The following is a 57,671-nucleotide window of genomic DNA, read 5'->3' as shown; positions in this document are numbered from 1 at the left end:
TAGTGGTGATAATGAGTAGCGCCACAATGCTTGTCTCTCAGGAAGAAGGACAGGCATTGTAGCGGACTCTTCAGTTGACAACTGAGCGTTAATTAATCAGTCGAGACGTTAGGGCAATTACTCAAGAAACAGCTTACGCAGATAATTCGGCACGGCGTTGTCGCCGTTGGTGCCGATCACTTCCAGCTCCGGGTGCAGATCTTTCAAACGCTGGTGCGCGTTTTCCATGATGCAGCCTTTACCCGCCATGGAGAGCATTTCTGCGTCGTTCATGCCGTCGCCAAAGGCGATGCAATCTTTCAGCTCAAAGCCCATGCGTTTGGCAACCGCTTCCAGGGCGTGGCCTTTCGACACGCCGCCCGCCATCACTTCCAGACAGGTCAGCGTGGAGAAGCTGACGTTCACGCGATCGCCCCAGCGCGCGTTAATCGCCTGCTCCAGCGGCAGCAGCTCTTCGTGGGTATCGCAGGTGAAGAACACTTTGCTGATCCCTTCCGGCTCCAGTAAAGCGGGCTCATACAGCGTGTAGTTAAATACCGCTTCTTTGAAGAAACGCATCTCATCCGGGCGGTGACGGTTCATAAACCAGTCGTCGTTGCGATAGACGTTAGTGACGATCTTCGGGTTGTCATGCACGACGCCGAACAGATCGGCCGCGATATCGCGATCCAGATCGTGAGTGAAAATAAGATTGCCATCAGTGTCGTGCACGCGCGCACCGTTGGAGGTGATCATGTACGCCTTAATCTCCAGGCCATCGCGGATTTGCCCGACGTCAACATGGTGGCGACCCGTCGCGAAGACAAAATTCACGCCACGCGCGGTCAGGAGTTTTAAGGTCTCTTTCGCGTACGGCGATAAGGTGTGATCGGGGGAAAGTAACGTGCCATCTAAGTCAGATGCAACAACCTGGTACATAGGAGAATTTAACCTCAATAGAAAATCAGTTATGCCTGTCGAAAAATTCAACAATGGCGTTTAGCGCGACTGAGCGCATGGCGTCCTTTTCAAAAAGGATCTCATGGAACGCACCGTTTATGACCAGCGGTTTTCCCCCTTCGCAAGGGTGACCCGCCGCAGCGCGCAATTCGCAAAAGCGTTCATGCATGCGGTTATCCACCACACGCTCTTCTTCTGCCTGAATCAATAATGTCGGCGTATTATCGTCACCCACGCCTGCCAGCGCAGACTCACCCGCGAGAATACCTTCACGCACCCAGTGATACGTCGGGCCGCCCACGCGCAAACGCGGTTCATCGGCATAGAAACGCAGATTTCGGCGATAACGTTGCCGACTGTGTGTCAGCACGTTAATCGCAAAGGGCAACGCGCGCCAGCGTCCGGTTCCGATAGCGTAGCCTTCGCGAATGCGCTGATGGCCCTCAGCCCAGTCGAGAATATGGCGCACCATCCAGTCCGGAAAACGCATGACGATGCCGAACATGGGCGCAGTGAGCGCAATGGCGTCGCACTGATGCTGGGGATAGCGCTGTAAAAACAGCGTGGCGATCGCGCCCCCCATAGAGTGCGCAAGAATATAACGTTTACGCCACGGGCCTGCCTGCACCTCCTGCTGCCAGAACGCGGCGAGATCGTCGACATAATCACTGAAATGATCAACGTGGCCACGATGCGTGTCCGACAGTAAACGCCCGGAACGCCCTTGCCCACGATGGTCAATAATGAAGACATCAAAACCAAGATGGAACAAGTCGTAAGCCAGTTCAGCGTATTTAACGTAGCTTTCAATACGACCGGGGCACACGACGATCACGCGATCGTTTTTGCTATCCCGAAAACGCACAAAGCGAACCGGGACATTGTCCACGCCCATGATCTCGGCTTCTTCGCGCTGACGCCAGAAATCGGTCAGCGGCCCCATGGAGAAAGCAGCAAATGCGTTCTCGCGTGTTTCCCAGTCCTTTTTCTGCTGAAACATTGGGTTTCCACCCCTGTAAGCCATGGAATATCGTTTTTTCGTGACGCATCACAAAATGCGCTGACAATAGCGTATTGTGGCATAAAAATAGACGATTCGGGAGTTTCAAATGACCTTCGAGTGGTGGTTCGCTTACCTGCTGACATCCATTATCCTGAGCCTTTCACCGGGTTCTGGCGCGATCAATACCATGACCACCTCCATTAGCCACGGTTATCGCGGTGCGGCGGCGTCTATCGCCGGTTTGCAAACGGGGCTGGGGATCCACATCGTGCTGGTTGGCATCGGTTTGGGCACGCTCTTCTCGCGATCTATTCTGGCCTTTGAAGTGCTGAAATGGGCGGGCGCGGCGTATCTGATTTGGCTGGGCATCCAGCAGTGGCGCGCGGCGGGCTCAATTGACCTGAACACACTGGCGCACACGCAAAGCCGTGGGCGACTGTTCAAACGCGCCGTGTTCGTCAATCTGACCAACCCGAAAAGCATCGTCTTTCTGGCAGCGCTGTTCCCGCAGTTTATCGTCCCGCATCAGCCACAGGTGATGCAGTACATCGTGCTTGGCGCGACGACCATTATTGTCGATATCATCGTGATGATTGGCTACGCGACGCTGGCGCAGCGAATTGCGGGATGGATTAAAGGGCCTAAACAGATGAAGGCCCTGAATAAAGTCTTTGGATCGCTGTTTATGCTGATTGGCGCGCTGCTTGCGTCAGCGCGACATGCTTAGCGAGAGAGGATGAGATGAATGCCAAAGCCGGCGAACAGTGCGCCGGCAAAACCGTCGATCCATTTCGCCAGGCGCTGATAGCCACGGCGCATTGACGGGAGCGCAAACAGGCTTGCCACCACCGTAAACCAGGCGAACGTTTCCACCACGATCAGCAGGAAAATCCCCCAGCGCGCGCCTGCGCCCACGTCATCACCGACAAAAAGGGAGAACACGGAACCAAAATAGATAATCGCTTTTGGGTTCGCCAGATTGGTCAGCAGACCTTTCACAAAGCTGCGGCCACCCGTTGCCAGTTCGATATGAGGTTCACCCGACACTTTTTCTTCTTTCTTCAGCGCCCCGCGCAGCATCTGATAACCCATCCAACACAGATACAACCCGCCGCCGACCATAATGATGTTATGCAGCCAGGCCATTTTCGCGAGAATCAAATTCAGGCCAAGCAGCGCGACAGCTGCCCATACCATGACGCCCATGGTAATGCCGAGCACACCCATCATCGCCTCTTTGCGGGAGCGGCTGACGGCGGTCTGGGATACAAAGAAAAAGTCTGGGCCAGGGCTCATCAGCGCAACGATATGCACCAACGCCACGGTAAGAAATAGCATTAACATAGTTAACTCGCGGGGAAATAATTCACAGAGCAATCATCCTGGCACTTTTTCGCCGGTCTGACTACTCCTCATCATCACCGTCAGCATGCGAACGAATCAGCGCCATAAACTCTTTACCAAAGCGCTCGAGTTTGCGCGTGCCGACACCGTTGACGCTGAGCATTTCGCTGGCGCTGAGCGGCATCTGCTCGGCCATTTCGATAAGCGTCGCATCGTTGAACACCACATACGGCGGGATGTTCTCTTCGTCGGCAATGGCTTTACGCAGCTTGCGCAGCTTGGCGAACAGCTTGCGATCGTAATTGCCGCCGTAGGATTTCTGCATAACGCGCGGTTTCAGGGCGATAACGCGCGGTACGGCGAGCTGCAGCTCGATATCACCGCGCAGCACCGGGCGTGCGGCTTCGGTCAGCTGCAGCGCAGAGTGCTGGGCAATATTCTGTGTTGCGAAACCCAGGTGAATCAGCTGGCGGATAATGCTTACCCAGTGCTCGTGGCTCTGCTCTTTGCCGATGCCGTAGACAGGCAATTTGTCATGGCCCATCTCGCGGATACGCTGGTTGTTCGCCCCGCGCAGCACTTCCACCACGTAGCCCATCCCGAAGCGCTGATTGACGCGCCCGATAGTCGACAGCGCCTTACGCGCATCCATTAAGCCATCGTACTGCTTCGGCGGGTCGAGGCAGACATCGCAGTTACCGCACGGCTCCTGACGCCCTTCACCAAAGTAGTTGAGGAGCACCAGACGGCGGCAGGTCTGCGCTTCGGCAAACGCGCCCATCGCGTTGAGCTTGTGACGCTCGATATCCAGCATCTGCCCTTGGGGTTTCTCTTCAAGACAGCGACGCAGCCAGGCCATATCAGCCGGGTCGTAAAACAGCATCGCTTCCGCAGGCAGGCCGTCACGCCCGGCACGGCCCGTTTCCTGATAGTAGGATTCGATATTGCGCGGGATGTCGAAATGCACCACAAAGCGCACGTTGGGCTTATTGATGCCCATCCCGAATGCGACTGTGGCAACAACAATTTGCAGGTCGTCGCGCTGGAATTTCTCCTGCACGTCAGCACGAATGTGATTTTCTAATCCGGCATGGTAGGCCGCAGCGCTAAATCCACGGGTTTGCAAACGCGCGGCGGTGTCTTCCACTTTCGCGCGGCTGTTGCAGTAAATAATGCCCGATTTGCCGCGCTGCTCCTGCACGTAACGCAAGAGCTGATCCAGCGGCTTGAATTTTTCCATCAGCATGTAGCGGATATTGGGGCGATCGAAGCTGCTGACCTGGATAAACGGATCGTTAAGTCCAAGAAGACGGACGATATCCTGGCGGGTCGTGTCGTCAGCCGTGGCGGTAAGCGCCATGAACGGTAGCGCCGGGAAGCGCTGACGCAGCTGACCGAGCGCAGCATATTCCGGACGGAAATCGTGTCCCCACTGCGAAATACAGTGCGCTTCATCCACCGCCAGCAGCACCGGATTCCAGTGCGCAAGATGCTCGAGGAAGTTATCCAGCATTAGGCGTTCCGGCGCGATATAGAGCAGGCGAATTTGTCCGGTACGGCAACCCGCCATCACTTCCTGTTGCTGTTCGCGGGTTTGCGTGGAGTTGATACAGGCTGCGGCAACACCGTTCGCCAGCAGCTGGTCCACCTGATCTTTCATCAGCGAGATGAGCGGTGATACCACGACCGTCAGACCGTTGAGCACCAGCGCGGGCACCTGATAGCACAGGGATTTTCCGCCGCCGGTCGGCATGACCACCAGACAATCGCGGCCTTCCAGCACGGTTTCAATGATGGTTTCCTGGCCAGGGCGGAATTGCTGATAGCCAAAGGTTTCTTGTAAAACCTGTTTAGCCAGCGATTCCTGATTCAAAACTTCCGCCTGCGCCACGTTAACCCCATTTGCCAGAAATAAAACAGGCGCTATTTTCAGCGCCTGAGAGAGAAACTTCAACGTTTAACGCAAAAACATTCGCGATGCTTAGAAAAGATCGTTCAGCATCACGCCCACACCCACGCGGGTCTGGTTGAAGTTATAGTCGATGAGCGATTCACCGTAACCGCTGTAAACCTGCGTGTAGATGCGCATATGCCTGGTCACCGGATAGCTCAGGCCCATTTCCGCGCCCCCGTAGCCGGTGTTCCAGTTATATTGCCCTTTCACACTCAGTACAGCATCACCCAATTGATAGCCCACTTTCAGTTGATAGTAGCCCATGTATTTGGTGATATCCGGATTATCGTCGGTGCTTCCCAGCACGTACCACGGTTTAACTTCCACCATCCAGTTACCGTTTTGCGCCATCAAACGGGTATAGAGACGGTTCCAGCTGCGGGAGGTGGGGTCAGCGCGACCATTCGAATCGTGGTTATAACCCACTTCAACGTCGCGTAAGGTCCAGCCTGCGAATTCGTCATCCGTTGCAAAGCCGAGAAACAGCTGCGGTTCATAGTTCGTTTCGCGGAACGGAGAAGACTCACCGCTGTTAGACAGCTGCCACCAGGATTTTTGCGTGTAAGACGCGCCCAGCACTGAACTCGGCCCTAATATGCCGCGCCAGAGCGGAAACGCCAGGCTGAGCTGGAATTTAACTTCGTCTTTGCGCGCGTTATCTGACCAATTGTAAGAGCTAATGGCCTCTTTATTGATGTCGCTGGTTTGGGTGTAAATCAGATAGTTAGTGTCATACGGGTAAAGCGTGAACGGATTGTCATGCTCCTGAAGAAGGTTCGCAATAATGCTGCCATGAACGGCGGGCTTATCATGCACTTCTTTAATAGTGGCTTCCTGCGCAAATGCCGTAAAGGGCAGCGCAATCGCCGCCAGTAACCAACCCAGATACGTCCGCATCGGTGGTGCTCTCCTGCGAAATAAAATTTTGTGAATATTATGAGCAGCTCATTCTACCGATTTCTTCGTTTACGTCTCCCCCTCGTTTCTGAAAGTGGAAATTCGTATGCCAGAAGCATAAAATCAACATCTCATTAACAATAAGGATGTGATTTCTGATGTCAGCCACGCTTACCGCTGAAGACGCTTTGAAACTTGTGGGCGAGATTTTTGTTTACCATATGCCCTTTAACCGTGCGCTCGGGCTTGAACTGGAGCGTTACGAGAAGGGATTCGCCCAACTCAGTTTCAACAATCAGCCCATGATGGTCGGCAACTGGGCGCAAAGTATTTTGCATGGCGGCGTGATCGCCTCCGCGCTGGATGTCGCCGCAGGGCTGGTATGCGTGGGCAGTACGCTGGCGCGCCACGACACCATCAATGAAGACGAATTGCGTCAGCGCCTGTCGCGGATGGGCACCATCGATTTGCGCGTGGACTATTTGCGTCCTGGCCGTGGCAATCGCTTCACCGCCACCAGCAGTTTGCTGCGGGCGGGCAATAAGGTGGCCGTGGCCCGCGTCGAATTGCATAACGAAGAACAAGTTTACATCGCCAGCGCAACAGCCACTTATATGGTGGGTTGAGGCGGCAAAATCGGGTAAAATTACTTCACTTTTTTGTCACGGATTTTACCGATGGATGCTAAACAGACGCGGCAGGGCGTTTTACTCGCCCTTGCCGCTTATTTTATTTGGGGTATCGCACCCGCCTACTTCAAGCTGATTTACTACGTACCAGCCGACGAAATCCTTACCCACCGCGTAATCTGGTCATTTTTCTTTATGGTGGCGCTGATGAGCGTCAGCCGTCAGTGGTCAGGCGTAAAAAAGCTGCTGCAAACGCCGAAGAAAATTTTTCTGCTCGCCCTTTCAGCGGTGCTGATTGGCGGAAACTGGCTGCTGTTTATCTGGGCGGTTAACAACCATCACATGCTCGAAGCCAGCCTCGGTTACTTTATCAATCCGTTGGTCAATATCGTGTTGGGGATGCTGTTCCTCGGCGAGCGCTTCCGGCGTATGCAGTGGGTGGCGGTACTCTTAGCCCTGTGCGGCGTGCTGGTACAGCTCTGGACGTTTGGTTCGCTGCCGATCATCGCCTTGGGCCTGGCGTTTAGCTTTGCGTTTTATGGTCTGGTACGGAAAAAAATCGCCGTCGAAGCGCAAACCGGGATGCTGTTCGAAACCCTGTGGTTGCTCCCGCTGGCAGCGATTTACCTGTTCGGCATTGCCGACAGCAGCACCAGCCATATGGGCAGTAATCCGTGGTCGCTGAACCTGATGCTGATCGCCGCAGGGGTGGTCACTACCATTCCGCTGCTGTGCTTTACTGGCGCGGCGACCCGCTTGCGCCTGTCGACGCTCGGATTCTTCCAGTATATCGGGCCAACGCTGATGTTCCTGTTGGCGGTGATGTTCTACGGAGAAGTTCCGGGTGCCGATAAGATGGTGACGTTTGCGTTCATCTGGGTGGCGTTGGCGGTATTCGTTGCCGATGCGCTCTATACCCAGCGCAGAATGAAGAAAGGATTGTAGCGTTTAGCCCTCTCCTGCTCGGGAGAGGGCGTCAGCATTAAAGCCAGTTGCGGCGCTTGAAGTACAAATACGGCGCCAGCCCGGCAAGCAGCATAAAGATAATCGCGCCAGGGTAGCCAAAGCTCCACTTCAGCTCGGGCATAAACTCAAAGTTCATCCCGTAGCTGGATGCCACAAGCGTAGGCGGCAGGAACACCACGGAGACCACCGAGAAGATCTTGATGATGCGGTTCTGCTCGATGTTGATAAAGCCCATCGCCGCCTGCATCAGGAAGTTCACCTTCTGGAACAGGGATTCGTTGTGTGGCAACAGGGATTCGATATCGCGCAAAATTTCACGCGCCTGCTCAAGCTGACCGCTCGGTAAACGCGCTTTACGCACCAGGAAATTCAACGCGCGCTGGGTATCCATCAGACACAAACGCACTTTCCAGCCGATATCTTCCTGCTCTGCCAGCGTCGACAGCGCTTCGTCATATTCATCACCCTGATGACCTTCCATGATCACGCGACTCAGCTTTTCCAGATCGCTGTAGATGTTTTCGATTTCATCCGCCAGCTGTTCAATTTTGGTCTCGAACAGATCGAGCAGCAGCTCGTAGGCGTTGCCGTCGACCATTGCCTGGCTACGAGCGCGCATGCGGTAGAGTCGGAATGCCGGCAGTTCGCGCTCACGTAAAGTGAACAGGCGACCATCGCGAATGGTAAATGCCACCGTGGAGTTACCGGCATGGTCATCCGCATCTTCAAAAAAGAAAAAGGAGTGAATATGCAGGCCGTCTTCGTCTTCAAAAAAACGCGCGGATGCTTCGATATCTTCCAGTTCAGGACGGGTTGCCAGGCTTTGTCCGAGTTCTGATTGTACGCGCAAGCGTTCATCGTCGTCCGGCTCGACCAGATCCACCCATACGGCATCAATGAGGGGCTGTGACTCTTCAGCTTCAAGCCGAATCAGTCGGTTTTTTTCGAGTTGAAATGCGCTCAACATGACCGGGACTCCCAATGCAAAAAATATCGGACAGTTCGGTGGGCACACAGAAACAATAAGGGTTTCAGACCATTAAACAGCCTGACTCAGCGCGACGGGAAAAAACAGATCGCTGACAACCACTAAGGCCATCAGCAAGAGGAGATAGCCTTAGGAGTTGTTCCTGGATGACAGGGAATTGAGCCAGTATGTACTGGGTGTGTCCAAGGCGAATGTCCTCTTAGCGTAATCGTGCGCGCATGTTACGCCAGCTGTAATAGTGGCGTCAACACGCAGCGAAACGCTGAAGGCCTTTTAATAGCCGCCAGCTATTAAGGCTAGCAGAGTATTACAAAATAATGATATTTTTCTGAAAGTTACACATTTTCCAGACGCGCATAAGCGGCGACCAGCCATTTGATGCCCTGTCCCTGGAACGCCACCTGCAGGCGACTGTGTTCGCCACTCCCTTCCAGATTCACAATGGTACCTTCGCCAAATTTCGAATGGCGAACGCGCTGACCCAGCTTGTAGCCGGTATCATTTTCCGAGATCGGCGTTCCCATCCGCTGATGGTTAACCGGACGGCTGATGCTGGCGCGCAGGCGCACCTCTTCAACGCAGGCTTCCGGCAGCTCGCCGATAAAGCGCGACGGACGGTGATACACCTCTTTGCCATACAGACGACGTGTTTCCGCATAGGTCAGCGTCAGCTTTTCCATTGCACGCGTCACGCCAACATAGGCAAGACGGCGCTCCTCTTCCAGACGTCCGCCTTCATCCAGCGACATCTGGCTCGGGAACATCCCCTCCTCCATCCCGACAATAAACACCTGCGGGAACTCCAGCCCTTTGGCGGAGTGCAGCGTCATCAGCTGAACCGCATCCTGCCAGGTATCCGCTTGCCCTTCGCCCGCTTCCAGCGCTGCGTGGGAGAGGAACGCCTGCAGCGGCATCAAATCTTCGTCTTCTTCGTTGTAGCTGAACTGGCGCGTTGCCGTCACCAGTTCCTCTAAGTTCTCGATACGCGTCTGACCCTTTTCGCCTTTTTCCTGCTCATACATCATGCGCAGTCCCGAGTCCTTCACCACGCGGTCCGTCTGAACGTGTAGCGGCATATCGGCGGTTTCTTGCGCCAGGGCGTCAATCAGTTCAATAAAGCGCTGTAACGCGCTGGCTGCGCGCCCGGCTAGCGCTTTTTCCTGCAATAGCTCACGGCAGGATTGCCACAGCGTGAGTTGGCGCTCACGGGCAGCCTGACGCACCACGTCCAGGGTGCGATCGCCGATTCCGCGCGTTGGGGTATTCACGACACGCTCAAACGCCGCATCGTCGTTACGGTTAGCAATCAGGCGCAAATACGAGAGCGCATCTTTGATCTCCTGGCGCTCGAAGAAGCGCATGCCGCCGTAAATGCGGTACGGCATGCTGACCTGCAACAGCGCCTCTTCGAGCACGCGCGACTGGGCGTTACTGCGATAGAGAATGGCGCATTTTTCCAGCGCGCCGCCGTTGTCCTGCCAGGTTTTGATACGATTAACCACGAAACGGGCTTCATCCAGCTCGTTGAACGCGCAGTAGAGTGAAATCGGTTCGCCGTCGACGCCATCGGTCCACAGTTTTTTGCCCAGACGCCCGTTGTTGTTCTCAATCAGGGCGTTGGCGGCGCTCAAAATATTATTCGTCGAGCGGTAGTTTTGCTCCAGACGAATGGTTTCTGCGCCGGGGAAATCATTAAGGAAACGCTGAATATTTTCGACCTGTGCGCCACGCCAGCCGTAAATCGACTGGTCATCATCGCCCACGATCATAACTTTACCCGTGTCACCCGCCAGCATGCGGATCCACGCGTACTGAATGTTGTTGGTATCCTGGAACTCATCCACGAGGATGTTGGTGAAGCGTTCGCGGTAATGCTGAAGAATGTGCGGCTTGTTCAGCCACAGCTCATGCGCGCGCAGCAGCAGCTCGGCAAAATCCACCAGACCCGCGCGATCGCATGCTTCCTGATAGGCCTGGTAAACCTTCTGCCAGGTTTGCTCAACCGGATTGCCAAAGCTTTGAATATGGTGCGGGCGCAGCCCTTCGTCTTTTTGACCGTTGATGTACCACATCGCCTGACGCGGCGGCCATTGCTTCTCGTCAAGGTTCATCGCCTTAATCAGACGTTTCAGCAATCGCAGCTGGTCTTCGCTGTCGAGGATCTGGAAATCCTGTGGCAGATTCGCGTCCATATGGTGCGCACGCAGCAGCCGGTGCGCCAGCCCGTGGAACGTGCCCACCCACATGCCACCCTGGCTGGTGCCCATCAGTTGGGTAATACGATGGCGCATCTCCGCCGCCGCTTTGTTGGTAAACGTCACGGCCATGATGGAATACGGCGAGCAGTTTTCTACACTCTGCAACCACGCGATGCGGTGTACCAGAACACGCGTCTTACCACTGCCCGCCCCTGCCAGCACCAGCATATTGGTCCGCGTCGCGGCGACCGCTTCACGTTGTTTGTCATTAAGGCTGTCGAGCAGGTAAGAAACGTCCATTGGCACCGCCAGAAGTCATCTGTCCGGCAGCGTTTTTCCTGCCGGACATACTGTTGATTTATACAATACTGCTGGTGATTATATCAGCGTGGTGAGGGATGCCAACCGCGAAATTTCTACGTGCGGCAACAGGCGGCTGTCGACGGTGTGCATCAGGTCAGCATTTTCGGGTTTGATCCAGCAGGCTTGCATGCCGCAGCGGATCGCCCCCGCGACATCGGTCGTTAGATCGTCGCCAACGTGCAGGATTTCGCCCAGCGGCAAATCCAATTTTTCTGCCGCCAGATGATACATATCGCTAAACGGTTTTGAACGCCCGTGCGGACCCGCGCGGAAGACGAAGGTAAAATAGTCGCCAAGCCCAAACAGCTCTGGCTGGGCGTTGCCATTCGTGATCGCCACCAGCGGCCATTTTTCGGCCAGTTTCGCCAGCGTGTCGTGCGTCTCTTGCGGCACGTCGATTCGGCTGCGCCATTTAGCAAAATTGGCCATGGATGCTTCCGCGCCCAGCGCGGCTTCAGCTGCCGTAAGCCCCGCATTGATCATCGCCTGTTCCACTGCACGACGACGCCATTCGGTCACGTCGTGATAAATGTCCGGCTCCGTCTCGCGCAAGGCCTGCCGCAAACGCTGAAAATCGGTGTTTTGCAGTGTTTTTAAGGATGGATGGTAATTTTGCACAAACGCCAGCGCTTCCTGCTCGGTGCGTAAAATCACCTGGCGGTTGTCATAAAGCGTGTCATCAAGATCAAAAGTCAGCGCAGAAATCTGACCTAATGGGCGGTAAAAACGCATTATTTCCCCCGTTTGGCGCGCGGATGCGCCGAGTCATAGACTGACGCAAGATGTTGAAAATCAAGATGGGTATAGATTTGGGTAGTGGATAAATTGGCGTGACCTAAGAGTTCCTGCACGCCGCGCAGGTCACCGCTGGATTCAAGCATATGCGTCGCAAACGAGTGGCGCAGCTTGTGCGGATGGACGTGGCTGTTCAACCCCTGCTTAATGCCCCACTCAGCAAAACGTTTTTGTACGTTGCGCGCCGAAATTCGCTTCCCAAGCTTCGAGAGAAACAGCGCATTTTCCTCTGCACCAAACAGCCCACGCAGATCCAGCCAGTGTTCAATCCAGGCCACCGCGCTGCGGCCAATCGGCAAGCGTCGCTCTTTGCTGCCTTTGCCCATCACCCACACTTCGCCGGTATCCAAATCGAGGTGTTTCAGATCTAAATTCACCAGTTCTGACAGACGTAATCCCGCGCCGTACATCACTTCCAGCATGGCGCGATCGCGCACGGCCAGCGGATCGTTAAGATCGATATTAAGCAGGCGATTCACATCATCAACGTCGATGTTTTTCGGCAGATGACGCGGGGCTTTGGGAGTAGATATGCCTTTTGCCGGATTGGCTTTGAGTTCGCCCTGGCTTACCAGCCAGTCGAAGAAACTGCGCAATGCCGAAAGACGTAGCGCCAGGCTCGCCGGACCCAGACCTTTACGACGACTGCGCACAACAAACGCGCGTACGGTCGCGGCATCGCAAAGCGGCCAGCTTTTCAGGCCGATCTCTTCCGCCAGTTGCATTATCGCATCCAGCTGGCGCTGATAGTTCAACAGCGTAATTGGGCTGAGCTGGCGTTCGACGCCCAAATAACGCAGAAAACGCGCAACGAAGAGGCTAAGAGGAGCGTCCGTCATACGCGCTCAATCCAACGCTCCAGCAGTTCCGGCAGCATCAGGGCGATTTCCTGCAGCAAATGCGTGCCCTGCCCCTGTTCGTAATGGTGCGCGTCGCGGCTGGTGAATAACATCACGCCCAGATCGCCTTCACGCCCCATCAGCGACATCGCCACTGAGCCAATCGCTTTGGCTTCCGGCAGAACCACCAGCAGCTCAGGTCCGTTCAGCGGCCCGAGATAGTGATGCTCGTGCCCAAGACGCTGGATGCGCAGTGGTTCAAACGTTTGACGATTCAAAGCCAGATGCGTAAAACCGGACGGCGCGCCGATGCGCCAGCGATCGGGGAACAAACGAATCGTCGCCCCCGCCAGGCCTATTTCACGGGCCCAGCGGTGGAAGCGGCTGAGAAACTCTTCAAGACTGTGCGCCGACGCCAGCCGCGCCTGCAAGTTCAGCAGACGATAAAACAGGCTTTCGTTATTGCTGGCCTGTTCCATCAGCAGGGTCATGTTTTCTTCAAGCTGATCGATGTGTTTACGCGAACGCGCCATGTGCCATTCAACCAGCGACACGGTATCGCGCACGGGATGCGGCACGCGCATTTGTTCAACCACGCGTGCATTGCGGATAAAAAACTCAGGATTGCGCAGCAGATAATCAACAACAGCCCGGTCATCCAGTTCCGTCATTATTTCCTGCAGTTCTTCCCCTGGTTGTTTCATAGATGGATAAACCCGTCATAAACATGTGCCGCCGGGCCAGTCATAAACAGCGGATGACCCGGACCTTTCCAGGCGATATCAAGACGACCGCCCGGCAATTCCACGCGAACCTCTTCTGCCAGTAGACCTTGCGATATACCGACAGCCACGGCCGCACAAGCGCCGCTGCCACAGGCTCGCGTTTCGCCAGCGCCGCGCTCATAGACGCGCAGGCGGATGTGTTCACGCTTCATCACCTGCATAAATCCAATATTCGCCCGCTCCGGAAAGCGCTCGTGGCTTTCCATGATGGGGCCGAGGATTTCTACGGCTGCCATATCAACATCATCAACCTGAATCACGCAGTGGGGATTTCCCATCGAGACGACGCCGCACAATACTGTCTGCTCGGACGCGCGCATAATATAGGTCTTTTCCGCTTTGATGGCGCGAAACGGTACGGCTGATGGCTCGAAGTTGGGCTCGCCCATATTCACGCGCACCAGCTCATCGTCTGTGACGCTTAACACCATGCGGCCATTCGCCGTGCTAACGCAGATATCGCGCTTGTTAGTCAGGCCTTTCAGACGCACAAAGCGCGCGAAACAGCGCGCGCCGTTGCCACACTGCGAGACTTCACTGCCGTCCGCATTAAAGATGCGATAGTGAAAATCGAGATCCGGATCGTACGGCGGCTCGACCACCAGTAGCTGATCAAAACCGACGCCCACATGCCGATCCGCGAGGCGGCGAATCAGCTCGGGTGAGAAAAAGACATTCTGCGTTACCGCGTCGACGACCATAAAATCGTTGCCAAGGCCATGCATTTTAGAGAACTGCATCATCTACTCCATTGCGCGGGTACCGAAACTGGTTCTCAGTAATTGACCTGGCTTGGGCCACCGTTATCGCCGCGATCGTTGCTCACAGGCGTGGATGACTCAATCTGACTGTTCACCGGTTTCGTCGGCGGTGGCGCGGATTTATCCGCAGGCGGGAAATAGAGCGGTCCCTTCAGTCCACAGCCGGTCAGGCTAAACAGAGTGACGAGAACGGCAAGCGTTCGAAAAACGTTTTTCATTAGTGGTGGCCCGTAAGTTCATGCTTTCTGTTTCTATCATCGCAGGAGAAGACACAAAAGCAAGAGTTTGCCGCTTTCCTGCAACGGGATTTATTTAGCGTTATACTCCCGCCATCACGAAAAACAGGAACAAAACCATGAATGACAGTGAATTTCATCGCCTTGCCGATAACTTGTGGCAGACCATCGAAGCGCGTCTGGACGACTGGGATGGCGACAGCGATATTGATTGTGAGATCAACGGCGGCGTGCTGACATTAACCTTCGAGAACGGCAGCAAAATTATTATTAATCGCCAGGAGCCGCTTCATCAGGTGTGGCTGGCAACAAAACAGGGCGGCTACCATTTCAATCTGAAAGGGGACGACTGGATTTGCGACCGTAGCGGCGAAGTGTTCTGGGATTTGCTGGAACAGGCGGCGACGCAACAGGCAGGCGAAGCGATCAGTTTCCGAGGTTAACAGTCACTTTCTTCTGTCAGAGACGATTTTGACTGTTTGCACCCTCTCCCACGGGAGAGGGTCGGGTCGCACTCAGGAAAAATACTGCTGTAACAGCGGCTGGTTTTCGTCCAGGTTCATCGGAGGGGCTGCAACCACCTGATTACGGAACGGAATGACCTGCGCACGTCCATCGACTTTCACAATCTGATAGAACTGCGGCAAGTTAAAGTTGATGAAGCTTGAGCCGTAGGTAAAGCGATCGTGCGATGACGAATAGAAACGGCTCACATCGCGAACCAAATCTTCTTTGCTCCCTTCGCAGTGGTGATAAACCTCTGCACGGTTGGTTTCATCCAGAATGTAAATATTAAATCCAGATTCATCATCCGCCTCTTCGAAGAAGAACTGAATAATCCCTTCGCTGGCATAGCCATCCACCACCTGCGGCAGACTGACTGGATTGGTTTCGACCTGAACGGACAGGCTGTGCAGCTTGTTGTGCGAGATGGCACCATAAAACTCGATCGCGTTTTCCAGTTTTTGCACGGACACATTCAGGCGTTCGAAGAACAGGCCCCAGGTCTGGCCGGAAACGCGCAGCGCTTTGAAACGCCCGGTTTCATGACGGGTGCTCGAAAGACGCAGTTCAATACATTCAGAGACAAGCTGCTGCACACGGGTACGGATCAGGCCCCGCAGATGCTGGCTGTAGCAGAACACTTCGACGCTGTCTGGCGGCGCGGCATCCTGATGCATCTTCCCGAGAATCGTTTTTAACGCCTCAATCATCGCCTGCTCGCCGTTGAAATGCAGGGTTCGCACTTCGTTCCACGAGTTGCGATACAGCAGGTCAACGCTGCCAATCAGGCAATTTTGCTGCTCGCCAAAGCTGAAGACATCCAGCTTGCGGAAATCAAAATGGACAACCTGATTGCGGAACGCCGCCGTCGGGTCGTATTCCAGGTTGACGATAATCGCCAGATGACGAATTTCACACGGGCTGTAGAGCGCTTTTGGCGTCGGCGCAGGCAGACGCAGCGGGAAGTGATGCGACACGTCCGCGACCATCTCCTGCAGCTTGGCTAAATCAACAACGTCGTTGCCCTTAATAAACAGGCGAGTGCGAGAGGTCAGCAGGCCGTTAAACCAGGCCCAGGCCACCAGCTTGTTAAGATAGCGGTTATATTCCAGCGGCTGATGGCTGACAATCGAATCCATGCTTGGCGCACGGTTGTAGAGATACCAGCCGGTGCGGTTCGCGCGACCCGGCGGGACATAAATAAAGGTCAGATTGAGCTCTGACAGATCCGGTGAAATCTGCGGGTTAACCAGCGTGACTTTGCCAGGCAGCGCTTCAAACGCGGCGTACAGTTTACGGGTCAAAACACCGATATCCTGCGGGCTGGCGGAAACGCTGAGGTTATTGCGGCGGGCAAAACGAATCAGGTTACGGTAGCTCTGCATCATCGCATCGAGCAATTCGTTGTGCGCTTCACGCACCTGATCGATTTTCCAGTTGGCGCGGTTATCAAGCATGGATAGACGTTCTTCGTCCCATCCCCACTCTTTGACAAGCTGACTCACCACTTCACGACGCCAGCCGACACATGCCCGCTCGCGGCTGAGTTTTTCACAGACTTTTAAATAGAAACATCGACGCACCAGATCGAGACGCGTGTGGTCATCGATGGCTTTCAGGTATTCGGTGACGCGTTCCAGCATCATGCAGTAGGCGTCCAGCCCAAAGGAGACGATTTCCCCATCATGCAGACGCTGTTTGATATCTTTTGCCAGCAGGCGTGGCGTGGGGTATTCCCAGGAATACGCCTCAAGCAGCAGCGTTTTTAACACCGCTTTGTACGGTGAATCGATGCTTTTGTAGAGCTGCCACAGGCTTGCGCCAAAGTATTCTTCAGCAGACAGGGAGCTTAAGCCGCCCAAATCCAGCCATTCGTTTGGGGTTAACACACCCTGCGAATAGAGCGACATGACGTAATCGTCGTAATGCTCTTCTTCTTCGCACGGCACCATATTCCACAGAATACGCTTACCGGCGAGGCGCACAGCACTGCGATAAAATTCATCCAGCAGTAACATGTGCTGCGTTGAGCCGCAGTCTTCACCACCCAGGCTGCCACTTTCATTATGGCGGAAACGGTTTTCATCAATCAGGAAGAAGCTGACTTCCACGCCAAGAGACGCCGCCCAGCTTTCGAGCAGGCTGCATTTACGCTGCAACAGCTGACGCTCTTCGTTATCGAGCCAGGATTGATGGCAAACCCAGATATCCAGGTCAGAAGAACAGCTCTGTCCTACCGATGAGGTACTCCCCATGGTGTAAATGCCGGTAATAGGCAACTCACCTTCTGGAGACTCCTGCGCTGGCATACCGCGGTAAAGTTCGAGTTCGCTAAGATAATGCTGTTGGGTTTCATCAGGCGTGAAAATGCAGATGCCCCTGGGAACGTTACCGTCAAGGTAGCCCGGCATCAGCGGATGGTGGTAGTGCAATAATGTTGGCAGCAGACTGTAAACCTGTTGGAAAGCAGGTCCCATGGCAGCAAGCGCACGATCCACGCGCAATTGATTTATGGCATCCAGTCTCTGTTTCAGAGTCTCAATATAGAGGTACAAGACATATCGCCTGATGTTTCCGGACGTAGCAACCGTTCAATAAAGCGAAAGATTACGAGCCCGCAGTATTTCAAAAAAGAACCGTTACCCTTTTTCGTCCTTATCATTATGGTGGCACAGACGAAAAAATGGTCTAAAACGTGATCAATCTAACACCTTGCCGATTGACCGTAAAGAAAGATGCGCTACAGACAAGTGTAGCATCGATCTTAACGTGTAAATTCCTTAATACGGCTGCGGATGGCCAGAGCACCGCCGAGTCCCTCTCCCCTTCATCGACCGTAAAACTGACATCCCAGAGTCAACAATGTTAGGATGCATGGTGGACGATAAAGACGGTAACAAGCATGTTAGACAATGTTTTGAGAATTGCCACACGCCAAAGCCCACTCGCGCTTTGGCAGGCACAATATGTTAAGCAGCGCCTCGAAGCCTGCCATCAGGGGTTGCGTGTTGAACTGGTACCGATGGTGACGCGCGGCGATGTGATTCTTGATACGCCACTGGCAAAAGTGGGCGGAAAAGGCTTGTTTGTCAAAGAGCTGGAAATCGCACTGCTTGAGAACCGCGCCGATATCGCTGTCCATTCGATGAAGGATGTCCCGGTCGAATTCCCAGAAGGATTAGGGCTGGTGACAATTTGCGAGCGCGAAGATCCCCGCGATGCTTTCGTTTCAAACCACTACGCTTCCCTGGACGATTTGCCGGAAGGAAGCGTGGTTGGCACGTCAAGTTTACGCCGTCAGTGTCAGCTGGCTGAACGCCGCCCCGATTTGGTTATCCGCTCTCTGCGCGGAAACGTCGGCACACGCCTCGGTAAGCTCGATAATGGCGATTATGATGCCATTATTCTGGCGGTCGCTGGCCTTAAGCGTCTTGGGCTGGAATCACGAATTCGTGTCGCCATGCCACCAGAGCTTTGCCTGCCTGCTGTCGGCCAGGGCGCCGTAGGGATTGAATGTCGTCTCGATGACGACCGCACCCGCGCACTGCTTTCACCGTTGAATCACGATGAAACCGCCATTCGCGTCCAGGCTGAGCGGGCAATGAATATGCGTCTTGAAGGCGGCTGTCAGGTTCCGATTGGCAGCTATGCTGAATTGATTAACGGTGAACTTTGGCTGCGCGCATTAGTGGGCGCACCTGACGGTTCACAAATGGTGCGCGGTGAGCGCCGCGGCTTGCCACAAGATGCCGAAATGCTGGGTGTATCACTGGCCGAAGAGCTGCTTGATAACGGCGCGCGCGCGATCCTCGCTGACGTTTATAACGGAGAACCACCAGCATGAATATTCTCGTCACCCGCCCATCTCCCGCAGGAGAGCAATTAGTGAGCCGTCTGCGCACACTTGGGCAGGTGGCATGGAGCTTTCCGCTGATTGAGTTCTCCCCGGGTCGCGAGCTTTCCACGCTCGCCGACTCGCTTTATGCCCTGCAAGAAGGCGATCTCGTTTTCGCTTTGTCACAACATGCCGTGGAGTTTGCGCATGCTCAGTTGCAGCAAGAAAACAGACGCTGGCCGACAGCACCGCGCTATTTTGCCATCGGGCGTACCACCGCTCTGGCATTGCATACCGTCAGTGGAATTGACGTTCGCTATCCATTAGATCGGGAAATCAGCGAAGTCTTGCTACAATTACCTGAATTACAAACTGTTGCTGGAAAGCGCGCGCTGATTCTTCGCGGAAACGGTGGGCGTGAATTATTGGGCGAAACCTTAACGGCCCGCGGCGCAGAGGTCACGTTCTGCGAGTGCTATCAGCGCTGTGCGAAATATTATGATGGGGCAGAAGAGGCAATGCGCTGGCATCAGCGCGGCGTGGATACGCTGGTGGTCACCAGCGGCGAAATGCTGCAACAGCTCTGGTCGCTGATTCCACAATGGTATCGTGAAAACTGGTTACTCCGCTGCCGACTACTGGTCGTCAGTGAGCGCCTGGCGAACCTGGCCCGGGAATTGGGCTGGCAAGAGATTCGGATCGCTGATAACGCCGACAACGATGCGCTGCTGCGCGCATTACAATAACTCTCATAATGGGAAGCCATAATGACGGAACAAGAAAAATCCTCCGCCGTGGTTGAAGAGACCAGGGAGACTGTGGAGATTGCGCCACAGCCAGAGACGACTGAGAAAACAGTTGAGAAGAAAAACGGCAATAACAAAACCAGTCTGGCGCTGAGCGCTATCGCCATCGCCATTGCGCTGGCGGCAGGCGTTGGCTTGTATGGCGTGGTGAAGAAACAGGCAACAAATCAGTCGGCGACCAGCGATGCGCTGGTGAATCAGATAACGGCCCTGCAAAAAGCGCAAGAAACGCAGAAAGCCGAGCTGGAAAGCGTGATTAAGCAGCAATCAACGCAGCTTGCCGAAGCGAATACGAAGCAAGAAGAGCTGACCAAACAGCTTGGTGAAGTTCAAGAAAAAGTCGCGACGATTTCAGGAACGGATGCCAAAACCTGGCTGCTTTCGCAGGCGGATTTCCTGGTGAAACTGGCCGGGCGCAAGCTGTGGAGCGATCAGGATGTCACCACAGCTGCTGCGCTGCTGAAGAGCGCGGACGCCAGCCTGGCTGACATGAACGATCCGAGTCTTATCACCGCTCGCCGTGCCATTACCGAAGATATCGCCAGCCTGGGTGCCGTCTCGCAGGTTGATTACGACGGTATTATTCTCAAAGTAAATCAGCTCTCGAATCAGATAGATAACCTGCGTCTGGCCGATAACAACGACGACGACACCCCGATGGATTCTGACGGCACTGAGCTGTCGAGTTCCCTGAGGGAGTGGCGCATCAACCTGCAAAAAAGCTGGCAGAACTTTATGGACAGCTTCATTACTGTCCGCCGTCGTGACGAGACCGCCGTGCCGCTGTTAGCCCCAAACCAGGATGTCTATCTGCGCGAAAACATTCGTTCCCGCCTGCTGGTCGCCGCGCAGGCCGTACCGCGCCATCAGGAAGAGACGTACAAACAGGCGCTGGATAATGTGTCTACGTGGGTCCGTGCTTACTACGACACCAGCGATGCCACCACAACGGCGTTTTTGGATGACGTTGATAAGCTGAGTCAACAGAACATCACGATGAACGTTCCGGACCAGCTCGAAAGCCAGCCAATTTTGGAAAAGCTGATGCAAACCCGCGTGCGTAACTTGCTGGCACAGCCCGGCGTTGCCGCACAGCAAGATGCAGCAGCCCCTGCGCCCGAAAGCGCGCCTCAAGGAGAGTAATCATGTTAAAAGTCTTATTACTCTTCTTATTGTTGATCGGCGGGATCGTCCTGGGTCCCATGCTGGCAGGCCATCAAGGCTACGTGCTGATCCAGACCGATAACTACAACATCGAAACGAGCGTCACGGGGCTGGTGATCATCTTGATCCTCACCATGGTGGTGCTCTTTGCCATCGAATGGATCCTGCGCCATATTTTCCGCACGGGTGCACATACCCGCAGCTGGTTTGTTGGCCGCAAACGCCGTCGCGCACGCAAGCAGACCGAACAGGCGCTGCTGAAACTGGCTGAAGGCGATTATCAGCAAGTTGAAAAGCTAATGTCGAAAAACGCCGATCACGCTGAGCAGCCCGTGGTGAACTATCTGCTGGCAGCAGAAGCCGCCCAGCAGCGCGGCGATGAAATGCGTGCCAATCAGCATCTTGAGCGTGCGTCCGAACTGGCTTCTAACGACCAGATTCCGGTTGAAATCACACGCGTGCGCCTGCAGCTGGCGCGAGGTGAAAACCACGCAGCGCGTCACGGTGTCGACCGTTTGCTGGAAATCACGCCACGCCATCCGGAAGTATTGCGTCTTGCAGAGCAGGCGTATATCCGCACCGGCGCCTGGGGTTCATTGCTGGATATTATTCCTTCCATGGCGAAAGCCGAGGTGGGGGATGATGAACACCGCGATGCACTGCAACGTCAGGCGTGGATTGGCCTGATGGATCAGGCGCGTGCCGATCTGGGTAGCGACGGTCTGAAAACCTGGTGGAAAAATCAGAGCCGTAAGACGCGCCAGCAAGTTCCATTGCAGGTGGCGATGGCTGAACATCTCATCGAATGTGACGATCATGACACCGCGCAGGAGATCATTCTCGATGGTCTGAAGCGTCAGTATGACGATCGTCTGGTGATGGTGATCCCACGTCTCAAGACCAATAATCCTGAGCAGATGGAAAAAATGTTACGCCAGCAGATCAAGACGGTAGGCGATCGTCCGCTGCTATGGAGTACGCTGGGTCAGTCGCTGATGAAGCACGGCGAATGGCAGGAGGCGAGCCTCGCCTTCCGCGCTGCGTTAAAACAGCGCCCGGATGCGTTTGATTATGCATGGCTTGCCGACTCGCTGGACAAACAGCACAAGCCAGAAGAAGCCGCAGCGATGCGTCGTGATGGCCTGCTGCTGACGTTGCAAAATAACGGCAGTCAGGTTTAAGCATCCATCATGTGTAAAAATCAAAAGGGAGGCCAAACGGCCTCCTTTTTTTATTCCCTTTCTCCTGCTACATTCTTAGCAACGTCATTAGAGAACTCTCCCGCCAATGTAACGATGTCTTTTCATTAACTTTTTTTCATACACGCGCATTTTGCTGCGTGGAACAAATCGTTCTTGAAAGGACCGTTTTATGAACACCCTTTTGTATGCGCTCTTTGAAGCGCTGCGACGCCATCGTTGGCTTCGCATGCTAGCCTGTGCGTTCGTTTTTACCTCTCTGGGGAATGGCTTAACGCAGGTCGTTATCTTTGGCTTGCTGTTGAGCTGGAAAGCCCCCGCCTCATTGCTCACAGTCGCTTATCTTTTCGCGACCTTACCGGGATTTATTGGCAGCCTGATAGGGGAAAAACTCTGCCGGTTTTACTCACCTGTTCATCTGTTGATACTGACGGAGCTTTTAGGCCTGACGGCGCTGCTCTTTCCCCTGCTGGGCATTCATTATCACAGCGTCACGGCGTTATTAGCCGTTCAGTCAACGGAAGCTCTGCTTACCGGGATGAGCTGGCCTGTCCTCACTCTGCTGTTTAAGCGAGCTTTAACCGCAGACGAACTCCCTGCCGCCACCTGTCTGGAAAATGTGATTTTTGCTTCGCAAGTGCTGTTAGGAATGGGGTTGGGGATTGTGCTGTTTGACTATCTGCCGGTACTGACGCTGTTGGCCATAGACGCCGCCAGCTTTATCGGTTCTCTCGTGATGTTATCGCTGGCTGGAAGCGCGCTGACGTTAAGGGCGGCAGGTCCTGCAAAAATCACGACGTCAGAACCGTTGCACTGGAAGAGACTCTCTGTGCAACAGAAACGCAGCCTCCTGCTTCTTCCAGCTCTGGCAGCCGTGGGGGCGCCCGCGATGGCACTGCTTCCCGCGCTCGCGCAGCAAATCCACCCGACCAACGCAGCGGGGCTGGCACTCCCTTTGCTGTTTGCCCGTAGCCTCGGCCAACTGTGCGGACCGATGCTGTTGAATAGAGACAGCCTTCCGCGCTACGCAAATCGCAATCGTCCTTTGCTAACCTGCCTGAGCCTCTTTTTACTGGCTTATGGGCTGATTCCGCTTTGTGCGGGAGTCCAGACTGCGGCCCTGGGGATGATTTTTGTCGCTCATTTGGCCTCAAACATTGTATTTGCAGCCGGAACCTATGGGGTATTGAGTCATTTTGAGACGCGACAAGTTTCCGCCGCGAGCGGTAAAGCATGGCGGTGGCAAACTCTTAGTGCGTCCGTGTTCACCTGTTTTGCAGCAGTGCTTACTGCAACGCTTGGGGCCGGTCAGGCGTTGTATATCGTGTCCGCCAGCGCGTTAATAATGGTGGCAGCAGTGATGGCGCGTTACCGGGAATAATCCATAAAAAAACGCCTGCTAAAAAGCAGGCGTTAAACAGATCTATTCGACAACATATTTGGTGCTTCACTCAACGTTGTGTCCATGGTGTTTGATGAGGCCGAAGCGACATCTGTCGGTGGACGATAAGCACCGTAAATGGCTCTGCGTCATTCCTGAGTTTATGAGGCACTAAGGCGAACATAAGAGGTGGAATGAGCATCTACACATATATTATTGCATGTTACGTGCCAGGGTTGCATCCATAACTTATTCGCTTTGCAACATTTTAAGAATTAAGGAGTTTTTTCTTTTTGGAGTGAATAGATACTGAAAGTGAGAGCGCAAAGCTGCCCCAGGTGTCTCCTGGCAGAGACACTATAATCCAGTTATTAAAATTATCTTAAAAATCAGATAACTATATGTCTCTGAATTGCGACAAACCACGATGACGTTTTCGGGAAATGACTACAGATGAAGGAATCGCAGAAAACAAAAAACCCCGCCGAAGCGGGGTTCAAAATTGGTCGGCGAGAGAGGATTCGAACCTCCGACCCACTGGTCCCAAACCAGTTGCGCTACCAAGCTGCGCTACTCGCCGAAATACTGCTTTTTTGAATTTCTAGTTCAACTCTTTAAGTCGTGGTGCGAGGGGGGGGACTTGAACCCCCACGTCCGTTAAGACACTAACACCTGAAGCTAGCGCGTCTACCAATTCCGCCACCGTCGCATGTCACAACTTATAATAATGGGGTGGCTAATGGGACTCGAACCCACGACAACTGGAATCACAATCCAGGGCTCTACCAACTGAGCTATAGCCACCACAACTTATTCTTTCACGCGGTTCTGTCTACTTAACAGACCACCGCAGCTCCAGCACCGGGTAAATGGTGCGCCCGACAGGATTCGAACCTGAGACCTCTGCCTCCGGAGGGCAGCGCTCTATCCAGCTGAGCTACGGGCGCTTAGCGCCGTTGCGGGGCTGGATATTACGGAGGTCTCGGCCTGCTGTCTAGTGCTTTTTCAAAATAAATGCGCGTTTGGTTATGCTTTGCGCATTTTGGTGTTTCTAACTCTACTTTTTAGCGTTGAGCGTGCCGACTCAGGCCAAAAATCTTGTATCCGACCGACACTGCAGCCATGAAGATCATGCCGACAAACAGCGACATGCGAGTGTCTTCATTGAAATACATGCCAATCAAAACACAAATCAGAAATGCCATCGTCAAATAGTTAGCCCACGGGAACATAATGGAGCGGAACGGATGGCTGGCAATCGCTTCTTTATGCGCCTGGCGAAAACGCAGTTGACTGATCAAGATAACGAACCACGGCACCATGCCCGGCAGCACGCTTGCGCTATAGACGTAAACAAACACGCGCTGCGGATTCGGAATAATGTAGTTCAGGCACGACCCGACCAGCAGAATGGCAATAGAAATAGCCACGCCCGCAACCGGTACGCCAGAACGGGAGACTTTTCCAACGGCTGCCGGCAACTGACGATTGTTGGCTAATGCGTAGAGCATACGCCCGCAGCTGTACATTCCGCTGTTACAGCCGGATAGCGCTGCGGTCAGCACCACAAAGTTAATGATCCCCGCTGCTGCAGTGATGCCAATTTTAGCGAAGGTGAGCACGAACGGGCTGCCGGTAGTGCCAATTTGGTTCCACGGGAAGATCGTTACGATAACGAAAATCGCGCCCACATAGAAAATCAGGATACGCCACAGCACCTTACCCACTGCGCTGCGCAGCGTGACCTGTGGGTTTTTCGCTTCACCCGCAGTGATCCCAATCAGCTCTACGCCCTGATAAGATGCGACCACAATGCAGAGCGCCGTCAGAAAACCTTTCCAGCCGCCGGCAAAGAAGCCGCCGTGCTCGGTCAGATTCCCGAAACCAATCGCCTGACCGCCGTTACCAAAGCCAAAGAAAATCACGCCCAGACCCACGACAATCATCACGATAATGGTGGTGACCTTGATCATTGCAAACCAGAACTCAATTTCGCCGTACAAACGCACGGCAGCGAGGTTAGCTAATGCCACCAACCCCACGGCTATCAAGGCGGGTATCCACTGCACCATATCCGGGAACCAGAACTGGACGTAAACCCCTATCGCGGTAATTTCTGATATCCCCACCGCCATCCACATAAACCAGTAGGACCAGGCCGTGAGATAGCCAAAGAAGGGACTCATGTAGCGGTGCGCGTAGACGGCAAATGACCCGGCAACTGGCTCAAGGAACAGCATTTCACCCATCGAGCGCATGATAAAGAAGACGAATAACCCGGCGACAATATAGGCCAGCAAAACGGACGGACCAGCCCATTTCAGCGTACTGGCGGAGCCCATAAACAGGCCAACGCCGATGGTGCCGCCAAGCGCTATCAATTCAATGTGTCGAGCTTCCAGCCCACGCTGTAGCTCAGGTTTTTTCTCTGCCATAAATCCTCGGTTGTGTTTGCTTCTTCCGGGCCTACGCCGGTTATTGTTATGGGTAAAGATTTCGCCATAACAGGCCATGCTGCACCGACCGTCATGATTAACGGTTGGCGCAAAAACACCATGGCACTGCGATGAGGGTGAGAATGGTTTCTTAAATTCTGCCAAATGGCAAACGATGCATTAAATAAATGAATGCATTGCACACAAACGCAGCAGTTTTGCAGGGGAGTTGCAGCGCGAACAGCATATCGCGCTACATTTTGATTACATTTTGCCGGTGTAATGCCAGGCGAGGTACCGCAGGAGTTTAATCTGTCGCGTGATGCGACTTGGCTGAGAAAGCAGACGATACAGCCACTCAAGCCCTAAATTTTGCCACACTTTCGGTGCACGTTTTACATGACCGGTAAAGACATCGTATGTGCCACCCACGCCCATGTAGAGCGCATCAGGGCAAATCAGTCGGCAGTCGCGCATCAGAATCTCCTGACGCGGGGAGCCCATCGCAACGGTCACAATCTTTGCACCGCTGTCACGGACGCGTTCAAAAAGCGCCTGACGATTTTCCGGTTTGAAGTAGCCGTCCTGACTTCCCACGATATTCACGTTCCACTGCGTACGCAGTTTTTGTTCTGTTTGTGAAAGAATTTCTGGCTTGCCACCGATAAGAAATACTGGGGTATTGGCAGCCCCGGCACGCGCCATTAAGGCTTCCCACAGATCCGCGCCCGCCACACGTGAAACACGCGCCTCAGGGAATTTCTTACGAATAGAGCGTACAACGCTGATGCCATCGGCATATTTGAATTCTGCCGCATCAATGAGGTCTTTCACTTCAGCGTTATCCTCAATGGCCAGCATCTTTTCCGCGTTAATCGCCACCAGCGTACCGGATTTAATCTGTCCATCAGCAGCGCATAAAAAATCCAGCGCATGCTGCATATCACGCCAGCCAATGAGTTGCAGGCCGCGCAACGTGTACACTGGCGCAGAAGTATTGTCAGTCATTATTATCCTTACTCAGACTTGGGAAAGCGTCCTGGCAGTCCGCAGCTCGCGTTTGTGAACCAGGCCAGCAACATCAAACAGCCAGTACAACAGCTTCGCCAGGAGCAGGCAGACACCAAAAACCACCATGAAGAACACCACGCGCGAGACGAACGAATCCAGCCCTTCACGCGCCAATACGATCATATTGAAAATGGCACCAAAGCAGAAACTGTGCAAAATCGCCGCCTTATAGCGATTCCTCTCCTCGTTCCCACGGACGTATAGCCAGTCAAACCATTTGATGATTAAACCCACCGCCACCGCGCCGGGCAGAATAAACCAAACGCCCCCCATAACGACCAGTGAGCCGATTAACGTTGGCGAAATTGCCAGCCCAGAATGGTTGTTCAGCACTTCCCAGGTGAAATAATTCGCCGTGTTCAGCACAATCCCTGGTCGGTCTGGCCATAGCCAGGTGGGGATAAAGACGTAGAAATCGCGCACGATCGGCGCCAGTCCCTGAAATTCGATTTTGTCGTAGTTTTGCAGCAGTAATGCCAGGTTTTCCCACGGCGAGAAGGTGTCGCGGGTGAGGTACAGGAAAGTATAAAACGCTTCGTCACCGCTCACGTCCAGGCTATAGCGTTTCAGCGCAAGCCAGAACATACCGACAATACCAAACACGCCTGCCGCGACCAGCATCCACAGGGAAATCCAGCCGCGAAGGATACCGATAAACAGGAAGATGGCGAAAGCGATGATAATGTTAGCGCGTGTGCCGCCGACAATCATGTAGGTGAGCATGCCAAACGCCACGGTGCTGACCAGGAAAAACAGCCACGCCTTGCTGTCCTGACGCAGAAAATAGACCACCAGCATTGCCGGAATGAAGAAGTAGAAGAAGCGCTTAAGCGCTACACCCGACACTTCTGCAGAAAAAATCTGGCTATAAGAATGCAGCTTAAACAGCAAAAAGCCGTTATGCATAAAGAAGATACCGACGCTAACCAGCGCGATAATCATCAGCATCACCCATGTCAGGTGCGTTTCCACCCGATTCATGGTGAACAACGGGCGACGCGGGGCGTGGTTTACCGGGCGTAAGCGCGTTTTATAGGTCACATAATAAACCGCGTAGAAACAGGTTGCCGATAACAACGCCTGCATCAGAATTTCGGGCGGCGCGACGCCCACATCAAAACGAAACACCAGGATACTGGTTAGCGGGAAGCCGAAGAAAAAAGTCAGTAAAAACAGCAGAGAAAAGAAGACGTTAAAGTTAAAGCGCACGCGGCGAAATTCAAACCAGGTCAATGTCGCGATAAACAGCGAGCTCAGAAGCCAAATCACCAACAAGCCGCTAAATTGCAACTGGCTCATGCGTTGTCTCCCGCAGCAATTCGCAGCGCCTGGTGCCACGGCGTGAGATAATTAGGGCTGAAAAAGTCGATGGCATTTTTGTCCACCAGCGCCAGTTGACGTTGCGCTTCACGAACCACGTTTTCATTCAGTTCATCTGTCGTAAACAGGACGGGAATATTCTGCTCCGCCATATCCTGCCAGAACGGATTTTCACGATTGAGCACGCACGGAATGCCAGCCTGAATCAGCAGACACAGCGTTCCAATCCCCTGCTGGCGCGCAAAGATGAAGTAACCGAGATCGCATTGACGCAGCAAAGCCAGGTACTCGTCAAACGCCAGCTTATCGCTGAGAATCTGCAGATTCTCGGCGCTGAACAACGCCAGACCACTCTGTCGTACCTCGTCAATGTACGCGTCGTTATTAGCAGGATAGCCCATGGGGACGATCACGTTCACCGTATCGCCAAACTGCTGGTGCACCGCTTTCAGAGCCGCAATATGTTCGTTGCTGCGATCGCCCGAATTGCCCACCAGGACGGTGAGTTTGCCTTCGCGCTGGGCGTCGATTGCCATCCCATTCAGCGCAGGATCCATACGTGTCGGAAAATAGAGTAACTCCCCACGGACATTCGGGTGCTGCTTCGCAAAATAATTCAGATCGCCGCGCGTCGCAAAGACACAGCCCACGCGTCCCTGGGCCATGCGGCGCAGCGGATAAAAGAGACGGAATTTCCAGCCGCGCGACGCTTCATACAGGTCCGCACCCCAGATATGCCAGCTAAACTGCGCAGGCTTAATACCACCGCTCAGTAACGCCAGCCACAAACCGGTGTTGAACTGTCCGTGAAAGAAGAACCGCCGATCGCGATTGGCTTTTGCTTTGGCGATAACGGCTTTCGCCAGCGTCGCTTTGTCCGCAAAGCAGGTCAACGACAGTGCCGGATAAGCGTCGCCTAGCCCATTGTCATGGCCAACGAGCATAAATTCGCGCGCATCGGCGCTCGTGCTCGCCAGCTCATCATTGAAGAACCGCAAAACGGTTTGGTTATGGTGCGGGATATTCGATCCCAACACATGAATCAGTGCAGTCATGCGCGTTTACGCCAAAGTAAAAATACGCCGCAACAGGCAGCGAAATAGACGATGTAAGTCGCCATATAGGCCTGTGACGCCCCCAGCGCGCCGTGCGCAGGGATCAGCCAAAGAGAGAAAGCGGTCAAGAGCGCAAACTGGCTAATTTCCGCCAGGATGTACAATCGCAGCGACGCTTTAGCAATCACCAGATAGCCAAAAACGTAAGCACCCACTTTCAGTACATCGCCCACCAGTTGCCAGGCAAACAGATCGCGCATCGCGGTAAATTTCGCCGAGAACAACAGCCAGATGGCAACATCTCGCAGCAACCAGACGGTCAGACTCGCGGCGGCCACTGCGGGAAGTACAAAACGCAGAGAGCGGCCAATCTCGCGCGTAATGTCCTGTTTTGACACCAGACGCGACAAGGTCGGCAGTAAATAAACGCTAAAGGACGCGGTGATAAACTGAAGATACGCGTCAGAAATACTGCTCACACCTTGCCAGATCCCCACTTCATCCCAGCTGTAGTGCGCCGCCAGCAGGTTACGCATCATCACGTACGCCACGGGCAATGTAACGGACGTGATGAGTGCCATTAGGGTAAATTTCCCCAATTGCCCCGCCAGAATTTTGTCCCACTGCGGTTTGAGATAGCTAAGCGGAATCGTGCGTCTGCGCATTAACATTAACGCAGCGGGGATAACGACCAACGCGGGAACCAGCGCCAGGCCAAGCAGTGCGCCTTCGTAGCCGCCCAGACGATAGCAAAAGTAATAGGCGATGACGCCGATGAGGCTGCCCGCAATCAGCGCCAGCGCGTTCCCGGCCGCATCACGAAAACCTTTCATCAAGGCTAACAGCAGGTTGGCCCAGGCAATGCCCATCTGCACGAGCGCAACCAGGCGCACCAGGCCCTGATAATGCGTGTTGCCGAAAAGCCCCTGACTGATGGGGGCCGCCGCAAGAAGAAATACAACCGCCAGCAGGGTCGAGAAGCCCAATACCATCGCGGACGACGTGCCGACCACCTTGCGAAGCGATGCGGCGTCGTCATGATGCTGTGCAACGTATTTGGTCACGCCGTTGAAAATACCGGCACCGGCGAGAACCCCAAGCACGGTCACAAGCTGGCGGAAATTACCGGCCTGTCCTACGCCTGAAGGGCCGTACGAGACGGCCAGAAGTTTAACCACTAACAGCCCGGTGCCAATCTTTACGAGCGTGGACGCGGCGGTCCACACCGATGCTTTCGCCAGAGACATATCAGTGGAAATAGCTCAGGAGCGTATTAATCACCGTGCGCTGATTGACGGGCGCGAGGTTGTAGAACAGCGGCAGACGAAGCAAACGCTCACTTTCTTTGGTGGTGTAGCGGTCTTCACCGGCAAATCGACCGAACGTTTCCCCGGCCGGGCTGGAGTGAAGCGGGATGTAATGGAACACCGCCATAATTTCGGCTTCTTTCAGATAGGCAATCAAATCGCTACGATCGTCGTTATCGCGCAGTTTGATGTAAAACATGTGGGCATTGTGTACGCAATCTGCTGGGATCGTCGGCAGTTCAATCCGCCCTTTTTTCGCCAGCGGCGCCAGGGCGTCGTAATAGGTTTGCCACAGGGACAAACGCTGCTGATTGATACGCTCGGCGGCTTCGAGCTGCGCCCACAGGAATGCGGCCTGCAGATCGGCCATCAAATAGCTGGAGCCGATGTCGCGCCAGGTATATTTATCGACCTGGCCACGAAAGAACTGGCTGCGGTTGGTGCCTTTTTCACGAATCACTTCCGCCCGCTCCACCAGCGAACGATCGTTAATCAGCGTCGCACCGCCTTCACCGCCCGCGGTATAGTTTTTGGTTTCATGGAAGCTAAAGCACCCGATGTGACCAATCGTCCCCAGCGCACGGCCTTTGTAAGTCGACATCACGCCCTGTGCGGCATCTTCTACCACAAAGAGATCGTGTTTTTTAGCGAGGGTCATAATGGTATCCATCTCACACGCTACACCCGCGTAATGAACCGGAACAATCGCCCGCGTTTTGTCAGTTATGGCTGCTTCAATCAGGGTTTCGTCAATGTTCATCGTATCCGGACGGACATCAACAAACACGATTTTCGCCCCGCGCAGCACAAAGGCATTCGCAGTGGAAACGAAGGTGTAGCTTGGCATGATGACTTCGTCGCCGGGCTGGATGTCCAGCAGCAGCGCGGCCATCTCCAGTGATGCCGTGCAGGATGGCGTCAGCAGCACCTTAGCGCTGTGGAAACGCTGCTCCATCCACTGCTGGCAGCGACGGGTATAACCGCCGTCTCCGCAAAGCTTACCGCTGCCCATGGCAGACTGCATATAGTCGAGTTCGGTTCCCACAACGGGAGGTGCGTTAAATGGAATCATCAGGTCACCTGTAAAGCCAGTAAGCGGTTGTGTCAACGTTGGCACCACTCGCAATATAACGTTTAAGCGCGGCGGTGTTGCCCATCTGGGTCGCCACCCGCAAAGTTGATAGCTGCCGCGCTGCCGCCCAGTGAGAGGCAGCGTGCATTAATTTGTCACCCATACCGCGTCCAGCGAGCAGGCCAATACGCGCTTCGCTGTCATTCAGTTGTCGCAGGGAAACAAACGCCTGAATCTCACCGTTGGTTGCGCGAAAGACCAGGCATTCATGATCAAAGGTGCCTTTTACCGCGTTTTCGATCCACTGGGCGTAAAAGCGGCCACTGTCATCCGCCGCATACCACGGTGCACGGAAACGACTTTGCGCAAAAGCAAGCGCAGCCATCTGGCGCAACGCAGGAATATCCTGCTCCGTTGCCCGCTCAGCATCAGACGTTGCCGAATGTGTGATCGCTATTTTCAGGTCAACTTCACCTTCGACAAGCTGGAATCCCACCTGCTGAAGTGCATCAAGGCATTCGGCATCGGCGGCAGGAATTTTTGCCTGCACGCGCTGCCATGGCGCGAAATCCGCCGCCGTAAGTGCCGGTGCGTTATCGCGAAAGCGCACAACCGCCGAAGAGAGGCCAAAAAACTGGCTTTCCCATTCGAGCGGCTCAAGCACGCCGTGCAGTTGACTCAACGCCACACCCCTTTGGTGTCGACAATATGGTTCTGACGCACGGCATCGCCGCCGATCGCTTTAAATTCTTTGTGATCGACCAGCAGAACCAGGACATCAGCGGTTTTCAGCGCGTCGTCTAACGTCACGAGCTGGCACGTTCCGGCCAGTTTCTTCGGCAACGTGTGAATATTAGGCTCAACAACCTGCGTTTCCCCCGTATGCCAGGTCGCAATCATCTCAGCAATCCCCATCGCCGGACTTTCGCGGAGATCGTCGATGTTTGGCTTGAATGCCAGGCCAAAGCAGGCAATTTTTACGTCGCTGGCGCGTTTGCCGCTGTCAGCGAGAAAATCTGCCACCGTCGCTTTAACCTGATTCATAACCCAATGCGGTTTGCCGTCGTTCACTTCACGTGCGGTGCGGATCAGACGCGCCTGGTCAGGGTTTTGCGCCACGATGAACCACGGGTCAACCGCGATACAGTGGCCGCCGACACCCGGGCCGGGCTGAAGAATATTGACGCGAGGATGGCGATTTGCCAGACGGATAAGTTCCCAGACGTTAATCCCCTGATCGGCGCAAATAAGCGACAGTTCATTGGCGAACGCGATGTTGACATCACGGAAGCTGTTTTCCGTCAGCTTGCACATTTCAGCCGTGCGGGAGTTAGTGACCACACACTCGCCTTCAAGGAAGATGTTATAAAGCTCGCTGGCACGCGTTGAACAGACGGGAGTCATCCCGCCAATCACGCGGTCATTTTTGAAAAGCTCAACCATCACCTGACCTGGCAGCACACGTTCCGGACAATAGGCGATATTAATATCCGCCTGTTCACCCGCTTGCTGCGGGAACGTTAAATCCGGGCGAGCCTCTGCCAGCCACTGGGCCATTTGCTCCGTCGCCCCAACGGGTGACGTTGACTCCAGAATCACCAGCGCGCCTTTCTTCAGTACGGGTGCAATGGATTTTGCCGCCGCTTCGACGTACACCATATCCGGCTCATGGTCGCCCTTAAATGGCGTTGGAACGGCAATCAGATAGGCATCCGCTTCAACGGGCGCGGTCGTTGCTTTCAAAAAACCGCCTTCAACGGCGGTTTTCACCACTCTGTCGAGATCGGGTTCGACAATATGAATTTCACCCCGGTTGATGGTATCAACCGCGTGCTGGTTGATATCCACTCCGACAACCTGCTTTTGACGCGATGCAAAGGCTGCCGCAGTAGGCAGTCCAATGTAGCCAAGACCTATGACAGAGATGGTTGTAAAACTCATAGCGATACCCGATTGTGTTTAAGTGCATGCAAAATACGGCTGCAGGCCTGCCCGTCACCATAAGGATTATGGGCGTGGCTCATGGCCTGGTACTCTTTTTCGTCGCGCAGCAGGTTCGTCACCTCGTCCACGATACGTTTCATGTCGGTGCCCACCAGCCGCACGGTTCCGGCTTTCACCGCCTCCGGTCGTTCAGTGGTTTCGCGCATCACCAGCACCGGTTTACCCAGCGAGGGGGCCTCTTCCTGAATGCCACCGGAATCGGTCAAAATTAACCAGGCGTGATTCATCAACCAGACGAACGGCAGGTAATCCTGCGGCTCAATCAAAATGACATTCTCGATATGGCCCAGAATGCGGTTGACCGGCTCGCTGACGTTAGGGTTCAGGTGCACTGGATAAACGATCTGCACATCGCTGTTCTGCGCGGCGATTTCTGCCAGCGCGTGGCAGATTTGCTCAAACCCACGGCCAAAGCTCTCGCGGCGATGGCCCGTCACCAGAATCATTTTTTTGCCAGTCGAGAGGAAAGGATAACGATCGGATAGCTCTGCGCGCAGTGTGTCGCTGGCCAGAACGCGATCGCGAACCCAAATCAGCGCGTCAATCACCGTGTTCCCGGTGACGAAAATTTTGTTATCAGCAATGTTTTCGCGCAGCAGGTTCTGCCGGGAGTTTTCAGTTGGTGCAAAGTGGTACATCGCCAGATGCCCGGTCAGAGTACGGTTCGCTTCTTCTGGCCACGGAGAATAGAGATCGCCCGTGCGTAAACCGGCTTCGACGTGCCCAACAGGGATACGCTGATAAAAAGCCGCCAGGCTCGTTGCGATGGTGGTGGTGGTATCACCATGAACCAGAACGACGTCTGGCTTAAATGATTCCAGAATGGGTTTTAACCCTTCCAGAATGCGGCAGGTAATTTCGGTCAATCCTTGTCCCGGTTTCATAATATTAAGATCGTAATCCGGGACAATAGAAAAGAGATTTAAGACCTGATCAAGCATCTCCCGATGCTGCGCAGTGACGCAAACTTTCGCCTCAAACCAGGGATCATTTGCCAACGCATGGACCAGCGGTGCCATCTTGATGGCTTCCGGCCTTGTGCCAAATACGGTAAGTACTTTCACATCGATTCTCTTCGATTAGGCGATGAAGGCCGAAGCCTTCATCGTAGACGGCGTTCTTAAATTGTGCGACGACGCGTGAGTGCCACCCCAGCGCCAATCAGCGCGCCCACAATACCCCACATAATCATCAGGAATGCGCGACGCGGACTATCGCGTTTTACAGGTTCTTCAGGCGTTCGCAAATAACGATAGGTCTGAAAACGTGGGTCGAGCGTAGGCCCCACATTCAGGGTGTTCAGCATGGCGCGGTTTTGATCGTAATCGAGGTCAAAATCTGGCCCTACGGCCTGCAAATTCTCCAGACGAGCCTGAAGCATCGGGCGCCCAAGCAGGAACATCTCTGAATCAGGTAATTCGTCGGCGGGAACATCGGTTTCACTGCGAGAAATATTGCGCTGTTCGGCAATTTTCAGAGCCTGTTCGATGTTGTGTACACGACGGGAGAAAATCGTTTTAGCCACTTCTTCCTGACGCTTCACCTGCGCTTTCATCTGGATTGTCCGCGCAGCCCAGGCACCTTTGAGCTCATCGTTCAGATGACTGGCTGCCCGTTGGCTGGCAAAAGCAACGTACTGACGCAGCAGATTGTTGGCATCTGGCGCGGTTTCAGCGATCAGCTTTACGTTATCGTTGATGTTGCGCATAACATCGCCAGGCATAAACTGGATGTTATTAATCAAATCATCAAGAAGCGCGGCATCTGCTTTGCTGTTACCCACCATGCGCTGCTTGTAGTAATCCGTCTGGGACCAAAAATCGCGACGGGTATCCCAGGAAGCCAGCTGCATGATGAACTCTTTGTAAGACTCATCCATCACCGAGGGTTGGTCGGTCGACGCGAGGCTTGCCTTGATGTCGAGATTGCGCAGGAATTGCTGCTGGGAGTAAAACCCTCCCAGCATATTCACCGTTGGTCGGTCAGTAATCGCTGTCGCACTCCATTCTTGTTTTGCAAAAAAGGTATATGCCAGCGCGAGCAGTGCGAACCCCAGTGCGATGCCTGCAATCCACAGCTTGCCCGCCCACAAAACACGAAATAAACCACGAATATCCAGTTCATTCTCAGTTACTACTGATTTCGATCCTGCCAACGGTTGATTCATCACAATCCCGGTTTTACTTAGTTAGTGTTGGATTTTTACCACTGTTTTTACGCATCCGGCGTTTTACACGTTTGATAAAGCGCGCGACTTTCCATGCGCGTTTAATACAGTATCCGTACAGGAAGAATGCTAGCAAGAATAATACCAACATTACCCATTCAGGAATAAAATGCGCATATTCTGCGGCCACGCCAATACCCGCCAGAAGCGCGGCGGCCAGGGTGATCAACACAAATGCCTGACGTGACGTAAAGCCCGCACGCATGATCAGATGATGAATATGCTGGCGGTCTGGAGAAAAAGGACTCATCCCTTTGCGCAGACGACGGTACATGATCGCGACCATATCCATCAGGGGGATAGCAATAATCCACAGCGCCGTTACTGGGCTGATAGGGTGCGTTTTACCCTGCGTGGTTTCTAACAAAATCCAGATAACGGTAAAACCAATCAGCGTACTGCCCGCATCGCCCATAAAGACTTTATAGCGACGTCCCAACACACCCAGATTTAACAGGATGTAAGGCAGGATGGCGGCGATCATGGCGAAACACCACATCGACAGGCTGTACTGGCCATCAAACCATAAAATAATGCCGATAGCGGCAAACGAAACGGATGACAACCCGCCGAGCAAACCATCAATCCCATCAACCATATTAAAGGCATTGATTGCTGCCCAAACGGCGAATAGCGTCAGGAAGAAACCGAACGGCCCGAGAACCATTTCCCAGGTACCAAAAATATAGCCGAGACTGCTGAGATACAGTTTGCCGACAACCATCATAATGATACCGATGGCAGCCTGAACGGATGCACGGAATTTTACGCTGATATCAAATCGGTCATCGAGAGCACCTACTAACACCAGAACACCCGCGCAGGCCAGATAGAGCGCCGCGTGAGGAATATAATAATCTGCGATACCGAACGTGAAGCAAATGCCTGCGTAAACGGAGATCCCGCCAACCAATGGGATCAAACCTTGATGACGTTTACGATAATTGGGCTTGTCCACCAACCCTATTCTTTTTGCCACTTTGCGGGCGAAAAATAAAAAACAGGTTGTGAATAAAAAAATACTGATTAGCTCAGTAACCGCTGTGAGTAGATTCACAATGCTTGCTCTCAACAAATGTTAGTTCTGGAAGTATAACCATGAAGCCACCGCTCCCGAAGGATTAAAGCTGGCCTCTTACCACTCCCTTTGTATGTTTTTCAATCAATTAATCTTTGACGTTACAAACATTCTGATTGTCGCATTGGCAGGTCAAAAATGGGAGTCTGCGGTTATAGCGTATAGTCCAAAAAAAGAAAACGCCACGTAAAAACGTGGCGTTTGCTGGGTTTATTTGTTTTACGAGCGTTTCATCATGTCGAAGAATTCATCGTTGGTCTTGGTCATTGCCAGCTTATTGATGAGGAACTCCATTGCGTCGATTTCGCCCATCGGGTGAATGATCTTACGCAGGATCCACATTTTCTGCAGCTCTTCCTGAGTGGTGAGCAGCTCTTCTTTACGCGTACCTGAACGGTTGTAATCAATCGCCGGGAAGACGCGCTTCTCAGCAATTTTACGCGCCAGGTGCAGCTCCATGTTGCCGGTACCTTTAAACTCTTCGTAGATAACTTCATCCATTTTAGAGCCGGTATCAACCAGAGCTGTCGCGATAATCGTCAGGCTTCCGCCCTCTTCAACGTTACGCGCGGCACCAAAGAAACGCTTCGGACGGTGTAATGCGTTCGCATCCACACCACCGGTCAGTACTTTACCGGAAGCCGGAACCACGGTGTTGTACGCACGCGCCAGACGAGTGATGGAGTCGAGCAGGATAATAACGTCTTTCTTGTGTTCGACCAGACGCTTCGCTTTCTCGATAACCATTTCAGCAACCTGAACGTGGCGAGACGCTGGCTCATCAAAGGTAGAAGCAATCACTTCACCTTTCACCAAACGCTGCATCTCCGTCACTTCTTCTGGACGCTCATCGATCAGCAGCACCATCAGTACACAATCAGGATGGTTGTAAGCAATGCTCTGCGCGATGTTCTGCAGCAGCATGGTCTTACCTGCTTTCGGAGGTGCCACGATCAGACCACGCTGACCACGACCAATCGGAGAAGCCAGATCCAGAACGCGAGCCGTCAGGTCTTCGGTAGAACCGTTACCACGCTCCATGCGCAGGCGAGAGTTCGCGTGCAGCGGCGTTAAGTTTTCAAACAGGATCTTATTGCGCGAGTTTTCAGGTTTATCGTAGTTAACTTCGTTAACTTTCAACAGCGCAAAGTAGCGTTCACCCTCTTTAGGAGGACGAATCTTACCTGAAATGGTGTCACCAGTACGGAGGTTGAAACGGCGGATTTGGCTAGGGGATACGTAGATGTCATCAGGACCGGCGAGGTAGGAACTGTCTCCAGAACGGAGGAAACCAAATCCGTCTTGCAATATCTCCAGTACACCGTCGCCAAAGATATCTTCGCCACTCTTAGCATGCTGCTTCAGGATGGCAAAAATAATGTCCTGCTTGCGCATACGAGCCTGGTTTTCAAGGCCCATGTTTTCGCCGAGAGTAATCAGCTCAGAAACCGGCGTATTCTTTAATTCGGTAAGATTCATAATGGTGTGGGTTCTTAAACTCGGGGTAAATCTCGAACTTAATTTGTGAATGGTATGGAAGGGTCATCCATGCCTGTTTGCGGCCATCAACTCATGTCTGTTCGCTGTCTGGTTACAGGGAAAGAACGCAGATCTGAAACGACAAGACGGATTGAGTGACAAGCCCGGAATCTAGCAACTTCACGCACTGTGAGTGTTAACAATGGGAAGCATCGGGTAAAACAAGAACGACAAGGTATGTTTAAATCGAAGTCATAAGTAACTTAGCACGACTAAAGCCGGGCGTCCAGAGATCCGAATCAATTCGGAATTCCAGACGCCACGAGCCGAGAGACCTTACGCCAGATTCGCGTCCAGGAACTCTTTCAACTGACCTTTGGACAGTGCGCCCACTTTGGTAGCAGCCACTTCGCCGTTTTTGAACAGCAGCAGTGTCGGGATGCCACGAATGCCGTATTTCGGCGCGGTGCCTGGGTTCTGGTCGATATTCAGTTTGGCAACCGTCAGTTTGCCCTGATACTCGTCAGCGATTTCATCCAGAATCGGAGCAATCATTTTGCAAGGACCACACCATTCAGCCCAGAAATCGACGAGGATCAGCCCGTCAGCTTTAAGTACGTCCGTGTCAAAACTATCGTCAGTCAGGTGAATAATTTTATCGCTCATATATAACTCCACAGGAATAAGCCTGGCGTGTTGGTGTAGGATTAATCAACGACGTGTTGATGTAGCATTAACCAACTAAAGGTTGACTTTATTTCACCGGATACGCTTTCGTAAAGCAATAGTAAGCTGATATTCTACCACACTATGAGCAAAACACATTTAACAGAACAGAAGTTTTCCGACTTCGCCCTGCATGCAAAAGTCATCGAAGCCCTTGAAAATAAAGGCTTCCATAACTGCACGCCCATTCAAGCCCTCGCCCTGCCGCTCACGCTGGCGGGTCGCGATGTTGCAGGGCAGGCGCAAACCGGTACTGGCAAAACGATGGCGTTTTTAACGTCAACGTTCCATTATTTACTCTCAAACCCGGCAATGGCTGACCGAAAAGTTAACCAACCGCGTGCGCTGATTATGGCCCCAACGCGAGAACTTGCGGTTCAGATCCATGCTGATGCAGAACCCCTGGCGCAGACCACTGGCTTAAAGCTGGGTCTGGCTTATGGCGGCGATGGTTACGATAAACAGCTGAAAGTATTAGAAAGCGGTGTTGATATTCTGATCGGCACCACTGGCCGTCTTATCGATTACGCCAAGCAAAACCACATTAACCTCGGTGCGATCCAGGTTGTGGTACTCGACGAAGCAGACCGTATGTACGATCTGGGCTTCATTAAAGATATTCGCTGGTTGTTCCGTCGCATGCCGCCAACGCCGCAGCGCCTGAATATGCTTTTCTCTGCCACCCTCTCTTATCGTGTCCGTGAACTGGCGTTCGAACAAATGAACAACGCCGAATACGTTGAAGTTGAGCCGGAACAGAAAACGGGCCACCGTATTAAAGAAGAGCTTTTCTATCCTTCTAACGAAGAGAAAATGCGTCTTCTGCAGACCCTTATCGAAGAAGAGTGGCCAGATCGCGCCATTATTTTTGCGAACACCAAACACCGCTGTGAAGATATCTGGGGCCATTTGGCTGCGGACGGACATCGCGTGGGCCTGCTGACGGGCGACGTCGCGCAGAAAAAACGTCTGCGTATTCTCGAAGATTTCACCCGTGGCGATCTGGATATTCTGGTTGCGACTGACGTTGCCGCGCGCGGCCTGCACATCCCAGCCGTCACGCACGTCTTTAACTACGATCTCCCTGACGATTGCGAAGATTACGTTCACCGTATCGGTCGTACCGGTCGTGCTGGCGCAAGCGGTCACTCTATCAGCCTGGCCTGTGAAGAGTACGCGCTGAACCTTACCGCAATTGAGACCTATATCGGTCACTCTGTTCCGCAGAGCAAGTACAATCCAGACGCGTTGCTGAGCGAACTGCCACCGCCGAAACGCCTGACGCGTACACGCTCCGGCAATGGTCCGCGTCGTACTGGTGCGCCGCGCAATCGTCGTCGTCCGGGCTAAAAATGATGATCACCGGTTCCTCGCTCTACGCCGCTATTGATTTAGGTTCGAATAGTTTTCATATGCTGGTAGTACGCGAGGTGGCGGGGAGCATTCAAACCCTGACACGCATTAAGCGCAAGGTCCGTCTCGCGGCGGGCCTGAGTCAAGATAATCACCTTTCTCCCGAAGCGATGGAACGCGGCTGGCAATGCCTGCGTCTCTTCGCAGAACGCCTGCAGGACATCCCGCACAATCAAATCCGCGTTGTCGCGACAGCTACCCTACGCCTGGCGGTCAACTCCGTTGATTTTATTGCAAAAGCGCAGGAAATTCTGGGCTGTCCGGTACAGGTGATCAGCGGCGAAGAAGAAGCGCGTCTGATTTACCAGGGCGTCGCCCATACCACCGGCGGCGACGATCGTCGGCTGGTTGTGGATATTGGTGGTGCAAGTACGGAACTGGTCACCGGTACCGGTGCGCAGGCGACGTCGCTGTTTAGCCTGTCGATGGGATGCGTAACTTGGCTCGAACGCTATTTTACCGATCGCAATCTTGGCCAGGAAAATTTCGACGAGGCTGAAAATGCCGCGCGCGAAGTGCTGCGCCCGGTCATGGACAAACTGCGTTATCACGGCTGGAAAGTGTGCGTCGGGGCGTCGGGTACGGTTCAGGCACTGCAAGAAATCATGATGGCGCAGGGCATGGACGAGCGAATTACGCTTGCCAAACTGCAACAGCTCAAACAGCGCGCTATCCAGTGTGGTCGCCTTGAAGAGCTGGAAATTGAAGGGCTAACGCTCGAGCGCGCGCTGGTTTTCCCAAGCGGCCTGGCAATCCTGATCGCCATTTTCTCCGAGTTGAACATTCACTGTATGACGCTTGCGGGCGGAGCGCTGCGCGAAGGGCTGGTTTACGGTATGTTGCATTTGGCGGTTGAACAGGATATTCGCAGCCGTACGCTGCGCAATGTCCAGCGCCGCTTTATTGTTGATACGGAACAGGCACAGCGCGTTGCACAGCTGGCTTCCAGCTTCGCGAATCAACTCGCAACAACGTGGGCTCTTGAGCCATTAAGTCGGGATTTGCTCATCAGCGCCTGTGCGCTGCATGAAATGGGCCTGAGCATTGATTTCAGGCAGGCGCCTGTTCATGCCGCCTATCTGGTACGAAATCTTGATCTGCCTGGGTTTACCCCGGCGCAGAAAAAACTTCTCGCCACGTTGCTCCTCAACCAAACGAATACGGTCGATCTCTCCTCTTTGCATCAGCAAAATGCCGTGCCACCGCGCGTTGCCGAACATCTCTGTCGACTGCTGCGTCTTGCAATTTTGTTTGCCAGCCGCCGTCGCGATGATTTGCTGCCTGCGATCACACTTGAGGCCGAAGGTGAAAGCCTGACGATCACGCTTCCAGAAGATTGGTTAGCTAATCATCCGCTTGGTGCAGAAATGGTGGAGCAGGAATGCCAGTGGCAAAGTTATGTCCACTGGGCTTTAGACGTGAAATAACGGGTTATTTCTCTTTCGCTTTTGCCAGCATCGCGCGGATATTCGCCACGTTTGCCTGACCTTTATGCATCCTTTCTTCCGCTGTAATCACTTTGCGTTCTTGTTCCCACTGCAAATCGTCCTGAGGTAACTCCAGCAGGAATCGGCTCGGTTCCGGACGCACCATTTCGCCATATTGACGGCGCTCTTTACAGAGCGTAAATGTCAGCTCTTTTTGGGCACGGGTGATTCCTACGTACGCCAGTCGCCGCTCTTCATCGACGTTGTCTTCGTCAATACTGCTCTGATGCGGCAGTAAACCCTCTTCCATCCCGATTAAATAGACATACGGAAATTCCAGCCCTTTGGACGCATGCAGCGTCATCAACTGAACCTGATCCGTCTCTTCATCACTCTCCCCACGCTCCATCATATCGCGCAGGGTAAATCGGGTGACGACCTGGGTCAGCGTCATTGGCTCATCAATTTCGGAGCCTTCCAGCATTTCGGTCATCCACGTAAAGAGCTGGTTGACGTTTTTCATGCGCATTTCCGCCGCTTTCGGGCTCGCGGACGTCTCATACAGCCAGGATTCATAGTTGATGCCGTGAATCAAATCGCGCACCGCGGAGACCGGTTCACGCTCGGCGAGACGCTGGATTTCACCCAGCCACTGGGTAAAGCGAGTCAGCGATTCATAACCGCGCCCGGTAAGCGACTGGCTAAGACCCATGTCAAAGCTCGCGGTGAACATGCTTTTGTTGCGCGTCATCGCCCACTCACCCAGCTTTTGCAGCGTCGCCGGACCAATTTCACGCTTCGGCGTATTCACGATACGCAAGAACGCACTGTCATCATCCGGATTGGTGAGCACGCGCAGATAAGCGAGGAGATCTTTAATCTCAGGACGAGAGAAAAACGACGTGCCGCCCGAGATTTTGTACGGGATGCGGTTTTGCATCAGCATCTTTTCAAACACCCGCGACTGGTGGTTGCCGCGGTAAAGGATCGCATAGTCTTTGTACGCCGTTTTATTGACGAAGTGATGCGCAATCAGCTCGCCCGCCACGCGTTCAGCCTCATGCTCTTCGTTATTTGCGCTAAGCACTTTGAGTTCCGTGCCGTATCCCAGTTCGGAGAAAAGGCGCTTTTCAAAAACGTGGGGATTATTGGCGATCAGGATATTTGCCGCCTTCAGGATCCGTCCTGAAGAGCGATAGTTCTGCTCCAGCTTAACCACCTGTAATGCCGGAAAATCTTGGCTCAGCAGCACCAGGTTTTGCGGGCGAGCGCCACGCCAGGAATAAATCGACTGGTCGTCATCGCCGACCACGGTGAAGCGCGCGCGCTGCCCCACCAGCAATTTCACCAGTTCGTACTGGCTGGTGTTGGTGTCCTGATATTCATCCACCAGCAGATAACGAATCTTGTTTTGCCAGCGCTCCCGCACCTCTTCATTACGCTGTAAAAGCAGCGTCGGCAGCAGAATCAAATCGTCAAAATCGAGAACATTACAGGCTTTAAGATGGTCATCGTACAGGCTGTAGCAGTGCGCAAAGATCCGGTCGCGCTCGCCTTTAGCACTCGCGGCGGCCTGAGCGGGCGTCATCAGATCGTTTTTCCAGTTTGAGATCGTCGAGATCAGCTGCTGGAGGATCAGCTTGTCGTCTTCGATCCGCCCTTCGGTCAGCTCTTTGAGCAACGCCACCTGATCGGTATCGTCAAATAATGAGAAATTCGATTTCATCCCCAACGCGGCATATTCGCGCTTGATGATATCCAGGCCCAGCGTGTGGAACGTCGAGATCATCAGGCCACGCGCTTCTTTGCGTCCCAGCGTTTGCCCGACGCGCTCTTTCATCTCGCGCGCGGCTTTATTGGTAAACGTCACGGCCGCGATATGCCGTGCCTGATAGCCACAGCCACGTATAAGGTGTGCAATCTTATTGGTGATAACGCGTGTCTTTCCTGAACCGGCCCCCGCCAGCACCAGGCAGGGTCCAGTTACAAATTCGACCGCTTGTTGTTGTCCAGGGTTTAAACGCATGGGAATGTTGCTCAATCTTCGAACGGGTTGTGGATTGTAGCAGAAAGCCGGGCGCAGATTTACCGGCTAATGATAAAGTGATTCGACCCTGTTTTATTCCGGAAGCAAAACAATGAACAAGACCGCCGCGGCCCTGCACATTCTGGTAAAAGAAGAGACACTTGCGCAAGAGATCCTGAAAAAACTGGAGCGGGGTATTAGCTTCGACCATCTGGCAAAGCGCTATTCTCGCTGTCCGTCGGGGCGCAATGGCGGTGAGTTAGGCGAGTTTAAACAGGGGGCAATGGTTGGGCCTTTTGACCAGGCGGTCTTTAGCTGCCCGCTTTTGAAGCCCTTCGGTCCCGTAAAAACCAAGTTTGGCTACCATATCATTAAGGTGCTGTATCGCCGCTAACGCATGCTAAAATCGCGCCCTGATGTCTCTCAACCCAATTAAGGCACGATCATGGCAAAAACAGCGGCAGCACTGCATATCCTTGTTAAAGAAGAAAAACTGGCTTTAGATCTTCTGGAGCAAATCAAAAACGGCGCAGACTTCGAGAAGCTGGCGAAGAAACACTCTACCTGCCCATCCGGTAAAAAAGGCGGCCATCTGGGTGAATTCCGTCAGGGCCAGATGGTTCCGGCGTTCGATAAAGTGGTGTTTTCCTGCCCGGTGCTGGAGCCAACTGGCCCACTGCACACGCAGTTCGGTTACCACATCATTAAAGTGCTTTACCGCAATTAATAGCAAAGCCTTCTCTTAGAGAAGGCTTTTTGTATTTGTACCCTCTCCCGTGGGAGAGGGCTGGGGTGAGGGCACCAGGCCGCCCTATCCTCGCAAAGCAAAAAGCCCGGTGGCGGCGACGCCTTACCGGGCCTGTATGCGAAGGTGTTCCCCTCAGGATTTCGATTTGCAGGAAGGCGGCAAATGCGCACAGGCCAGGAGCATAAATAACTCTGTGACTGGACTGTGCGAATGCAGCCAACGCATCTGCAGATCGAAGGACGACGGGGAATCAGCCAGCGACAGCAATACGTTTCATATCTTTCATATAACCGCGCAGCGTATGGCCTACGCTTTCGATCGCATGGCTGCGGATCGCTTCGTTCACGTCACGCAGCTGAGCGTTGTCTACCGCGCCTTCAGCAACCGCTTTACCCAGGTCGCCTGTCTGCAGGGTCGTCATGAACTCTTTCAGCAGCGGTACGCATGCATAAGAGAACAGATAGTTACCGTACTCGGCGGTATCTGAGATAACCACGTTCATTTCATACAGACGCTTACGGGCGATGGTGTTCGCAATCAGCGGCAGCTCGTGCAGTGATTCGTAGTAAGCAGACTCTTCGATGATGCCGGAATCAACCATGGTTTCGAATGCCAGCTCAACGCCCGCTTTCACCATCGCGATCATCAGAACGCCTTTATCGAAGTACTCTTGCTCGCTGATTTTACCGTCAAACTGCGCAGCGGTTTCGAACGCGGTTTTGCCGGTCTCTTCACGCCAGGTCAGCAGGTTTTTATCGTCGTTTGCCCAGTCAGCCATCATACCGGAGGAGAATTCACCGGAGATGATATCGTCCATGTGTTTCTGGAACAGCGGAGCCATGATCTCTTTCAGCTGCTCTGACAGCGCGTAAGCGCGCAGTTTTGCTGGATTAGACAGGCGGTCCATCATCAGCGTAATACCGCCCTGCTTCAGCGCTTCGGTGATGGTTTCCCAGCCGAACTGAATCAGTTTTTCGGCATACGCCGGATCGGTACCTTCTTCCACCAGCTTGTCGAAGCACAGCAGAGAACCGGCCTGCAGCATGCCGCACAGAATGGTCTGCTCACCCATCAGGTCAGATTTTACTTCTGCCACGAAAGAGGATTCCAGAACGCCCGCACGGTGACCACCGGTTGCCGCAGCCCAGGCTTTGGCAATCGCCATGCCTTCGCCTTTTGGATCGTTTTCCGGGTGAACGGCGATCAGCGTCGGAACACCGAAACCACGTTTGTATTCTTCACGCACTTCGGTGCCAGGGCACTTCGGCGCAACCATCACCACGGTGATGTCTTTACGAATTTGCTCGCCCACTTCAACGATGTTGAAACCGTGAGAGTAACCCAGCGCAGCGCCGTCTTTCATCAGCGGCTGAACGGAACGTACAACGTCAGAGTGCTGTTTGTCTGGCGTCAGGTTAACCACCAGATCCGCCTGCGGGATCAGCTCTTCGTAGGTGCCCACTTTGAAGCCGTTTTCGGTCGCTTTACGCCATGATGCGCGCTTTTCAGCAATCGCTTCTTTACGCAGGGCGTAAGAGATATCCAGACCGGAGTCACGCATGTTCAGGCCCTGGTTCAGACCCTGTGCGCCACAGCCGACGATGACCACTTTTTTACCCTGAAGGTAGCTTGCGCCATCGGCAAATTCGTCGCGCGCCATGAAGCGGCATTTGCCCAGCTGCGCCAGCTGCTGACGCAGATTCAGTGTGTTGAAGTAGTTAGCCATGGTGGAACCTCGTGATGTTGTGTTGTGGTGCTTATTATTCGGTGTACTTCGCTTATGCGAGAATGAACTTACTATATGACAGGAAATTTATTGCGGAAATTGATATATTCACAACGTCACGTTGCAATTTCTGCAACGTAAAATCGTGGAGTGCGGCCTGTGGATTTACGCGATCTCAAAACCTTTCTGCATCTGGCGGAAAGCCGCCATTTTGGCCGCAGCGCACGGGCGATGCACGTCAGTCCCTCCACGCTTTCCCGGCAGATCCAGCGCCTCGAAGAGGATCTCGGTCAGGCGCTGTTTGTTCGCGATAACCGCACCGTCACGCTGACGGAAGCGGGAGAAGAGTTGCGCGTTTTCGCCCAGCAAACGCTTTTGCAATATCAGCAGTTGCGCCACACCCTCGATCAGCAAGGTCCATCGCTCTCGGGTGAACTTCATATTTTTTGTTCCGTGACGGCAGCCTACAGCCATTTACCGCCCATCCTTGACCGCTTCCGCGCAGAGCATCCGTCAGTTGAAATAAAGCTCACCACCGGCGATGCGGCCGACGCCATGGAAAAAGTGGTGACGGGTGAAGCGGATCTGGCGATTGCCGGTAAACCGGAAACGTTGCCCGGCGCGGTGGCGTTCTCGATGCTGGAAAATCTGGCGGTAGTGCTAATTGCTCCAGCATTGCCCTGCCCGGTGCGAAATCAGATCTCGGTGGAAGATCCTGACTGGTCAACGGTGCCGTTTATCATGGCCGATCAGGGTCCCGTGCGCCGCCGCATTGAGCTGTGGTTCCGTCGCCAGAAAATCAGCAATCCGTCCATTTACGCCACGGTAGGCGGTCACGAAGCGATGGTGTCGATGGTGGCGCTCGGATGCGGCGTGGCGCTGCTCCCGGAAGTGGTGCTGGAAAACAGCCCGGAGCCGGTGCGTAATCGCGTGATGATTCTGGAGCGTAGCGATGAGAAAACACCGTTTGAACTTGGCGTGTGCGCACAAAAAAAGCGGCTGCATGAGCCGCTTATTGACGCTTTTTGGCAGATTTTGCCGAACCACTAGCCCGCGAGGAAGAACCTGAACGCCGGGTTATGGGTTTCGTCATGACAATCGTAGCCCAACTCGTTCAGCCGCGTTTCGAAATCGGGCTCGTGCTCGCCCAGCTCAAAGGCGGCCAGTACGCGCCCGAAATCCGTACCGTGGCTGCGATAATGGAACAGGGAAATGTTCCAGTGCGTTCCCAGCGTATGCAGGAATTTCAGTAAAGCGCCCGGTGATTCCGGGAACTCAAAGCTGAACAAACGTTCCTGCAATGGTTTGGACGGACGTCCGCCGACCATGTAGCGTACGTGCAGCTTCGCCATTTCATCGTCGGAAAGATCCACCACGCTGTAGCCGCCTTCGTTCAGCAAACTCAGAATCTCTTTCCGTTCCTCAACGCCGCGGCTCAAACGCACACCGACAAAAATACAGGCGTCTTTGGCATCGGCAAAACGGTAGTTAAATTCGGTGACTGAACGCCCGCCAAGCAGTTGGCAGAATTTCAGGAAGCTGCCCTTCTCTTCCGGAATGGTCACCGCAAGAAGCGCTTCACGCTGTTCGCCCAGCTCGCAGCGTTCGGAAACGTAACGCAAGCCGTGGAAATTGACGTTAGCCCCAGACAACACATGCGCCAGACGTTCGCCGCGAATGTTGTGTTGCGCGATGTATTTCTTCATCCCCGCCAGCGCGAGCGCACCGGAGGGTTCCGCGACTGCACGAACATCTTCGAACAGATCTTTCATTGCCGCGCAAATGGCATCGCTGTCGACGGTGATGATGTCATCGAGATATTCCTGACACACGCGGAAGGTTTCGTCGCCAATACGCTTCACGGCAACGCCCTCGGCAAACAACCCCACTCGCGCCAGATCGACAGGATGACCGGCATCCAGCGCCGCTTTCAGACACGCTGAGTCTTCCGCCTCAACGGCGATGACTTTGATTTGCGGCATCAATTGCTTGATGAGCACGGCGACGCCTGCGGCAAGGCCGCCGCCACCGACCGGGACGAATACCCGATCAAGGTGCGCATCCTGCTGTAACAGTTCCAGGGCCAGCGTACCCTGACCGGCAATGACCATTGGATGATCAAACGGCGGTACCCAGGTAAAACCCTGCTGCTGCGCGAGATCGATCGCTTTCGCTTTGGCTTCGTCAAAGTTGGCGCCGTGCAATAACACTTCACCGCCAAAACCGCGTACCGCATCGACTTTGATATCGGCGGTTGCCACAGGCATCACGATGAGCGCTTTCACGCCCAGGCGCGCGGCGGAAAACGCCACACCCTGCGCATGATTGCCCGCAGAAGCCGTGATCACACCGCGTGCTTTTTGCTCCTCGTTCAGCCCGGCCATCATCGTGTAAGCACCGCGCAGCTTGAAGCTGTGCACAGGCTGACGGTCTTCGCGCTTCACCAGAATCACGTTATCAAGACGTGACGACAGCTTGTCCATTTTTTGCAGCGGCGTGACCTGTACCGCCTCGTAGACTGGCGCACGCAGCACCGCCCGGAGATATTCCGCCCCATCGGGGGCGGCGGATAAGGGTTGTGATTCGGCCATCATTAGCCCCCAAGTTTGGATTTATCGCGCACCGCGCCTTTGTCAGCACTGGTGGCAAGCGTGGCGTAAGCACGCAATGCGTAAGAGACCTCACGCTGGCGATCTTTCGGCGTCCAGGCTTTATCACCGCGAGCGTCTTGCGCTTCACGGCGAGCCGCGATTTCTTGATCGCTCAGTTGGAGCTGAATGCCACGGTTTGGAATGTCGATTTCGATCAGATCGCCGTCTTCGATAATCGCGATATTCCCACCGCTCGCCGCTTCCGGTGAAACGTGACCGATTGAGAGTCCGGAAGTGCCGCCCGAGAAACGACCGTCGGTGATCAGCGCACAGGCTTTGCCCAGGCCCATCGACTTCAGGAAGGTGGTTGGGTAAAGCATTTCCTGCATGCCCGGTCCGCCTTTTGGCCCTTCGTAGCGAATCACGACCACGTCGCCCGCCACCACTTTTCCGCCCAGAATCGCTTCGACGGCATCATCCTGGCTTTCGTACACTTTCGCCGGACCGGTAAATTTCAGGATGCTGTCATCGACGCCTGCGGTTTTAACGATACAGCCGTTTTCGGCAAAATTACCGTACAGAACCGCCAGGCCACCGTCCTGGCTATAAGCATGCTCCAGCGAGCGAATACAGCCTTCGGCGCGGTCATCGTCCAGCGTATCCCAACGGCAGTTTTGCGAGAATGCTTTGGTGGTACGAATCCCAGCTGGACCCGCACGGAACATACTTTTCACCGCATCGTCTTTGGTGAGCATGATGTCGTACTGCTCAAGCGACTGCGGCAGCGTTAGCCCGAGAATGTTTTTCACTTCACGGTTCAACAGCCCGGCACGATCCAACTCACCCAAAATCCCCAGAACGCCACCGGCACGGTGAACGTCTTCCATGTGATATTTTGGCGTGCTTGGTGCGACTTTACACAGCTGCGGCACTTTGCGAGAGAGCTTGTCGATGTCACTCATGGTGAAGTCGATTTCGGCTTCTTGTGCCGCCGCCAGCAGGTGCAGAACGGTATTGGTTGAACCGCCCATGGCGATATCCAGCGTCATGGCGTTTTCAAATGCGGCTTTGTTGGCGATATTACGCGGCAGCGCGCTGGCATCGTCTTGCTCGTAATAGCGTTTGGTCAGCTCAACGATGCGCGTTCCGGCATTCAGGAACAGCTGCTCGCGATCGGCGTGAGTCGCCAGCAGTGAACCGTTGCCTGGCTGAGAAAGACCCAACGCTTCAGTCAGACAGTTCATGGAGTTGGCGGTGAACATCCCGGAACAGGACCCGCAGGTTGGACACGCGGAACGTTCCACCTGATCGCTTTGTGCATCGGAGACTTTCGGATCCGCCCCTTGAATCATCGCATCAACGAGATCGAGCTTGATTATCTGGTCAGAGAGCTTGGTTTTACCGGCTTCCATCGGACCGCCGGAAACGAAGATCACCGGAATGTTCAGGCGCAAAGACGCCATCAGCATCCCTGGGGTGATTTTGTCGCAGTTGGAGATACAGACCATAGCGTCGGCGCAGTGGGCGTTTACCATGTATTCCACGGAGTCGGCGATCAGTTCGCGCGACGGCAGGGAATAAAGCATGCCTCCGTGGCCCATGGCGATACCGTCGTCCACCGCGATGGTGTTGAACTCTTTCGCCACGCCGCCGGACGCTTCGATTTGCTCGGCGACCAGTTTGCCGAGATCGCGCAGGTGCACATGGCCCGGAACAAACTGGGTGAAGGAGTTAACCACGGCGATAATCGGTTTACCGAAGTCGTCGTCGGTCATCCCGGTGGCGCGCCACAGCGCGCGGGCACCGGCCATATTGCGGCCGTGAGTGGTGGTGGCAGAACGATACTTAGGCATGCTTAATCTCTCTCATTAGTGGGACGGTGCGTGCCGCCCCAAAATTATGCTTATGAATTAACTTGATCCAACCAGCCCCATTTATCTTCCGTTTCACCGGTGAAGAGGCCAAAGAATGCTTGCTGAATACGTTTAGTGACCGGGCCACAGCGGCCTTCGCCTACCTGGATGCCGTCAACGCTGCGAACGGGGGTGATTTCTGCCGCCGTTCCGGACATGAACACTTCATCGGCCAGATACAGCGATTCGCGGGACAATACCTGCTCACGCACTTCAATATCCAACTCCTTCGCCAGCTTGATGATGGCATCGCGCGTGATCCCAGGCAGTGCAGATGAAGTGAACGGCGGCGTGAACAGAATGCCGTCTTTCACTTCAAACAGGTTTTCACCCGCGCCTTCAGAGATGTAGCCATTCACATCCAGAGCGATGCCTTCCTGGTAGCCGTGGCGGCGCGCTTCGCTACCCACTAACAGAGAAGAAAGGTAGTTGCCGCCGGCTTTCGCTGCGGTCGGGATGGTGTTTGGTGCCACGCGATTCCAGGAAGAGACCATGGCGTCGATCCCCTGATCCAGCGCGTCCGCGCCCAAATATGCACCCCATGGGAAGGCGGCAATGATCACGTCAGTGGTGTAACCGTCTGGCGGGTTTACGCCCATTCCGACATCACCTACAAAAACCAGCGGACGAATGTAGGCGCTGGTCAGGTTGTTTTGACGAATCACGGCGCGGCACGCTTCCATCAATTCATCAACGCTCTGAGAGACAGGAAAACGGTAGATTTTGGCTGAGTCACGCAGACGCTGCATGTGTTCGCGATGGCGGAACACCACGGGTCCTTTGTGAGAGTCGTAGCAACGAATACCTTCAAAAACGGAGGTGCCGTAGTGCAGAGCGTGGGACATCACATGGATCTTCGCGTCTTCCCAACGCACCATCTCACCGTTGAACCAAATGTAATCAGCTTTCTTCGTGGTCATTTTTCTTCCTATTGCGCTCAGGCGCGAATTTGTTGTGATGCGGTTGTGCTCTGGCAGATGGCGACGTGGGCAACATCGACCAGTTTACTTAGCTGGCTAAACAGTAAGTCGACCGACCGTGGACTGGCAACGGTCAATTCAATATTTATATTCTGGGCATCGGTGGCGGTTTCCATATTCATGGCGCAAATCTGAAAGCCACGATGGCGCACCACGCGCAGTACGCGCTCTAACGTTTCTGGGTTGAAGCGGGCCTGCACGGCGACTTGATGTTGCATCATGATAATTTCTCCAGCATTTGTGCGTTACTGGCGCCGGGTGGCACCAATGGCCAGACGTTCTCAAGCTCGTCGATTGAGACATGAAGCAGATAGGGCCCCTCGCTGGACAGCATGGTGTCGAGTGCCGCTTCAACCTGGTCTTTACGGGTGATGTGTTGGCCTGGGATGCCGAAGGCGCTGGCTAACACGAGGAAATCGGGGTTATCGGTCAGTGTCGTTTCGCTATAACGTTCGTTGAAGAACAACTGCTGCCACTGGCGAACCATCCCCAAACGCTGGTTATCCAGTAACAGGATTTTCAGCGGTAACTGTTTACGCTTAACGGTGCCCAGTTCCTGAACGTTCATCATGAACGAGCCGTCACCCGAGATACAGATAACCGTATCGTTCGGACGCGCAACCTGTGCCCCCACCGCCGCTGGTAATCCAAAGCCCATGGTGCCCAAGCCGCTGGAGGTGATGAAATTTTCCGGGCGGGTGTAGGTCATGTGCTGTGCGGACCACATCTGGTGCTGACCGACATCGGTGGTGACCACGCTGTCAGCCGGTTTGCGATCCGACAGCTGCTTTAACAGCAATGGCGCATAGATCGCGTCACCCGGGTGGTCGTAACGCCAGGCATTTTCTGTGCGCATCGCCGCAGTGTGCTGACGCCATGCATCGATCGACAAAGAATGCTGTAATGCGGGCAACAAGGCATTCAGGTCGCCCTGAAGTGCCACGTGGGCCTGACGCAATTTGTGCATTTCGGCGGGGTCGATATCCATGTGGATCACCTTCGCATTCGGCGCAAACGTATTCAGCTTACCGGTCACCCGGTCGTCAAAGCGGGCCCCTACCGCGATAAGTAAATCGCATTCTTGAACAGCCAGATTAGCGGCTTTCGTCCCGTGCATGCCTAACATACCCAGATAGTACGGGTAATCAGCATCCACCGCGCCGAGGCCTTTCAAGGTGCAGGTTGCAGGCATTTGAGTGACGTCGATAAATTCCCGCAGAGCTGGAACTGCCTGCGCCATGCCTACGCCACCGCCGATATACAGGATGGGTTGCTGCGCCTGCGCTAACATCTGGCGGGCGTCTTCCACTTCCGCGTACGGGAAAGCATCTTCCGTTTCAACCGTGGAAAAATGGGGCTCCAGATCGCCCATTGCGAGCTGGATATCTTTAGGAATGTCGATCAGGACCGGACCCGGGCGACCTGAGTTTGCCACCTCAAAGGCTTCTGCCATTACGCGCGGCAGCTCTTCCAGAGACTGCACCAAAAAACTGTGCTTGGTGCAGGCCAGTGATAAACCCAGAACGTCCACTTCCTGAAACGCGTCTGTACCAATCAGGGGCAACGCCACCTGACCGGTGATGGCCACGACAGGAACAGAGTCGAGTAACGCATCTGCCAGGCCGGTGATCAGGTTAGTCGCCCCAGGGCCAGAAGTCGCCATACAGACGCCTGTTTTCCCCGTGGCACGGGCGAAACCAATCGCCGCCATTGCCGCGCCCTGCTCGTGTCGGCACAACAGATGTTCCACGCCGCCGTCATACAATGCATCGTAAATCGGCATAATTGCGCCTCCTGGATATCCGAACACTATCTCGACTCCCTGCGCGCGCAACGCATGTACTACCCACTGTGCCCCATTCATAGTCAGTTCCCCGTCATACTTCGAGAGAAACAGTATTTTATGCTAGTCATCATTATCTGTTCCTCGTTTAAGTTTTTAAGTCATAAAAAAACCCCCGGACCTTTCGGTGCGGGGGTCTTAGTTCGTTAAGGCTTGTTTTTTAAGCCTTTCCTCGTCCAAGTGCAGCCCCGCACGGTGGGATAATAATCACCAACACGCTAATTACGACTAGGCTAATCACTTGTAGAAGGGCTTTCATATTCAGTTATTTTTGCATCTTGTTCGAAGGAATACCTAAAGAGGTAACACAGATATTGATTTGAAGACAAGGAATATTTACTGCGCATTCATTTGGCAAGCGAATCGTTTTGTTAAAAATGATTGTTTTATATAAGAAATTTATAAAATGAAGATTTTTCATTATTTTTTTGTATCTGGCGTGAGGCGATACACCGGCTTACTTCAGATTGCTAGCGTGATTCAGGTATTACGCAAACGTTGCATAACATCTTTAAAAAACGTGAAAGTGCCTCGTAATGCTACAAATTGCTGCTAAAAAACGAAAAATAATCAAGGCATAGTGACATAAAAAGGAGGCGTACATGTCACTGTCTGTTGTCTATACCCGCGCTGCTTTAGGAGTGCAGGCACCGCTCATCTCTGTTGAGGTTCATCTGAGTAACGGCCTTCCTGGCTTAACACTTGTCGGGCTTCCTGAAACGACAGTGAAAGAAGCTCGAGATCGCGTTCGCAGCGCCATTATCAATAGTGGTTATACCTTTCCGGCAAAAAAGATAACCATCAACCTTGCGCCTGCAGATTTGCCGAAAGAAGGCGGGCGATATGATTTACCTATCGCTATAGCGCTTCTTACCGCCTCTGAGCAACTTAACGCCCCCAGACTGAACACATACGAGTTCGTGGGCGAATTAGCGCTTACAGGCGCGTTACGTGGCGTTCCCGGCGCAATCTCCGGTGCGTTAGCCGCTTTGCAGGCGGGAAGAGAGATTATCGTTGCTGCCGAGAATGCATCAGAGGTCAGCCTTATCGAGAAAAAGGGCTGCCTGATTGCCAGCCATTTACAAGAAGTCTGTGCTTTTCTTGAAGGCCGTCATGAGCTTGCCGAACCCGAGGAAAATCGTTTAGTCGTATCAGACTCTCTTGATGACTTGAGCGATATCATTGGTCAGGATCAGGGAAAGCGTGCGCTGGAAATCACTGCGGCCGGTGGTCATAACCTGCTGCTTATCGGCCCGCCAGGGACAGGAAAAACGATGCTAGCAAGCCGGCTGAACGGTCTGCTCCCACCCTTAAATAATCAGGAAGCGCTTGAGAGTGCCGCAATCATTAGTCTGGCGAATTCGGCATCATTGAAGAAGCAATGGAAGAGACGACCGTTTCGCTCTCCTCATCATAGTGCCTCACTCTGCGCGATGGTCGGCGGCGGATCCATTCCTGAGCCAGGTGAAATCTCTTTAGCTCATAACGGAATTCTTTTTCTTGATGAATTACCGGAGTTTGAACGACGGGTTCTGGATGCATTACGTGAGCCTATCGAGTCTGGACAGATCCATATTTCTCGTACACGCGCGAAGATTAGCTACCCCGCACAGTTTCAACTTATTGCCGCGATGAATCCAAGCCCATCAGGACACTATCAGGGCAATCACAACCGGAGTACCCCTGAACAAACGCTTCGCTATTTGGGGAGGTTGTCAGGCCCCTTCCTTGACCGTTTTGATTTGTCTCTGGAGATCCCGCTACCTCCACCTGGTGTGCTCAGTCAGGCAAATGCGACGGGAGAAACCAGTGGAACCGTACGGGACAGGGTGATCATCGCACAGGAACGACAGTTGAAACGGCAAAATAAACTTAATGCACGTCTCGATAATGCTGAGATTCGCCAGCGCTGCTGCTTGTCAGAAGAGGATTCCCGGTGGCTGGAGGAGACGTTAACGCGGCTTGGGCTTTCAGTGCGGGCCTGGCAACGCTTATTGAAGGTCGCACGCACCATTGCAGATTTGGAGAGTTGTGGGGATATCGAGAGGAGGCATTTGCAAGAAGCATTAAGCTATCGCGCGATAGACCGTCTGCTGCTGCATCTGCAAAAGATGCTGACGTAAAAAAGGGGCCTAAGCCCCTTTTTCATTATATCAATCGTCCGATTCGGTGTAGTCTTCCGCGCCTTCTACCTGTGGCTTACCGCCAGACAGTGTATGAAAACGCTTCGGCCGCTTGATACGGCCCATGTACTTGATCCACACACGTTCAATTTCAGATTCCGGCTCACGTTCTCCACGGCAAACGGCAACAAACTGTTTCTCGTCTTCCGTTGCAGGCTCACGTTTACCCAGATCTAACTCGTTAAAAGCGTAACCATGACGTTCAAGCAGTTGCGCTTCTTTAATGGTGAAATCACCGTGACGAGAGAACCCACGCGGATAATTTTTATTGTCAAAAAAACGATTAGTCGTCGTAAAGCTTTCCGCCATCCTACACGCTCCTAATTCTTTGGCCGAGCTATTTATGGCGCGGAGTATTAGTTACGCTTGACAGAGTGTAAAACAAAAGATTTAAATCATAACGACAAATAATTTTGCGGAGAAAGATGTGGATACGGAATTGCTAAAAACTTTCCTCGAAGTGAGCAGAACGCGTCACTTTGGGCGGGCAGCAGAAGCGCTTTATCTGACGCAATCAGCCGTCAGTTTTCGTATTCGCCAGCTAGAAAATCAGCTTGGTGTGAATCTTTTTACCCGTCATCGTAATAATATTCGCTTAACTACTGCCGGAGAAAAACTCCTTCCTTATGCAGAAACGTTGATGAACACCTGGCAGGCAGCGCGAAAAGAAGTCGCCCATACTTCGCGATATAATGAGTTTTCCATTGGAGCCAGCGCTTCTTTATGGGAATGCATGCTTAGCCAGTGGCTTACCCGTTTATACAGCTCGCATCACAATTTGCAGTTCGAGGCCAGGATCGCTCAGAGACAATCTCTTGTGAAACAGCTGCATGAACGTCAGTTGGATCTTTTGATTACAACCGAAGCCCCTAAAATGGACGAATTCAGTAGTCAAATCCTTGGACAGTTTAGTCTCGCACTCTACGCCTCTGTGCCTTCAATGATGAAAGCGGATCTGACCTATTTGCGCCTGGAGTGGGGGCCTGATTTTCAACAGCACGAAACGGGTTTGATTGCAGCGGATGACGTCCCGGCACTGACAACAAGCTCAGCAGAGATGGCTTGTCAGCAACTAGCGACTCTTAAGGGGTGCACATGGTTGCCCGTTCGCTGGGCCGATGAGAAGCCGAATTTGCACACTGTTGCAGATTCAACAACACTTTCAAGACCGCTGTACGCCGTTTGGCTTCAGAATAGTGATAAGCAGATGCAAATAAAGGATCTTTTAAAAATCAATGTGATGGATTAATTGCTGAAGACTTGCAAGGATGCAGGTTTTGAGGGTTTTGGGGATTTCAAAGCAAAAAAAATCCTTTGCCTAAGCAAAGGATTCATATATGGCAGGGGCGGAGAGACTCGAACTCGCGACACCCGGTTTTGGAGACCGGTGCTCTACCAACTGAGCTACGCCCCTAAATTTTCTTACTATTAAGCCTGCTTGTTTAGCAGGCTTAATTTTAT

53 protein-coding genes and 5 tRNA genes (1 of these 58 running past the window's edge) are annotated in these 57,671 nt (G+C 53.6%); 16 read left to right on the top strand and 42 right to left on the bottom strand.

Translation table 11 applies throughout. The features are described 5' to 3' along the window. From AC0LWE_RS21360 to pldB, 3 genes are all read right to left on the bottom strand, one after another. A protein-coding gene (locus AC0LWE_RS21360) for a carboxylate/amino acid/amine transporter (RefSeq protein WP_219347261.1) crosses the window boundary here: on the bottom strand, window positions 1–25 show its 5' end (the start). It extends 875 nt beyond the left edge of the window; 25 of the gene's 900 nt are visible here — the first part of the coding sequence; it begins with the start codon at window positions 23–25; the stop codon falls past the left edge of the window. Between the two features lie 92 nt (window positions 26–117). After that, a complete protein-coding gene (gene yigL, locus AC0LWE_RS21355; RefSeq protein ID WP_059180716.1) occupies window positions 118–918 on the bottom strand; it encodes a sugar/pyridoxal phosphate phosphatase YigL in 801 nt (266 codons plus the stop codon). A 25-nt stretch (window positions 919–943) separates the two neighbouring features. Then, window positions 944–1,939, bottom strand: coding sequence for a lysophospholipase L2 (gene pldB / locus AC0LWE_RS21350; RefSeq protein WP_219347260.1), 996 nt, complete (start codon window positions 1,937–1,939; stop codon window positions 944–946). Window positions 1,940–2,048: 109 nt separating this feature from the next. Between pldB and rhtB the strand changes: the two genes are divergently transcribed. Then, window positions 2,049–2,669, top strand: coding sequence for a homoserine/homoserine lactone efflux protein (gene rhtB, locus AC0LWE_RS21345; protein ID WP_131488617.1), 621 nt, complete (start codon window positions 2,049–2,051; stop codon window positions 2,667–2,669). On the opposite strand, the gene rhtC is transcribed toward rhtB, so the two are convergent. The 3 genes from rhtC to pldA form a co-directional block, all read right to left on the bottom strand. After that, window positions 2,666–3,286 carry a threonine export protein RhtC gene (gene rhtC / locus AC0LWE_RS21340; protein WP_202694797.1) on the bottom strand — a complete coding sequence of 207 codons (621 nt, stop codon included), beginning with the start codon at window positions 3,284–3,286 and terminating at the stop codon, window positions 2,666–2,668. The genes rhtB and rhtC overlap by 4 nt on opposite strands. A gap of 61 nt (window positions 3,287–3,347) precedes the next feature. After that, entirely contained in the window at window positions 3,348–5,177 is a 1,830-nt protein-coding gene (recQ, locus tag AC0LWE_RS21335) for an ATP-dependent DNA helicase RecQ (RefSeq protein WP_059180720.1), read from the bottom strand. Window positions 5,178–5,267: 90 nt separating this feature from the next. Continuing rightward, the gene (gene pldA / locus AC0LWE_RS21330; protein WP_059180721.1) at window positions 5,268–6,137 is read right to left on the bottom strand and encodes a phospholipase A; all 870 of its coding nucleotides are present in this window, start codon (window positions 6,135–6,137) and stop codon (window positions 5,268–5,270) included. A gap of 158 nt (window positions 6,138–6,295) precedes the next feature. Between pldA and yigI the strand changes: the two genes are divergently transcribed. Next, window positions 6,296–6,763, top strand: a complete 468-nt coding sequence (gene yigI, locus AC0LWE_RS21325; RefSeq protein WP_059180722.1) for an acyl-CoA thioesterase YigI — start codon at window positions 6,296–6,298, stop codon at window positions 6,761–6,763. Window positions 6,764–6,814: 51 nt separating this feature from the next. After that, complete coding sequence (gene rarD / locus AC0LWE_RS21320; protein WP_202668743.1) at window positions 6,815–7,711, top strand: EamA family transporter RarD; 897 nt, start codon at window positions 6,815–6,817, stop codon at window positions 7,709–7,711. 37 nt (window positions 7,712–7,748) lie between these two features. Here rarD and corA read toward each other — a convergent pair whose 3' ends face one another. The 8 genes from corA to lptM all read right to left on the bottom strand — a co-directional run bounded on the left by corA (window position 7,749) and on the right by lptM (window position 14,679). After that, window positions 7,749–8,699, bottom strand: a complete 951-nt coding sequence (gene corA, locus AC0LWE_RS21315; protein ID WP_059180724.1) for a magnesium/cobalt transporter CorA — start codon at window positions 8,697–8,699, stop codon at window positions 7,749–7,751. A 150-nt stretch (window positions 8,700–8,849) separates the two neighbouring features. After that, on the bottom strand, window positions 8,850–8,906 hold the full coding sequence (gene ysgD / locus AC0LWE_RS21310; protein WP_353889132.1) for a YsgD/CorL family protein: 57 nt from the start codon (window positions 8,904–8,906) through the stop codon (window positions 8,850–8,852). Between the two features lie 149 nt (window positions 8,907–9,055). Continuing rightward, window positions 9,056–11,218 carry a DNA helicase II gene (gene uvrD / locus AC0LWE_RS21305; protein WP_059180725.1) on the bottom strand — a complete coding sequence of 721 codons (2,163 nt, stop codon included), beginning with the start codon at window positions 11,216–11,218 and terminating at the stop codon, window positions 9,056–9,058. A 78-nt stretch (window positions 11,219–11,296) separates the two neighbouring features. Beyond that, window positions 11,297–12,013, bottom strand: coding sequence for a 5-amino-6-(5-phospho-D-ribitylamino)uracil phosphatase YigB (yigB, locus tag AC0LWE_RS21300; RefSeq protein WP_174343840.1), 717 nt, complete (start codon window positions 12,011–12,013; stop codon window positions 11,297–11,299). Next, entirely contained in the window at window positions 12,013–12,915 is a 903-nt protein-coding gene (gene xerC / locus AC0LWE_RS21295) for a tyrosine recombinase XerC (RefSeq protein WP_219347259.1), read from the bottom strand. The genes yigB and xerC overlap by 1 nt, the downstream gene beginning before the upstream one ends. Beyond that, window positions 12,912–13,619 (bottom strand): DUF484 domain-containing protein, encoded by a 708-nt coding sequence (locus tag AC0LWE_RS21290; protein ID WP_015960942.1) that lies wholly within the window; start codon window positions 13,617–13,619, stop codon window positions 12,912–12,914. The genes xerC and AC0LWE_RS21290 overlap by 4 nt, the downstream gene beginning before the upstream one ends. Further along, entirely contained in the window at window positions 13,616–14,440 is an 825-nt protein-coding gene (dapF, locus tag AC0LWE_RS21285) for a diaminopimelate epimerase (protein ID WP_059180728.1), read from the bottom strand. The genes AC0LWE_RS21290 and dapF overlap by 4 nt, the downstream gene beginning before the upstream one ends. 35 nt (window positions 14,441–14,475) lie before the next feature. Continuing rightward, window positions 14,476–14,679 (bottom strand): LPS translocon maturation chaperone LptM, encoded by a 204-nt coding sequence (lptM, locus tag AC0LWE_RS21280; protein ID WP_059180729.1) that lies wholly within the window; start codon window positions 14,677–14,679, stop codon window positions 14,476–14,478. Window positions 14,680–14,816: 137 nt separating this feature from the next. On the opposite strand from lptM, the gene cyaY reads away from it, so the two are divergent. Next, on the top strand, window positions 14,817–15,140 hold the full coding sequence (gene cyaY / locus AC0LWE_RS21275) for an iron donor protein CyaY (protein ID WP_219347258.1): 324 nt from the start codon (window positions 14,817–14,819) through the stop codon (window positions 15,138–15,140). Between the two features lie 72 nt (window positions 15,141–15,212). On the opposite strand, the gene cyaA is transcribed toward cyaY, so the two are convergent. Then, window positions 15,213–17,756: a class I adenylate cyclase gene (gene cyaA / locus AC0LWE_RS21270; RefSeq protein ID WP_059180731.1), complete on the bottom strand. Its 2,544-nt coding sequence runs from the start codon at window positions 17,754–17,756 to the stop codon at window positions 15,213–15,215. Window positions 17,757–18,103: 347 nt separating this feature from the next. On the opposite strand from cyaA, the gene hemC reads away from it, so the two are divergent. The 5 genes from hemC (at window position 18,104) to AC0LWE_RS21245 (ending at window position 23,586) form a co-directional block, all read left to right on the top strand. Continuing rightward, window positions 18,104–19,045: a hydroxymethylbilane synthase gene (gene hemC / locus AC0LWE_RS21265; RefSeq protein ID WP_174343838.1), complete on the top strand. Its 942-nt coding sequence runs from the start codon at window positions 18,104–18,106 to the stop codon at window positions 19,043–19,045. Then, window positions 19,042–19,782, top strand: coding sequence for a uroporphyrinogen-III synthase (gene hemD / locus AC0LWE_RS21260; RefSeq protein ID WP_174343837.1), 741 nt, complete (start codon window positions 19,042–19,044; stop codon window positions 19,780–19,782). Before hemC ends, hemD begins: the two co-directional genes overlap by 4 nt. 21 nt (window positions 19,783–19,803) lie before the next feature. Next, the gene (hemX, locus tag AC0LWE_RS21255) at window positions 19,804–20,985 is read left to right on the top strand and encodes a uroporphyrinogen-III C-methyltransferase (RefSeq protein ID WP_174343836.1); all 1,182 of its coding nucleotides are present in this window, start codon (window positions 19,804–19,806) and stop codon (window positions 20,983–20,985) included. Between the two features lie 2 nt (window positions 20,986–20,987). Next, window positions 20,988–22,187 carry a protoheme IX biogenesis protein HemY gene (gene hemY, locus AC0LWE_RS21250; protein ID WP_174343835.1) on the top strand — a complete coding sequence of 400 codons (1,200 nt, stop codon included), beginning with the start codon at window positions 20,988–20,990 and terminating at the stop codon, window positions 22,185–22,187. A 190-nt stretch (window positions 22,188–22,377) separates the two neighbouring features. Then, window positions 22,378–23,586 (top strand): MFS transporter, encoded by a 1,209-nt coding sequence (locus AC0LWE_RS21245; RefSeq protein WP_219347257.1) that lies wholly within the window; start codon window positions 22,378–22,380, stop codon window positions 23,584–23,586. A gap of 503 nt (window positions 23,587–24,089) precedes the next feature. Here AC0LWE_RS21245 and AC0LWE_RS21240 read toward each other — a convergent pair. The 17 genes from AC0LWE_RS21240 to trxA form a co-directional block, all read right to left on the bottom strand. Beyond that, window positions 24,090–24,166, bottom strand: a tRNA-Pro gene (locus tag AC0LWE_RS21240). 42 nt (window positions 24,167–24,208) lie between these two features. Beyond that, window positions 24,209–24,295 (bottom strand) — tRNA-Leu (locus AC0LWE_RS21235). 19 nt (window positions 24,296–24,314) lie between these two features. Beyond that, window positions 24,315–24,390 (bottom strand) — tRNA-His (locus AC0LWE_RS21230). A gap of 66 nt (window positions 24,391–24,456) precedes the next feature. Next, a tRNA-Arg gene (locus tag AC0LWE_RS21225) sits at window positions 24,457–24,533 on the bottom strand. A gap of 117 nt (window positions 24,534–24,650) precedes the next feature. Beyond that, the gene (gene thrP / locus AC0LWE_RS21220) at window positions 24,651–26,021 is read right to left on the bottom strand and encodes a bifunctional threonine/serine APC transporter ThrP (RefSeq protein ID WP_202668737.1); all 1,371 of its coding nucleotides are present in this window, start codon (window positions 26,019–26,021) and stop codon (window positions 24,651–24,653) included. A 264-nt stretch (window positions 26,022–26,285) separates the two neighbouring features. After that, a complete protein-coding gene (gene wecG, locus AC0LWE_RS21215) occupies window positions 26,286–27,029 on the bottom strand; it encodes a lipopolysaccharide N-acetylmannosaminouronosyltransferase (RefSeq protein WP_219347256.1) in 744 nt (247 codons plus the stop codon). Between the two features lie 12 nt (window positions 27,030–27,041). After that, window positions 27,042–28,391, bottom strand: a complete 1,350-nt coding sequence (wzyE, locus tag AC0LWE_RS21210; protein ID WP_174343832.1) for an ECA oligosaccharide polymerase — start codon at window positions 28,389–28,391, stop codon at window positions 27,042–27,044. After that, window positions 28,388–29,467, bottom strand: coding sequence for a TDP-N-acetylfucosamine:lipid II N-acetylfucosaminyltransferase (locus AC0LWE_RS21205; protein ID WP_204771873.1), 1,080 nt, complete (start codon window positions 29,465–29,467; stop codon window positions 28,388–28,390). The genes wzyE and AC0LWE_RS21205 overlap by 4 nt, the downstream gene beginning before the upstream one ends. Further along, complete coding sequence (wzxE, locus tag AC0LWE_RS21200; RefSeq protein ID WP_204771874.1) at window positions 29,464–30,714, bottom strand: lipid III flippase WzxE; 1,251 nt, start codon at window positions 30,712–30,714, stop codon at window positions 29,464–29,466. Before wzxE ends, AC0LWE_RS21205 begins: the two co-directional genes overlap by 4 nt. A gap of 1 nt (window position 30,715) precedes the next feature. Continuing rightward, entirely contained in the window at window positions 30,716–31,846 is a 1,131-nt protein-coding gene (gene rffA, locus AC0LWE_RS21195) for a dTDP-4-amino-4,6-dideoxygalactose transaminase (protein ID WP_202714779.1), read from the bottom strand. 4 nt (window positions 31,847–31,850) lie between these two features. Beyond that, window positions 31,851–32,528 carry a dTDP-4-amino-4,6-dideoxy-D-galactose acyltransferase gene (rffC, locus tag AC0LWE_RS21190; protein WP_219347255.1) on the bottom strand — a complete coding sequence of 226 codons (678 nt, stop codon included), beginning with the start codon at window positions 32,526–32,528 and terminating at the stop codon, window positions 31,851–31,853. Continuing rightward, the gene (gene wecC, locus AC0LWE_RS21185; protein ID WP_174343828.1) at window positions 32,525–33,787 is read right to left on the bottom strand and encodes a UDP-N-acetyl-D-mannosamine dehydrogenase; all 1,263 of its coding nucleotides are present in this window, start codon (window positions 33,785–33,787) and stop codon (window positions 32,525–32,527) included. Before wecC ends, rffC begins: the two co-directional genes overlap by 4 nt. After that, on the bottom strand, window positions 33,784–34,914 hold the full coding sequence (gene wecB, locus AC0LWE_RS21180; RefSeq protein ID WP_059180745.1) for a non-hydrolyzing UDP-N-acetylglucosamine 2-epimerase: 1,131 nt from the start codon (window positions 34,912–34,914) through the stop codon (window positions 33,784–33,786). Before wecB ends, wecC begins: the two co-directional genes overlap by 4 nt. 56 nt (window positions 34,915–34,970) lie before the next feature. Further along, complete coding sequence (wzzE, locus tag AC0LWE_RS21175; RefSeq protein ID WP_219347253.1) at window positions 34,971–36,017, bottom strand: ECA polysaccharide chain length modulation protein; 1,047 nt, start codon at window positions 36,015–36,017, stop codon at window positions 34,971–34,973. A 13-nt stretch (window positions 36,018–36,030) separates the two neighbouring features. Beyond that, window positions 36,031–37,134, bottom strand: coding sequence for a UDP-N-acetylglucosamine--undecaprenyl-phosphate N-acetylglucosaminephosphotransferase (wecA, locus tag AC0LWE_RS21170; protein ID WP_131488656.1), 1,104 nt, complete (start codon window positions 37,132–37,134; stop codon window positions 36,031–36,033). 240 nt (window positions 37,135–37,374) lie between these two features. Then, window positions 37,375–38,634: a transcription termination factor Rho gene (rho, locus tag AC0LWE_RS21165; protein WP_059180748.1), complete on the bottom strand. Its 1,260-nt coding sequence runs from the start codon at window positions 38,632–38,634 to the stop codon at window positions 37,375–37,377. A 336-nt stretch (window positions 38,635–38,970) separates the two neighbouring features. Continuing rightward, a complete protein-coding gene (gene trxA, locus AC0LWE_RS21160; protein ID WP_006179218.1) occupies window positions 38,971–39,300 on the bottom strand; it encodes a thioredoxin TrxA in 330 nt (109 codons plus the stop codon). 144 nt (window positions 39,301–39,444) lie between these two features. Here trxA and rhlB point away from each other — a divergent pair, with 144 nt between their 5' ends. Together rhlB and gppA are read left to right on the top strand one after the other, a co-directional pair. After that, window positions 39,445–40,710, top strand: coding sequence for an ATP-dependent RNA helicase RhlB (gene rhlB / locus AC0LWE_RS21155; RefSeq protein WP_219347252.1), 1,266 nt, complete (start codon window positions 39,445–39,447; stop codon window positions 40,708–40,710). Between the two features lie 5 nt (window positions 40,711–40,715). Then, window positions 40,716–42,200, top strand: a complete 1,485-nt coding sequence (gene gppA, locus AC0LWE_RS21150) for a guanosine-5'-triphosphate,3'-diphosphate diphosphatase (protein ID WP_059180760.1) — start codon at window positions 40,716–40,718, stop codon at window positions 42,198–42,200. 4 nt (window positions 42,201–42,204) lie between these two features. On the opposite strand, the gene rep is transcribed toward gppA, so the two are convergent. Next, on the bottom strand, window positions 42,205–44,226 hold the full coding sequence (rep, locus tag AC0LWE_RS21145; protein WP_059180750.1) for a DNA helicase Rep: 2,022 nt from the start codon (window positions 44,224–44,226) through the stop codon (window positions 42,205–42,207). Window positions 44,227–44,338: 112 nt separating this feature from the next. On the opposite strand from rep, the gene ppiC (AC0LWE_RS21140) reads away from it, so the two are divergent. Then, window positions 44,339–44,620, top strand: coding sequence for a peptidylprolyl isomerase PpiC (gene ppiC / locus AC0LWE_RS21140; RefSeq protein ID WP_202694810.1), 282 nt, complete (start codon window positions 44,339–44,341; stop codon window positions 44,618–44,620). Window positions 44,621–44,671: 51 nt separating this feature from the next. After that, the gene (gene ppiC / locus AC0LWE_RS21135) at window positions 44,672–44,953 is read left to right on the top strand and encodes a peptidylprolyl isomerase PpiC (RefSeq protein ID WP_015960967.1); all 282 of its coding nucleotides are present in this window, start codon (window positions 44,672–44,674) and stop codon (window positions 44,951–44,953) included. Window positions 44,954–45,224: 271 nt separating this feature from the next. On the opposite strand, the gene ilvC is transcribed toward ppiC (AC0LWE_RS21135), so the two are convergent. Next, a complete protein-coding gene (gene ilvC / locus AC0LWE_RS21130; protein WP_059180752.1) occupies window positions 45,225–46,700 on the bottom strand; it encodes a ketol-acid reductoisomerase in 1,476 nt (491 codons plus the stop codon). Between the two features lie 159 nt (window positions 46,701–46,859). Between ilvC and ilvY the strand changes: the two genes are divergently transcribed. Next, window positions 46,860–47,750, top strand: coding sequence for an HTH-type transcriptional activator IlvY (ilvY, locus tag AC0LWE_RS21125; protein WP_059180753.1), 891 nt, complete (start codon window positions 46,860–46,862; stop codon window positions 47,748–47,750). Here the strand turns inward: ilvY and ilvA are convergent. The 6 genes from ilvA to ilvL form a co-directional block, all read right to left on the bottom strand. Then, window positions 47,747–49,291 carry a threonine ammonia-lyase, biosynthetic gene (gene ilvA, locus AC0LWE_RS21120; RefSeq protein WP_202668756.1) on the bottom strand — a complete coding sequence of 515 codons (1,545 nt, stop codon included), beginning with the start codon at window positions 49,289–49,291 and terminating at the stop codon, window positions 47,747–47,749. The two genes, ilvY and ilvA, sit on opposite strands and share 4 nt — an antisense overlap. 2 nt (window positions 49,292–49,293) lie before the next feature. Next, a complete protein-coding gene (gene ilvD / locus AC0LWE_RS21115) occupies window positions 49,294–51,144 on the bottom strand; it encodes a dihydroxy-acid dehydratase (RefSeq protein WP_219347251.1) in 1,851 nt (616 codons plus the stop codon). 50 nt (window positions 51,145–51,194) lie between these two features. After that, window positions 51,195–52,124: a branched-chain amino acid transaminase gene (locus AC0LWE_RS21110; RefSeq protein WP_131488662.1), complete on the bottom strand. Its 930-nt coding sequence runs from the start codon at window positions 52,122–52,124 to the stop codon at window positions 51,195–51,197. A 17-nt stretch (window positions 52,125–52,141) separates the two neighbouring features. After that, a complete protein-coding gene (ilvM, locus tag AC0LWE_RS21105) occupies window positions 52,142–52,405 on the bottom strand; it encodes an acetolactate synthase 2 small subunit (protein WP_015960973.1) in 264 nt (87 codons plus the stop codon). Continuing rightward, the gene (ilvG, locus tag AC0LWE_RS21100; protein ID WP_219347250.1) at window positions 52,402–54,048 is read right to left on the bottom strand and encodes an acetolactate synthase 2 catalytic subunit; all 1,647 of its coding nucleotides are present in this window, start codon (window positions 54,046–54,048) and stop codon (window positions 52,402–52,404) included. Before ilvG ends, ilvM begins: the two co-directional genes overlap by 4 nt. 139 nt (window positions 54,049–54,187) lie before the next feature. After that, window positions 54,188–54,286, bottom strand: a complete 99-nt coding sequence (gene ilvL / locus AC0LWE_RS21095; protein WP_219347249.1) for an ilv operon leader peptide — start codon at window positions 54,284–54,286, stop codon at window positions 54,188–54,190. A gap of 343 nt (window positions 54,287–54,629) precedes the next feature. On the opposite strand from ilvL, the gene AC0LWE_RS21090 reads away from it, so the two are divergent. Further along, on the top strand, window positions 54,630–56,150 hold the full coding sequence (locus AC0LWE_RS21090; RefSeq protein WP_219347248.1) for a YifB family Mg chelatase-like AAA ATPase: 1,521 nt from the start codon (window positions 54,630–54,632) through the stop codon (window positions 56,148–56,150). A gap of 30 nt (window positions 56,151–56,180) precedes the next feature. Here AC0LWE_RS21090 and AC0LWE_RS21085 read toward each other — a convergent pair whose 3' ends face one another. Next, complete coding sequence (locus AC0LWE_RS21085; protein ID WP_015960976.1) at window positions 56,181–56,519, bottom strand: MaoP family protein; 339 nt, start codon at window positions 56,517–56,519, stop codon at window positions 56,181–56,183. A gap of 118 nt (window positions 56,520–56,637) precedes the next feature. On the opposite strand from AC0LWE_RS21085, the gene hdfR reads away from it, so the two are divergent. Then, entirely contained in the window at window positions 56,638–57,459 is an 822-nt protein-coding gene (gene hdfR, locus AC0LWE_RS21080) for an HTH-type transcriptional regulator HdfR (RefSeq protein ID WP_202668729.1), read from the top strand. Window positions 57,460–57,548: 89 nt separating this feature from the next. On the opposite strand, the gene AC0LWE_RS21075 is transcribed toward hdfR, so the two are convergent. Then, a tRNA-Trp gene (locus AC0LWE_RS21075) sits at window positions 57,549–57,624 on the bottom strand. Window positions 57,625–57,671 lie beyond the last annotated feature (47 nt).

The organism is Lelliottia sp. RD5, assembly GCF_056032945.1.
This window is presented reverse-complemented; position numbering and strand designations above follow the sequence as displayed.

Excerpts from the sequence above, each read along its gene's own strand:
- yigL (WP_059180716.1), bottom strand. The coding sequence starts at position 918 with ATGTACCAGGTTGTTGCATCTGACTTAGATGGCACGTTACTTTCCCCC.
- pldB (WP_219347260.1), bottom strand. The coding sequence starts at position 1,939 with ATGTTTCAGCAGAAAAAGGACTGGGAAACACGCGAGAACGCATTTGCT.
- rhtB (WP_131488617.1), top strand. The coding sequence starts at position 2,049 with ATGACCTTCGAGTGGTGGTTCGCTTACCTGCTGACATCCATTATCCTG.
- rhtC (WP_202694797.1), bottom strand. The coding sequence starts at position 3,286 with ATGTTAATGCTATTTCTTACCGTGGCGTTGGTGCATATCGTTGCGCTG.
- pldA (WP_059180721.1), bottom strand. The coding sequence starts at position 6,137 with ATGCGGACGTATCTGGGTTGGTTACTGGCGGCGATTGCGCTGCCCTTT.
- yigI (WP_059180722.1), top strand. The coding sequence starts at position 6,296 with ATGTCAGCCACGCTTACCGCTGAAGACGCTTTGAAACTTGTGGGCGAG.
- rarD (WP_202668743.1), top strand. The coding sequence starts at position 6,815 with ATGGATGCTAAACAGACGCGGCAGGGCGTTTTACTCGCCCTTGCCGCT.
- corA (WP_059180724.1), bottom strand. The coding sequence starts at position 8,699 with ATGTTGAGCGCATTTCAACTCGAAAAAAACCGACTGATTCGGCTTGAA.
- uvrD (WP_059180725.1), bottom strand. The coding sequence starts at position 11,218 with ATGGACGTTTCTTACCTGCTCGACAGCCTTAATGACAAACAACGTGAA.
- yigB (WP_174343840.1), bottom strand. The coding sequence starts at position 12,013 with ATGCGTTTTTACCGCCCATTAGGTCAGATTTCTGCGCTGACTTTTGAT.
- xerC (WP_219347259.1), bottom strand. The coding sequence starts at position 12,915 with ATGACGGACGCTCCTCTTAGCCTCTTCGTTGCGCGTTTTCTGCGTTAT.
- AC0LWE_RS21290 (WP_015960942.1), bottom strand. The coding sequence starts at position 13,619 with ATGAAACAACCAGGGGAAGAACTGCAGGAAATAATGACGGAACTGGAT.
- dapF (WP_059180728.1), bottom strand. The coding sequence starts at position 14,440 with ATGCAGTTCTCTAAAATGCATGGCCTTGGCAACGATTTTATGGTCGTC.
- lptM (WP_059180729.1), bottom strand. The coding sequence starts at position 14,679 with ATGAAAAACGTTTTTCGAACGCTTGCCGTTCTCGTCACTCTGTTTAGC.
- cyaY (WP_219347258.1), top strand. The coding sequence starts at position 14,817 with ATGAATGACAGTGAATTTCATCGCCTTGCCGATAACTTGTGGCAGACC.
- hemC (WP_174343838.1), top strand. The coding sequence starts at position 18,104 with ATGTTAGACAATGTTTTGAGAATTGCCACACGCCAAAGCCCACTCGCG.
- hemD (WP_174343837.1), top strand. The coding sequence starts at position 19,042 with ATGAATATTCTCGTCACCCGCCCATCTCCCGCAGGAGAGCAATTAGTG.
- hemX (WP_174343836.1), top strand. The coding sequence starts at position 19,804 with ATGACGGAACAAGAAAAATCCTCCGCCGTGGTTGAAGAGACCAGGGAG.
- hemY (WP_174343835.1), top strand. The coding sequence starts at position 20,988 with ATGTTAAAAGTCTTATTACTCTTCTTATTGTTGATCGGCGGGATCGTC.
- AC0LWE_RS21245 (WP_219347257.1), top strand. The coding sequence starts at position 22,378 with ATGAACACCCTTTTGTATGCGCTCTTTGAAGCGCTGCGACGCCATCGT.
- thrP (WP_202668737.1), bottom strand. The coding sequence starts at position 26,021 with ATGGCAGAGAAAAAACCTGAGCTACAGCGTGGGCTGGAAGCTCGACAC.
- wecG (WP_219347256.1), bottom strand. The coding sequence starts at position 27,029 with ATGACTGACAATACTTCTGCGCCAGTGTACACGTTGCGCGGCCTGCAA.
- wzyE (WP_174343832.1), bottom strand. The coding sequence starts at position 28,391 with ATGAGCCAGTTGCAATTTAGCGGCTTGTTGGTGATTTGGCTTCTGAGC.
- AC0LWE_RS21205 (WP_204771873.1), bottom strand. The coding sequence starts at position 29,467 with ATGACTGCACTGATTCATGTGTTGGGATCGAATATCCCGCACCATAAC.
- wzxE (WP_204771874.1), bottom strand. The coding sequence starts at position 30,714 with ATGTCTCTGGCGAAAGCATCGGTGTGGACCGCCGCGTCCACGCTCGTA.
- rffA (WP_202714779.1), bottom strand. The coding sequence starts at position 31,846 with ATGATTCCATTTAACGCACCTCCCGTTGTGGGAACCGAACTCGACTAT.
- wecC (WP_174343828.1), bottom strand. The coding sequence starts at position 33,787 with ATGAGTTTTACAACCATCTCTGTCATAGGTCTTGGCTACATTGGACTG.
- wzzE (WP_219347253.1), bottom strand. The coding sequence starts at position 36,017 with ATGAATCAACCGTTGGCAGGATCGAAATCAGTAGTAACTGAGAATGAA.
- rho (WP_059180748.1), bottom strand. The coding sequence starts at position 38,634 with ATGAATCTTACCGAATTAAAGAATACGCCGGTTTCTGAGCTGATTACT.
- trxA (WP_006179218.1), bottom strand. The coding sequence starts at position 39,300 with ATGAGCGATAAAATTATTCACCTGACTGACGATAGTTTTGACACGGAC.
- rhlB (WP_219347252.1), top strand. The coding sequence starts at position 39,445 with ATGAGCAAAACACATTTAACAGAACAGAAGTTTTCCGACTTCGCCCTG.
- gppA (WP_059180760.1), top strand. The coding sequence starts at position 40,716 with ATGATCACCGGTTCCTCGCTCTACGCCGCTATTGATTTAGGTTCGAAT.
- rep (WP_059180750.1), bottom strand. The coding sequence starts at position 44,226 with ATGCGTTTAAACCCTGGACAACAACAAGCGGTCGAATTTGTAACTGGA.
- ppiC (WP_202694810.1), top strand. The coding sequence starts at position 44,339 with ATGAACAAGACCGCCGCGGCCCTGCACATTCTGGTAAAAGAAGAGACA.
- ppiC (WP_015960967.1), top strand. The coding sequence starts at position 44,672 with ATGGCAAAAACAGCGGCAGCACTGCATATCCTTGTTAAAGAAGAAAAA.
- ilvC (WP_059180752.1), bottom strand. The coding sequence starts at position 46,700 with ATGGCTAACTACTTCAACACACTGAATCTGCGTCAGCAGCTGGCGCAG.
- ilvA (WP_202668756.1), bottom strand. The coding sequence starts at position 49,291 with ATGGCCGAATCACAACCCTTATCCGCCGCCCCCGATGGGGCGGAATAT.
- ilvD (WP_219347251.1), bottom strand. The coding sequence starts at position 51,144 with ATGCCTAAGTATCGTTCTGCCACCACCACTCACGGCCGCAATATGGCC.
- AC0LWE_RS21110 (WP_131488662.1), bottom strand. The coding sequence starts at position 52,124 with ATGACCACGAAGAAAGCTGATTACATTTGGTTCAACGGTGAGATGGTG.
- ilvM (WP_015960973.1), bottom strand. The coding sequence starts at position 52,405 with ATGATGCAACATCAAGTCGCCGTGCAGGCCCGCTTCAACCCAGAAACG.
- ilvG (WP_219347250.1), bottom strand. The coding sequence starts at position 54,048 with ATGAATGGGGCACAGTGGGTAGTACATGCGTTGCGCGCGCAGGGAGTC.
- ilvL (WP_219347249.1), bottom strand. The coding sequence starts at position 54,286 with ATGAAAGCCCTTCTACAAGTGATTAGCCTAGTCGTAATTAGCGTGTTG.
- AC0LWE_RS21090 (WP_219347248.1), top strand. The coding sequence starts at position 54,630 with ATGTCACTGTCTGTTGTCTATACCCGCGCTGCTTTAGGAGTGCAGGCA.
- AC0LWE_RS21085 (WP_015960976.1), bottom strand. The coding sequence starts at position 56,519 with ATGGCGGAAAGCTTTACGACGACTAATCGTTTTTTTGACAATAAAAAT.